At 45.5% G+C, this 57671-nt stretch carries 55 protein-coding genes and 1 CRISPR repeat array (1 of these 56 running past the window's edge); of the genes, 30 read left to right on the plus strand and 25 right to left on the minus strand.

Annotation, left to right across the window (positions count from 1 at the left end):
- The first annotated feature begins 2 nt into the window (after positions 1–2).
- A CRISPR array of direct repeats spans positions 3–390; the repeat unit is 28 nt; unit sequence GTTCACCGCCGAATACGCGGCTTAGAAA.
- Positions 391–920: 530 nt separating this feature from the next.
- Entirely contained in the window at positions 921–1181 is a 261-nt protein-coding gene (locus tag DK187_RS06130; RefSeq protein WP_223232328.1) for a BrnA antitoxin family protein, read from the minus strand.
- Positions 1156–1293 carry a BrnT family toxin gene (locus tag DK187_RS21555; protein ID WP_373289514.1) on the minus strand — a complete coding sequence of 46 codons (138 nt, stop codon included), beginning with the start codon at positions 1291–1293 and terminating at the stop codon, positions 1156–1158. The genes DK187_RS06130 and DK187_RS21555 overlap by 26 nt, the downstream gene beginning before the upstream one ends.
- A gap of 394 nt (positions 1294–1687) precedes the next feature.
- Here DK187_RS21555 and DK187_RS06140 point away from each other — a divergent pair, with 394 nt between their 5' ends.
- Positions 1688–1951 (plus strand): type II toxin-antitoxin system Phd/YefM family antitoxin, encoded by a 264-nt coding sequence (locus DK187_RS06140; protein WP_198666635.1) that lies wholly within the window; start codon positions 1688–1690, stop codon positions 1949–1951.
- Positions 1948–2211, plus strand: coding sequence for a type II toxin-antitoxin system RelE/ParE family toxin (locus DK187_RS06145; protein ID WP_111606468.1), 264 nt, complete (start codon positions 1948–1950; stop codon positions 2209–2211). Before DK187_RS06140 ends, DK187_RS06145 begins: the two co-directional genes overlap by 4 nt.
- 84 nt (positions 2212–2295) lie before the next feature.
- Here the strand turns inward: DK187_RS06145 and DK187_RS21560 are convergent, their stop codons facing one another.
- The 6 genes from DK187_RS21560 to DK187_RS06175 form a co-directional block, all read right to left on the minus strand.
- Positions 2296–2502 (minus strand): bacteriophage T4 gp5 trimerisation domain-containing protein, encoded by a 207-nt coding sequence (locus DK187_RS21560; protein ID WP_111606469.1) that lies wholly within the window; start codon positions 2500–2502, stop codon positions 2296–2298.
- A 100-nt stretch (positions 2503–2602) separates the two neighbouring features.
- Positions 2603–2980 carry a hypothetical protein gene (locus DK187_RS06155; protein WP_111606470.1) on the minus strand — a complete coding sequence of 126 codons (378 nt, stop codon included), beginning with the start codon at positions 2978–2980 and terminating at the stop codon, positions 2603–2605.
- Complete coding sequence (locus DK187_RS06160; protein ID WP_111606471.1) at positions 2980–3309, minus strand: hypothetical protein; 330 nt, start codon at positions 3307–3309, stop codon at positions 2980–2982. The genes DK187_RS06155 and DK187_RS06160 overlap by 1 nt, the downstream gene beginning before the upstream one ends.
- An 8-nt stretch (positions 3310–3317) precedes the next feature.
- On the minus strand, positions 3318–3704 hold the full coding sequence (locus DK187_RS06165) for a hypothetical protein (protein WP_111606472.1): 387 nt from the start codon (positions 3702–3704) through the stop codon (positions 3318–3320).
- Positions 3701–6847 (minus strand): type VI secretion system Vgr family protein, encoded by a 3147-nt coding sequence (locus tag DK187_RS21375; RefSeq protein WP_223232329.1) that lies wholly within the window; start codon positions 6845–6847, stop codon positions 3701–3703. Before DK187_RS21375 ends, DK187_RS06165 begins: the two co-directional genes overlap by 4 nt.
- Before the next feature lie 368 nt (positions 6848–7215).
- Entirely contained in the window at positions 7216–8097 is an 882-nt protein-coding gene (locus tag DK187_RS06175) for a LysR family transcriptional regulator (protein ID WP_111606473.1), read from the minus strand.
- 128 nt (positions 8098–8225) lie between these two features.
- Here DK187_RS06175 and DK187_RS06180 point away from each other — a divergent pair, with 128 nt between their 5' ends.
- The 6 genes from DK187_RS06180 to DK187_RS06205 all read left to right on the plus strand — a co-directional run bounded on the left by DK187_RS06180 (position 8226) and on the right by DK187_RS06205 (position 14755).
- A complete protein-coding gene (locus DK187_RS06180) occupies positions 8226–8930 on the plus strand; it encodes a CoA transferase subunit A (RefSeq protein WP_111606474.1) in 705 nt (234 codons plus the stop codon).
- Between the two features lie 52 nt (positions 8931–8982).
- The gene (locus DK187_RS06185) at positions 8983–9648 is read left to right on the plus strand and encodes a CoA transferase subunit B (protein ID WP_111606475.1); all 666 of its coding nucleotides are present in this window, start codon (positions 8983–8985) and stop codon (positions 9646–9648) included.
- Between the two features lie 49 nt (positions 9649–9697).
- Positions 9698–10873, plus strand: coding sequence for an acetyl-CoA C-acetyltransferase (locus DK187_RS06190; protein WP_111606476.1), 1176 nt, complete (start codon positions 9698–9700; stop codon positions 10871–10873).
- A 56-nt stretch (positions 10874–10929) separates the two neighbouring features.
- Positions 10930–12303 carry a short-chain fatty acid transporter gene (locus tag DK187_RS06195; RefSeq protein WP_111606477.1) on the plus strand — a complete coding sequence of 458 codons (1374 nt, stop codon included), beginning with the start codon at positions 10930–10932 and terminating at the stop codon, positions 12301–12303.
- Between the two features lie 311 nt (positions 12304–12614).
- Positions 12615–13553 carry a lipid A deacylase LpxR family protein gene (locus DK187_RS06200; RefSeq protein WP_111606644.1) on the plus strand — a complete coding sequence of 313 codons (939 nt, stop codon included), beginning with the start codon at positions 12615–12617 and terminating at the stop codon, positions 13551–13553.
- A 254-nt stretch (positions 13554–13807) separates the two neighbouring features.
- A complete protein-coding gene (locus DK187_RS06205; RefSeq protein WP_223232330.1) occupies positions 13808–14755 on the plus strand; it encodes a lipid A deacylase LpxR family protein in 948 nt (315 codons plus the stop codon).
- Positions 14756–14823: 68 nt separating this feature from the next.
- Here DK187_RS06205 and DK187_RS06210 read toward each other — a convergent pair whose 3' ends face one another.
- Positions 14824–15444, minus strand: coding sequence for a DsbA family protein (locus DK187_RS06210; RefSeq protein ID WP_111606478.1), 621 nt, complete (start codon positions 15442–15444; stop codon positions 14824–14826).
- Complete coding sequence (locus DK187_RS06215) at positions 15438–16304, minus strand: MBL fold metallo-hydrolase (RefSeq protein ID WP_111606479.1); 867 nt, start codon at positions 16302–16304, stop codon at positions 15438–15440. Before DK187_RS06215 ends, DK187_RS06210 begins: the two co-directional genes overlap by 7 nt.
- A gap of 120 nt (positions 16305–16424) precedes the next feature.
- On the opposite strand from DK187_RS06215, the gene DK187_RS06220 reads away from it, so the two are divergent.
- From DK187_RS06220 to DK187_RS06230, 3 genes are all read left to right on the plus strand, one after another.
- Entirely contained in the window at positions 16425–17324 is a 900-nt protein-coding gene (locus tag DK187_RS06220; protein WP_111606480.1) for a LysR family transcriptional regulator, read from the plus strand.
- Between the two features lie 288 nt (positions 17325–17612).
- On the plus strand, positions 17613–17861 hold the full coding sequence (locus DK187_RS06225) for a hypothetical protein (RefSeq protein WP_111606481.1): 249 nt from the start codon (positions 17613–17615) through the stop codon (positions 17859–17861).
- The gene (locus tag DK187_RS06230) at positions 17849–18493 is read left to right on the plus strand and encodes an ATPase (protein ID WP_111606482.1); all 645 of its coding nucleotides are present in this window, start codon (positions 17849–17851) and stop codon (positions 18491–18493) included. The genes DK187_RS06225 and DK187_RS06230 overlap by 13 nt, the downstream gene beginning before the upstream one ends.
- A 40-nt stretch (positions 18494–18533) precedes the next feature.
- Here DK187_RS06230 and DK187_RS06235 read toward each other — a convergent pair whose 3' ends face one another.
- The 6 genes from DK187_RS06235 to DK187_RS06260 all read right to left on the minus strand — a co-directional run bounded on the left by DK187_RS06235 (position 18534) and on the right by DK187_RS06260 (position 24127).
- A complete protein-coding gene (locus tag DK187_RS06235) occupies positions 18534–19394 on the minus strand; it encodes an inositol monophosphatase family protein (protein ID WP_111606483.1) in 861 nt (286 codons plus the stop codon).
- A 119-nt stretch (positions 19395–19513) separates the two neighbouring features.
- Positions 19514–20503 carry a 2-hydroxyacid dehydrogenase gene (locus tag DK187_RS06240; protein ID WP_111606484.1) on the minus strand — a complete coding sequence of 330 codons (990 nt, stop codon included), beginning with the start codon at positions 20501–20503 and terminating at the stop codon, positions 19514–19516.
- A 148-nt stretch (positions 20504–20651) separates the two neighbouring features.
- A complete protein-coding gene (locus DK187_RS06245) occupies positions 20652–21107 on the minus strand; it encodes a MarR family winged helix-turn-helix transcriptional regulator (protein ID WP_111606485.1) in 456 nt (151 codons plus the stop codon).
- Positions 21108–21250: 143 nt separating this feature from the next.
- The gene (locus DK187_RS06250) at positions 21251–22570 is read right to left on the minus strand and encodes a TRAP transporter large permease (protein WP_111606486.1); all 1320 of its coding nucleotides are present in this window, start codon (positions 22568–22570) and stop codon (positions 21251–21253) included.
- On the minus strand, positions 22563–23066 hold the full coding sequence (locus DK187_RS06255) for a TRAP transporter small permease (protein WP_111606487.1): 504 nt from the start codon (positions 23064–23066) through the stop codon (positions 22563–22565). Before DK187_RS06255 ends, DK187_RS06250 begins: the two co-directional genes overlap by 8 nt.
- A gap of 23 nt (positions 23067–23089) precedes the next feature.
- Positions 23090–24127 carry a TRAP transporter substrate-binding protein gene (locus tag DK187_RS06260; protein WP_111606488.1) on the minus strand — a complete coding sequence of 346 codons (1038 nt, stop codon included), beginning with the start codon at positions 24125–24127 and terminating at the stop codon, positions 23090–23092.
- 282 nt (positions 24128–24409) lie between these two features.
- On the opposite strand from DK187_RS06260, the gene DK187_RS06265 reads away from it, so the two are divergent.
- From DK187_RS06265 to DK187_RS06310, 10 genes are all read left to right on the plus strand, one after another.
- On the plus strand, positions 24410–25978 hold the full coding sequence (locus DK187_RS06265; RefSeq protein ID WP_111606489.1) for an acyl CoA:acetate/3-ketoacid CoA transferase: 1569 nt from the start codon (positions 24410–24412) through the stop codon (positions 25976–25978).
- A gap of 32 nt (positions 25979–26010) precedes the next feature.
- Positions 26011–27219 (plus strand): thiolase family protein, encoded by a 1209-nt coding sequence (locus DK187_RS06270; RefSeq protein WP_111606490.1) that lies wholly within the window; start codon positions 26011–26013, stop codon positions 27217–27219.
- A 20-nt stretch (positions 27220–27239) separates the two neighbouring features.
- Positions 27240–27998 carry a crotonase/enoyl-CoA hydratase family protein gene (locus tag DK187_RS06275; RefSeq protein ID WP_111606491.1) on the plus strand — a complete coding sequence of 253 codons (759 nt, stop codon included), beginning with the start codon at positions 27240–27242 and terminating at the stop codon, positions 27996–27998.
- Between the two features lie 290 nt (positions 27999–28288).
- Positions 28289–29056: a 3-hydroxyacyl-CoA dehydrogenase gene (locus DK187_RS06280; protein WP_111606492.1), complete on the plus strand. Its 768-nt coding sequence runs from the start codon at positions 28289–28291 to the stop codon at positions 29054–29056.
- A gap of 24 nt (positions 29057–29080) precedes the next feature.
- Positions 29081–30862 (plus strand): acyl-CoA dehydrogenase family protein, encoded by a 1782-nt coding sequence (locus DK187_RS06285; RefSeq protein ID WP_111606493.1) that lies wholly within the window; start codon positions 29081–29083, stop codon positions 30860–30862.
- A 115-nt stretch (positions 30863–30977) separates the two neighbouring features.
- Positions 30978–32843, plus strand: a complete 1866-nt coding sequence (locus DK187_RS06290; RefSeq protein WP_111606494.1) for a feruloyl-CoA synthase — start codon at positions 30978–30980, stop codon at positions 32841–32843.
- A gap of 11 nt (positions 32844–32854) precedes the next feature.
- Positions 32855–33265, plus strand: coding sequence for an acyl-CoA thioesterase (locus tag DK187_RS06295; RefSeq protein ID WP_111606495.1), 411 nt, complete (start codon positions 32855–32857; stop codon positions 33263–33265).
- 31 nt (positions 33266–33296) lie between these two features.
- On the plus strand, positions 33297–34049 hold the full coding sequence (locus DK187_RS06300) for an electron transfer flavoprotein subunit beta/FixA family protein (RefSeq protein ID WP_111606496.1): 753 nt from the start codon (positions 33297–33299) through the stop codon (positions 34047–34049).
- A complete protein-coding gene (locus DK187_RS06305) occupies positions 34046–34978 on the plus strand; it encodes an electron transfer flavoprotein subunit alpha/FixB family protein (protein ID WP_111606497.1) in 933 nt (310 codons plus the stop codon). Before DK187_RS06300 ends, DK187_RS06305 begins: the two co-directional genes overlap by 4 nt.
- A gap of 510 nt (positions 34979–35488) precedes the next feature.
- A complete protein-coding gene (locus DK187_RS06310) occupies positions 35489–36943 on the plus strand; it encodes a TrkH family potassium uptake protein (RefSeq protein ID WP_111606498.1) in 1455 nt (484 codons plus the stop codon).
- 166 nt (positions 36944–37109) lie between these two features.
- Here DK187_RS06310 and DK187_RS06315 read toward each other — a convergent pair whose 3' ends face one another.
- The gene (locus DK187_RS06315) at positions 37110–39437 is read right to left on the minus strand and encodes an FdhF/YdeP family oxidoreductase (RefSeq protein WP_111606499.1); all 2328 of its coding nucleotides are present in this window, start codon (positions 39435–39437) and stop codon (positions 37110–37112) included.
- The gene (fdhD, locus tag DK187_RS06320; RefSeq protein WP_111606500.1) at positions 39430–40263 is read right to left on the minus strand and encodes a formate dehydrogenase accessory sulfurtransferase FdhD; all 834 of its coding nucleotides are present in this window, start codon (positions 40261–40263) and stop codon (positions 39430–39432) included. Before fdhD ends, DK187_RS06315 begins: the two co-directional genes overlap by 8 nt.
- Positions 40264–40708: 445 nt before the next feature.
- On the opposite strand from fdhD, the gene DK187_RS06325 reads away from it, so the two are divergent.
- Complete coding sequence (locus DK187_RS06325) at positions 40709–42085, plus strand: peptidoglycan DD-metalloendopeptidase family protein (RefSeq protein ID WP_111606501.1); 1377 nt, start codon at positions 40709–40711, stop codon at positions 42083–42085.
- A 94-nt stretch (positions 42086–42179) separates the two neighbouring features.
- On the opposite strand, the gene DK187_RS06330 is transcribed toward DK187_RS06325, so the two are convergent.
- Together DK187_RS06330 and DK187_RS06335 are read right to left on the minus strand one after the other, a co-directional pair.
- The gene (locus DK187_RS06330) at positions 42180–44303 is read right to left on the minus strand and encodes a TRAP transporter permease (RefSeq protein ID WP_111606502.1); all 2124 of its coding nucleotides are present in this window, start codon (positions 44301–44303) and stop codon (positions 42180–42182) included.
- Between the two features lie 96 nt (positions 44304–44399).
- A complete protein-coding gene (locus DK187_RS06335; protein ID WP_111606503.1) occupies positions 44400–45428 on the minus strand; it encodes a TAXI family TRAP transporter solute-binding subunit in 1029 nt (342 codons plus the stop codon).
- A gap of 277 nt (positions 45429–45705) precedes the next feature.
- Between DK187_RS06335 and DK187_RS06340 the strand changes: the two genes are divergently transcribed.
- The 4 genes from DK187_RS06340 (at position 45706) to DK187_RS06355 (ending at position 49881) form a co-directional block, all read left to right on the plus strand.
- Positions 45706–46323: an HAD family hydrolase gene (locus DK187_RS06340; protein ID WP_223232331.1), complete on the plus strand. Its 618-nt coding sequence runs from the start codon at positions 45706–45708 to the stop codon at positions 46321–46323.
- Positions 46324–46383: 60 nt separating this feature from the next.
- Complete coding sequence (locus tag DK187_RS06345) at positions 46384–47148, plus strand: class I SAM-dependent methyltransferase (protein ID WP_223232332.1); 765 nt, start codon at positions 46384–46386, stop codon at positions 47146–47148.
- A 98-nt stretch (positions 47149–47246) separates the two neighbouring features.
- Positions 47247–49205 (plus strand): acetate--CoA ligase, encoded by a 1959-nt coding sequence (acs, locus tag DK187_RS06350; protein ID WP_111606505.1) that lies wholly within the window; start codon positions 47247–47249, stop codon positions 49203–49205.
- 28 nt (positions 49206–49233) lie between these two features.
- Positions 49234–49881, plus strand: coding sequence for a LuxR C-terminal-related transcriptional regulator (locus DK187_RS06355; protein WP_111606506.1), 648 nt, complete (start codon positions 49234–49236; stop codon positions 49879–49881).
- Between the two features lie 2 nt (positions 49882–49883).
- Here DK187_RS06355 and yidD read toward each other — a convergent pair whose 3' ends face one another.
- Positions 49884–50195, minus strand: coding sequence for a membrane protein insertion efficiency factor YidD (yidD, locus tag DK187_RS06360; RefSeq protein WP_396631443.1), 312 nt, complete (start codon positions 50193–50195; stop codon positions 49884–49886).
- A 64-nt stretch (positions 50196–50259) separates the two neighbouring features.
- Between yidD and DK187_RS06365 the strand changes: the two genes are divergently transcribed.
- Genes DK187_RS06365 through DK187_RS06375 form a run of 3 tightly spaced genes read left to right on the plus strand, consistent with a single transcriptional unit; the run spans position 50260 to position 54055 of the window.
- Positions 50260–51126, plus strand: coding sequence for a prephenate dehydratase (locus DK187_RS06365; protein ID WP_111606508.1), 867 nt, complete (start codon positions 50260–50262; stop codon positions 51124–51126).
- Positions 51127–51143: 17 nt separating this feature from the next.
- Positions 51144–53132, plus strand: coding sequence for a TonB-dependent receptor plug domain-containing protein (locus DK187_RS06370; protein ID WP_223232333.1), 1989 nt, complete (start codon positions 51144–51146; stop codon positions 53130–53132).
- Between the two features lie 17 nt (positions 53133–53149).
- Entirely contained in the window at positions 53150–54055 is a 906-nt protein-coding gene (locus DK187_RS06375; protein WP_223232334.1) for a hypothetical protein, read from the plus strand.
- Here DK187_RS06375 and DK187_RS06380 read toward each other — a convergent pair whose 3' ends face one another.
- Positions 54056–54817 (minus strand): alpha/beta fold hydrolase, encoded by a 762-nt coding sequence (locus DK187_RS06380; RefSeq protein WP_111606510.1) that lies wholly within the window; start codon positions 54815–54817, stop codon positions 54056–54058.
- Positions 54818–54932: 115 nt separating this feature from the next.
- On the opposite strand from DK187_RS06380, the gene DK187_RS06385 reads away from it, so the two are divergent.
- Positions 54933–55538 (plus strand): CDP-alcohol phosphatidyltransferase family protein, encoded by a 606-nt coding sequence (locus DK187_RS06385; RefSeq protein WP_111606511.1) that lies wholly within the window; start codon positions 54933–54935, stop codon positions 55536–55538.
- Positions 55539–55559: 21 nt separating this feature from the next.
- Here DK187_RS06385 and yfaE read toward each other — a convergent pair whose 3' ends face one another.
- The 3 genes from yfaE to nrdA form a co-directional block, all read right to left on the minus strand.
- Entirely contained in the window at positions 55560–55856 is a 297-nt protein-coding gene (gene yfaE / locus DK187_RS06390) for a class I ribonucleotide reductase maintenance protein YfaE (protein WP_111606512.1), read from the minus strand.
- Positions 55840–56973 carry a class Ia ribonucleoside-diphosphate reductase subunit beta gene (gene nrdB / locus DK187_RS06395; protein ID WP_111606513.1) on the minus strand — a complete coding sequence of 378 codons (1134 nt, stop codon included), beginning with the start codon at positions 56971–56973 and terminating at the stop codon, positions 55840–55842. Before nrdB ends, yfaE begins: the two co-directional genes overlap by 17 nt.
- Positions 56974–57136: 163 nt before the next feature.
- On the minus strand, positions 57137–57671 hold the 3' end of the coding sequence (gene nrdA / locus DK187_RS06400; RefSeq protein WP_111606514.1) for a class 1a ribonucleoside-diphosphate reductase subunit alpha. The gene runs 1730 nt beyond the window's last position; only the last 535 of its 2265 coding nucleotides appear in the window; the start codon falls outside the window, past its right edge; the stop codon is at positions 57137–57139.

Below are 57671 nucleotides of genomic sequence, written 5' to 3' on the forward strand. Positions count from 1 at the left end.
TTGTTCACCGCCGAATACGCGGCTTAGAAATCTACGTTAAAAGCAGAGCACACACAGTTATCGTTCACCGCCGAATACGCGGCTTAGAAAATGTCTGTGTTGAATAGAATAGGGCGCTCTTTGTTCACCGCCGAATACGCGGCTTAGAAAATGCAAGAACGAACCTTTTAGCTTTAACTTTTGTTCACCGCCGAATACGCGGCTTAGAAAATGCAAGAACGAACCTTTTAGCTTTAACTTTTGTTCACCGCCGAATACGCGGCTTAGAAAATCAAACACAGCAAAGCTGTGGCTAGCAGTAGGTTCACCGCCGAATACGCGGCTTAGAAAGTACAGCCCTTGGCGAATATCACCGCCGTTTAGTTCACCGCCGAATACGCGGCTTAGAAAAACTAGGTAGTTGGCGCTTGATCTTCGATTTGGTTCATCGCCGAGTACGCTGCTTAGGTTTATGGGTTCCCACCTTCAAGGCTGTCATTAAACGCCTTCCGTCAGTCTTGTAGGTCGCGATTTATCCTGAAAAAAAAATAGCATGCCGACAAAAAACTCGCCACGACAAATTACGTCTTGTCGGGCTAAAGCCACGACCTACAAAAAAACAATATAAATCAACCAATTGTTGGCTAAATAATGTTACATGCCTGATCACGGTCGTACCTCCCTCATCATGCCTACAAAATATGCTCGCTACCTTTAACGACAGCCGTATTCAAGGCTGTCGTTAAACGACTTCCGTCAGTCTTGTAGGTCGCGATTTATCCTGAAAAAATAGCATGCCGACAAAAAACTCGCCACGACAAATTACGTCTTGTCGGGCTAAAGCCACGACCTACAAAAAACAATATAAATCAACCAATTGTAGGCTAAATAATCTTACATACCTGATCACGGTCGTGCCCCTTATGCAGCCTTAGGGTTTATTACCTATGGGTATCAACATACTCTTTTAGTACGTCATCAATCTGTGATTGCCAGCCTTTACCACGGTGCCTGAAATACTCAATAACATCAGGGCTAAGACGGATAGTGGTAGACACTTTTGGATTATCGGCTTTTGGTCTGCCACGACGGTAAGCGGCGACAACATTGGGCAATACTTCGCTTGCTGGCTTAGCGTTTTTAAATGTGTCTTCTGTCCATTCTGGATTGTCTGTGTCAATCATTTCTGGTTTGGTTTTCATAGTGCTTCACCTCTTTTTTGTTGGCTTTACGAAGACTTATCACACGGATAACTTCACCACGCACCGTAAAAACCAGTACGTGGATGCGTTCATCAATTTGGCCCATGGCGATATAGCGTGTTCGCCATAATTGTGTCGCTCATCTTGTATCACTAGTGCAGTGTGCCAATCGAAATCAACCGCAATAGCGAAGTCAATTCCTCGACTTGTCATGTCGGCTTGGTTTTGTTTGGATCATATTCAATCTTCATGCTATTTATTGTAGTAACAAAAAATAAAAGAGCAAAAATTTTTTGTTACTACAATAAATAAAGCAGGGCTACAGGGGATATGCTTAAACATGAAGTTCATTTATCACTGAGGTTTTCAACTTTCTCTTCTTATACAGATAAAAAAGATGAATGAAATTGGCAGATTAAGGTCGTGCCCCTCATGCAGCTCTAGGGTTTGTTATTTACTCCAATAAGAACTAGTGGTACATTATTCGGTACGTTTTTGGAGGGTGAATGATGATTACAATAACGGCGACAGAAGCAAGAAAAACGTTTTTTGAGCTCATTAAGCAAACGAATCAGCAACATGACATTATCGAAGTGCAGCATAAATCAGGCAATGCCGTCATTATGTCAGCTGAGGATTATGAAGGTTTGCAGGAAACACTGTATCTTTTGTCGCAACCTGATTTTAAGCAGACGTTTAATCAATCTGTTCTTGAAGCAAATGCGGGTGAGGTAGTGAGCTTTGAAGAGGTGTTTGGAGAGCCTTTGTGAGTGGTGAACGCTATCAGATTGAGTTCACTAAGCAGGCCCAAAAAGAGGTTGCCAAGCTCGCGCCAAAGTTAAAGAGCAAACTCAAAGATATTTTGCGGCATAAAATTGCGGTGTCACCGGAAAGCGGAAAGGCACTGGTGGGAGATTTAAAGGGCTATTACTCTGTTCGTCTTAGTTTCCAAGATCGAATTGTTTACCGAATTGAAAATGGTCGCTGTGTTGTGTTGATTGTTCGAGCAAAAACGCATTATGGTGCATGATTTTGCTGGTAATGGTGAGGCAGTCTAATAGTTTATCCAAGGTTATTATGTTTCAAGCTAGACGCGATCAAGCATAGGTATTGATCAGCACATCCAGCATGGCAGTGGCGGATCGTTGTTGATTTGTCTGTGTTGGTCGTGACCGATGTGGGTGATGCTGTCGTTGAGCACGTCGGTTTCGTGGTCTTTTTGCGCGTGCACATAGATCTTTTCGTTGTTGACTTGGTCATCGAATGACATCCCTTGTAAAAAACCGTTGAAGCCTTCCCCTTGGAGGCCTTTCCTGTTCAAAAAAATCCTGCGTCACACGGTTTTTGTTTTGCGGTCTGGTTAGAGACTTTTTGAATTATAAAGTGCGTACAGTCGTTCACACACCCAAAGAGCAGAGCTACTAATACAATCCGTTAGCACGTAATACGTCTTTCCATTCTTCTAGACTGATAAGATGTAAGTAATGCTCAAGGGTTATGAGAATACATATCCATAAGCTTAACAATATTCCCAAAGCACAAAATACCGTATTGATCTTGGCGTACCAAGGCATAGGTGGACGTTCAATACCAAAAAAATAACGCAACATATTGAGCATATAGATGGAATTTCGCCGATACAGGATATGGATTTCAACTCTATCTGGTTTATAGGCAAAATATCCACTCACAAATTGCGAAGGGAAAAAAATCACATAAAGCATATTAATTGCTTGCCAAAGCCCAAAAAAACCAACAAATGGTATGGAGTATATTGCTATAAAATAGAACCACAGCATTAAAAGTTATCCTTTTTAAATTGGTATATTGCTTCGCCTGCCATTTCACCAAAGGCATCACCACCTTTACTTCCACCGTAGGCACCAACGCCTGCGCCAATAAAGCCAATCGCAACGCCACCTGTGGCCACACCTAAAAAGACAGCTAAACCAACGGCTGCTGCTGAACCGATTTTTCCTCCAGCCATTCCTCCTCCCAAGCTACCTGCAAAACCTCCAGTTTCTTTATAACTCACCACTTCACATTGGCTGGTGTCATCGCCGATACAGGCCTCTTTAATATTATCGGCAGCAATTAGGCCGTCTACTCCTACAGCCAACCAGCCCACGGCTTTTGCTATTTTTGAAATCCAAATCTGCCATCTGCGGCTACAATGTCAGTCCATCTATCTATAAATGGGTAAATATTACTGTCTATAGTCACTATAATCATAGCCCAAATGCTTGCTAAAATTCCCAAAGCGCAAAAGACCGAATTAATCTTCGAATACCAAGGCATTGGTGGGCGCTCAATGCCAAACAGATAGCGCAACATATTCAGCATATAAATAGAGTTGCGCCGATACAAAATGTGGATTTCAACAATATCTGGCTTATAAGAAAAATATCCATCAACAAACTTTGAAGGAAAAAAAATAACATAAAGCATATTAATTGCTTGCCAAAGAGCAAAAAAGGCAGAAGGCAGTATAGAGTGAGTAACCAGAGCATAGATCCAAATCATTTAAAATATTCCATCTTTTTTTGATACACCATTTCACCAAAAGCTTCGCCACCACTATCTCCAGCTTTACTGCCAACATATGCGCCTGCCCCAGCGCCTAAGAAGCCAATCGCAACAATCGCAACCCCACCTGTGGCAACCCCTAAAAAGACCGCTAGACCGACAGCGGCAGCCGCGCCAATATCGGCACCTATGGCACCAAATCCCACACTACCTGCAAAACCTCCAGTTTCTTTATAACTCACCACTTCACATTGGCTCGTGTCATCACCAGTACAAGCTTCTTTAATATTATCGACAGCAATCACACCGTCTACTCCTACCGCCAACCAGCCCACTGCTTTCGCGCCTTTTGCCATTTTTGCGGCTTGCCCAATACGCCTGCCCAGTTCAGGGACTTCACCTTTGGCAGATACCGTATCCCAGTTATGGATAATCGATTTACTGGACAGTCCTAAGGTGTGTTTGATTTGGGGGTGGTCGCCAATGTTGATTTTACTCATAGTTAAGCGTTCTAATGCATTATCAAGTTGACCGAATAAAGCTTGTCGGTTCTGGTAAAAAGTAGGGGTAAAGCTGGCTTTTCCACCCACACCAACTTGAGTGTTGTTCAAGTAGTTTTGATTAAGCTGTTCCAGTACGGATTTTAAGCTATCAAAACGTTGTCCCATAGAGGCGGATGCAACACCAAAGCCAGCCGTCCCCATGCCAATGTTGTCTTTGTTAATGTAATCTAATAACTGAAAGTGGTGATAAGCGGTTTGTGCTTCTTCCTTTGTCAGTTGTTGTATTTCTTTGCTAGCGAGTTTGGCTTGCTCCTTGAGTAGCTTAAGTTTTTCTTTGTCTTCATCCGTTTTTGGCTTACTGGCCAAAATAACCATTTCACCGGGCAATACGTTATCTGAATTCAGGTGCATATTGTTTTTATTAAACAGTACAGCTAGATGGAACACATCCTTATCGGATACATGATCATAATAAAGCTGCTGGCGGGTGGTTGTCTTATCGTTAATAAGATAACCCGCTTCAAAAGGCGTTTCTTCTTCCACGGCTTCGTCATCGCCCTTAGTTTCCGTACTTGTCTTATCTGATACAGAAGTCATAGCTGCGGCTGGCATAGCTGACACCGGGGTATCTGGCGCGATATTCCCCTTAGGCGCTTCTAGGTCGGCATTGTATTCTGGTGACGCGACTCCAAGTGGAGACTCAGGTGCCACACCACTAAACCCACTGCCAGATCCGGCATTGCCACCTGAGTTAAAGTTGATCGCTGAACCCACGACATGCACACCAGAAGCGTCTATTTTGATGAAGTTACCACCGACTTTGACGGTCATTTCCGAGGTCGCTTCGATAACGGCTTTACTGCCACTTTTTAGATGAATTTCATTAGCGGCATCCAGCACGGCTTTCGAGCCGACCTTTTGCTGCAAGCTGCCGTCGATGGTGAGGGTGTGGTCTTTGTCTATCTTGTGACGACTTTCACCCTTGATGGTCAGGTGGTCATTGCCTGTGCCGTTTTCGCCGCCGATTTGCGTGAAGCGGTCGTTGTCGATTTGTCTGTGTTGGTCGTGACCGATGTGAGTGATGCTGTCGTTGAGGACATCGGTTTCGAGGTCTTTTTGCGCGTGTACATAGACTTTTTCATTGTCGACTTGGTCTTCGAATGAGATCTCGTTGAAGCCTTCCCCTTGGTGGGTGTCGCTGCGCCATACGGTTTTGGTTTTGTTATCTGGTAGTAAGTACGGCGGCGTATTCTTGGCGTTGAACGTACGGCCAGTAACAATCGGTTGGTCTGGGTCACCGTTTAAAAAGCTGACAATCACTTCGCTGCCAATTCTGGGGATGGCCATCATGCCATGTTGGTTACCTGCCCAACCTTGAGAGACACGTACCCAGCACGAGCTGTGGTCGTTGGCCTCGCTGTATCTGTCCCATGGGAAGTGCAGTTTGACGCGCCCGTGTTCGTCACAGAAGATTTCTTCCCCTTCTGGGCCAACCACGGTCGCCATCATCGGGCCATCGACGCTGGGTTTGGGTTGTGGTGTCGCTTGCCAGTTGGTGGTGGCTGGGATGAAGGTAAAGCGATTGTTGTAGGTGGTGCTGCCCGATTGGCCTTCTTCTTCCAAGACTTGCGGTTGGGTGCCGTGGTGTTCGACAGAGACGGGCAGCCATTCTTGGTTGATGGTGTCTTCGTTGTGCCCTTCGAGGGTGATTTTCATACCAGCTTGGATGCCGGCGTGGTTGCTTTTTCCTACGAGGGTCCGCGCACTGCGGCGCAGGTATTCTAGACGAATACGAGAGAAGGCTTTGCCTGTCACGTCGTCTTTGAAACGCCCTGGGGCATCGAAGTGTTCGTAATTGGGCAGCTGATAATCCATGTTCTCGCCATCTTGTTGATGCAAGAAGCGGTAGTCAGGCTTTTTGAAGCTGTAGTCTTTCAGGACGGCTTGGCTTGGATAGCTTTGTGTATGGTGCGTCAAAGTAGAGATGTAAAGATCGTCTGAGCCACCACCGGATAAAACATTGTACGGGATGGTGTTGGGATGCTTGGGGAGCGTTTGGCTTTGGTCGGCAAAGTGTAAAAGGTGTTTGCCTTCTTCGTGGGTAAAGTAGTAGACCCAGCCTTCTTCAGCCGCCAGTCGATGTAAAAAGTCTAGGTCGGTCTCACGGTACTGAACACAGAACTCGCGCTCAAGCGGCGCGCGTTGTGTGTCGAAAAGATGCTCTGTGATGCCCATTTCATCCAGCAGTTGAGTAATGATGGCTTGGGCGGTTTGCTTTTGGAAAATACGGCTGTTGTGACGTAAAGACAAACGCTCTAGAGCAGGAACAAGGGTTAAGCCGTAGTAAGTAAAGTGATGTCCGGTGTCGCCTTTTTCAAACTGACGCACAATGCCGTGTACTCGTTGAATCAGTTCGCCATTGCGAAACAGGCGTAACTCCGCGTTTTTATCGACGAGGGTATCGGCAGACAGGTCCGATTGACGACTGGCAAGCGCCAGCTGGTAACGGAAGCCATAACAAGGCGAACCATCTTTTAGCAGGGAATCGGAGATCGATTCATGCCCTTGATATTCTCGGACGACGAGGGTGTCTTCTTCTATTCCGTCGAGAGCCAATGTAAACGTCAATGTAGCCATACCAGTTTCCTTTGTTATGACGGGTCAATCCAATGTGTAGAATGCAAGTCGTGAAGTGCGCATCTTAAACAGTTCATTATTCACGTTCAGAGCAGACCATCTACCCCGATGCTTGTGATAATTGCGTAAGAATTGTGAACCATTAATAAAATAGTAAGCCATTTTTGTGAAACACATGCCCATAAAGCAAGATAAACGCCAGTTTTAAATAGTTAGTAATTACAAATGGTTAGCTGGAAATCAACACGCCTCCGAGCAATAGTTTGCTTGAAGTCGAGCGAAAAACTGCCCAGCGAGCAATATGTTGCCTGTTTGTTATATAAAAGGAATCTTTGTATTGATCATTAGCTTTAAATGCATATGGATTTTTAAGCATAAGTATTGATCAGCACATCTAACATGGCGGCTGCTGCGATGGAGAGGTTGGATCTGGGTTGGCAGATGACGCCAACGCGTCGGCGAATTTCCGGTTCTATTACGGGTCGGCAGATGGCGCCTTGTTCTATGGCTTGTTGTCGACATAAGGCGGGAACGACGGCCACGCCCATACCTTCGCTGACCATGCGTCCCACGGTGGCTAATTGGTGCGCATCAAAGGCGACGTTGAGTTCGATTCCTGCTTCTTGAAGGGTATTTTCTATCATGGTGCGCACGCTAGAAGGGCGCTGTAAGGTGATGAAGTCGTATTCTAACAGGGCTTGCCAAGCAATCGTTTCTTGGGTTTCCAGTGGGTGATCTTTGGGTAAGATGGCGATGAATCTGTCTTCATAAAGGGGATGGAAAGACAAATCCACAAGGTTACTTGGTTCGAAAGAAATTCCCAGTTCTACTTGGTTATTACGGACCATTTCGACCACGACATCGGATAACACATCATCAATGGCGACCTGAATGCTTGGGTAGGATGCGTGGTAATTACGAATCGCTTTTGGCAGCAATGACGCGGCAAACGATGGCATGGAAGCAATGGTTATTTTCCCCAATTGCAACGCAAAGCGTTGCTTCATTTCGTCTTCGGCGTTTTCCCATTGTGCTAACAATCGTCTGGCTAGTGGCACTAGGGCTTCGCCTTCTGGTGTTAAGGCGATATGGCGTGTTGTGCGAGTCAATAACTTTCCACCTAAATTATCTTCTAAACTTTTAATCGATAGGCTTAAAGCGGGCTGTGATAAATGCAGCTGAGTGGCAGCGCTGGCAAAGCTCATGGACTCGGCGACAGCGAGAAAAGCTTTTACTTGTTTGACGTTCATTTAAAAATACTTCTTTGTGATTATTGTTTTGAAAAACTTATTAATAAATAGAAAAAACAAATTTAATTAATTTATGTCCTTAGGTCAAACTGGCTGGAAGCTAAAAATAACAAATTAGGAGAAGAACTATGGCCGGTTTTGACAAAGTCGTTGCTTCTTATGAAGACGCCTTGATCGGACTAGAAGATGGTATGACGATACTGGCAGGTGGCTTTGGCCTGTGTGGCATCCCTGAAAATCTGATTGCTGAGATCAAACGCAAAGGCACCAAAGGCTTAACCGTCGTGTCGAACAATTGCGGTGTCGATGGGTTTGGTTTGGGCATTCTGTTGGAAGACAGGCAAATCCGTAAAATGGTGTCGTCTTATGTGGGCGAGAACGCCTTGTTTGAAAAGCAATTATTGAACGGTGAGCTGGAAGTCGAACTTACGCCTCAAGGTACGCTGGCGGAAAAAATGCGCGCTGGTGGTGCGGGTATTCCGGCTTTTTATACGGCCACAGGCGTCGGCACACCGGTCGCGGAAGGCAAAGAAACCAAAGTTTTTAATGGCCGCGAATACTTGTTGGAAGAAGCTATTGTTGGTGATTTCGCCATCGTGAAAGGCTGGAAAGCCGACCGTTACGGTAACGTCATTTACCGCCATACCGCGCAAAACTTTAATCCTCTTGCCGCGACGGCCGGCAAAATCACCGTCGTAGAAGTGGAAGAAATTGTCGAAGTGGGCGAGCTCGATCCTGCTCATATCCATACACCGGGCATTTATGTGGATCGAGTCGTGTTGGGTACGTTTGAAAAACGCATCGAAAAAAGAACCGTTAAAGCCGTTTACTAAAATAAAAGAGCAAGACAACAGAGCAAGACAACATAATAAAAAGAGGTTTCCTATGTCACTGACAAGAGAGCAAATGGCGCAACGTGTTGCCCAAGAATTACAAGATGGTTTTTACGTGAACCTTGGCATCGGTATTCCTACCTTGGTTGCTAATTACGTGCCGAAAAATATGGACGTCATGCTGCAATCGGAAAATGGCTTGCTTGGTATGGGCGAGTTTCCCACCGAAGAGACCATTGATGCAGATATGATCAATGCGGGCAAACAAACGGTGACCACAGTGAAAGGTGCGTCGATTTTTTCATCCGCTGAATCCTTTGCCATGATCCGTGGTGGTCATGTAGATTTAACGGTATTGGGTGCCTTTGAAGTCGACGTGAACGGCAATATTGCTTCATGGATGATACCCAACAAACTGATCAAAGGTATGGGCGGCGCGATGGATTTGGTCGCGGGTGCTGAGAATATCATTGTCACCATGACGCATGCCTCGAAAGATGGCGAATCCAAACTCTTGTCTAATTGCTCTTTGCCACTGACTGGCAAAGGCTGTATCAAAAAAGTCCTGACCGATTTGGCTTGGCTGGAAATCGAAGAGGGCGCGTTTGTCTTGAAAGAAAGAGCACCGGGTGTGTCAGTAGAAGATATTATTGCCAAAACTCAAGGCAAGCTCATCGTGCCAGATCATGTACCAGAAATGACGTTTGTCTCTCTTTAAAGCGATCAATCATCAGCCGAATCATAAATAATAACGACAGGAGCTTTATATGAAAGCCGTTATCATTGCTGCAGCACGAACTCCCATCGGTGCTTTTAATGGCGCTTTATCTTCCCTTAGCGCTGTTCAAATTGGAACACAATTATTGTCTGGTATGTTGGCAAAGCAGCCGTTACTTAAAGAGCACATTGATGAGGTCATTTTAGGCCAAGTACTGGCAGCGGGCTGCGGTCAAAATCCGGCTCGCCAAACGGCGATTCATGCAGGATTACCAAAGTATGTATCCGCCATGACGATTAACAAGGTCTGTGGTTCGGGGTTAAAAGCCGTGCAACTGGCGGCACAAGCTGTGCTGAATGGCGACGCTAAAATGGTCGTGGCGGGCGGACAAGAAAGCATGAGCCAAGCAGCACATGTCTTACCCAATAGTCGCTCAGGCAAAAAAATGGGCAACTGGGAATTGTTGGATTCCATGGTGACCGACGGTTTGTGGGATGCGTTTAACGATTATCACATGGGACAAACCGCTGAAAATATTGCCCAGCGTTGGGATATTAGTCGTGCAGAGCAAGACGCCTTTGCGGCAAACTCCCAGCAAAAAGCGGCGCAAGCTCAGGCTGCTGGTCGATTTGTTGAAGAGATTCTTCCTATTTCAATCCCTCAGCGCAAAGGCGAGCCGCTTATGGTTGATGCGGACGAACAAATTCGTCCTGATACTACCGCTGAATCTCTTGGCAAACTGCGTGCGGCGTTTGCCAAAGAAGGCACTGTCACGGCAGGTAATGCCTCCACGTTGAACGATGGGGCCGCCATGGTGATAGTCACTTCGGATGCAGAAGCTGAACGTTTGGGATTGACTGTTCTTGCGGTGATTGAAGCCGCGAGCAGTGCGGGGGTTGATCCTGACATTATGGGAACCGGCCCGATTGCAGCAACGCAAAAAGTATTAAGCAAAGCCAATTGGCAGGTAGCGGATTTGGACTTGATCGAAGCCAATGAAGCGTTTGCGGTGCAGGCTTTGTGTGTCAACAAAGAGCTTGGTTTGGATGCCAGCAAGGTCAACGTCAACGGTGGTGCCGTTGCATTGGGTCATCCCATAGGCGCTTCTGGCTGTCGAATTCTAGTGACCTTAGTGCATGAAATGCAACGCCAAGACCTGAAAAAAGGCCTGGCGACCTTGTGCATTGGTGGCGGTATGGGCGTGGCGATGCTGGTGTCGCGTTGATCATTCGTTAACTCATGTGTTTGTCCAATAAAAAATATAATAAATAGGAAATATCAATGAATACTCTCGAACAAAAACAAACCGGTTTGCAAAAAGTCAGTCAGTTCTTCGTGGCGCTTTTACAGCGTTATCTTCCTGACCCTTTCATTTTTGCCATTGTATTGACCTTTGTGGTCTTTCTTTTTGTGATGCCAAGCACTGGGCAGGGCCCTATGCAAGTGGTGAACGCTTGGGCGGGTGGCTTTTGGAATTTGCTCAGCTTCTCGATGCAGATGGCGATGGTGGTGGTAACTGGTCATGCCATGGCGAGCGCGCCAGCATTTAAACGTAAATTGGCTATGTTGGCAGGCGTGGCAACGACCCCTGGCCAAGCGATTATCTTGGTCACAGTGATCAGCGCGATGGCATGCTGGGTAAACTGGGGATTTGGTTTGGTGGTGGGAGCTATCTTCGCCAAAGAAATTGCCGCTCGTGTAAAGGGGGTGGATTATCGTTTGTTGATTGCTTCTGCTTACAGTGGCTTTTTGTTCTGGCATGGTGGCTTGTCGGGTTCCATTCCCTTGTCTATTGCGGGCGGTGCGAACATAGAAAAAGTCACTAATGGCGCGGTGACGGCTGCGATTCCAACCTCTGAGACTATTTTCTCCACGATGAACTTAACTATTTTGGCAGTGATGTTTATCACGATTCCCTTATTAAATCGTTTGATGCACCCAGCGCCACAAGACACCATTACGATTGACGCTGAATTGTTGAAAGAACCTGCCGTTGATACACCCAATAAAGCCGACATGACGCCAGCGGAGCGTTTGGAAAATAGCCGTGTTTTGTCGTTAGTATTAGGTGTAATGGGCTTTGCTTACATTATTTATTATTTTATCGATAATGGTTTTGCACTGAATTTGAACCTGGTTAATTTTATCTTTTTGTTTTCTGCCATTTTGCTGCATGGCACACCAAAAAGCTTGTTGATTTCGATTTCCCAAGGCGCCCGTAACTGTTCAGGTATCCTCCTGCAATTCCCATTCTATGCTGGAATTATGGGCATGATGACGGCAACAGGAGATTCTGGTGCGTCATTGGCTGGTGTAATTTCTCAGGCGTTTGTGTCCATTTCGAATGAGACGACTTTCCCTCTATTCACTTTCTTGAGTGCCGGCATAGTGAACTTCTTTGTTCCTTCCGGTGGCGGTCAATGGGCGGTACAAGCGCCTATCATGATGCCAGCGGGCGCAGCGTTGGGTGTGGATGCGGCGAAAACCGCCATGGCGATTGCTTGGGGCGATGCGTGGACAAACATGATTCAACCATTCTGGGCATTGCCAGCGTTAGCGATTGCTGGGCTGGGTGCAAAAGACGTGATGGGTTATTGCTTGATGGCCTTGATCGGGTCTGGTGTGATTATTTCACTTGGGTTCTTAATTTTTTAAAAAAGCGTACCATTGCATTCCATTTCGTATTCAAAAGCCACCATTCTTAGCATCTGAATGGTGGCTTTTGCTTTTATTTTTTCTCTTCTGAGTCATGTCTTTTGGCGTTTTCAAGGCATTTATAATGTGGCTTCTCGTACGGATGTGTTGAAATGTTATAGATGTTATGTGCATGAGTATTTGGTGTAAGTTCGTTTACAATAACGATCATTTTATTGCTTAACGAGTGCTTGATGATCGTCAAACAGAATACACAGCTTAATATTGTTAAAGGTACGCGGCTAAAAAAGTGTTTGGTTGTGGTTCTTTTTATGTATGGAGTAAATACCTATGCGGATACGAATTTTGCCTCTATTACACTCGATAACGATGTCTTCGTGGGAAAAGACAATGGTTATACTAATGGCCTATATTTTTCTCTTTATAACGTGGGCGTTGGTTTAAGACCCAACTTTTGGGTAAGTCCACTTCTGTGGACAATGCCAAGAGGGTACGCAGAAAATAGAATAAACGTACACAGTATAGGGCAAACGTTAACGACTGCTGAAGACATTACTCAGGCTAACCCTCCAGAGGGATCACTACCTTATTCAGGCTTATTAAAATATACCAACACGCATATTGTTGTGGGGTCCCGTTTTACTGACTGGGTAAGCACCTCTGTTGGTATTGTCGGACCCGCAGCAAAGGGTAAGCAGACGCAAACAGAATTTCATGCACTGATTGGTGCTGAAAAGCCAATGGGTTGGGATACTCAATTAAAAAATGAATTCGTGTTTGGTTTTTCTCGTGGTCGTGCGATACGCGTTTTGGCATCTAGGTCTGATACTATGGATTTGTTGGCTGGCGGGCAATTAAGTGTTGGAACGATTAGCAGTGGGGTTAATGCGGCCATAATGTTGCGTCTTGGCCAAAATCTTAGAGATTCTTACCCAACGGTTTCGCTGGCAAGCTCTCGTGCTTCTAATCCAATTGCTGTCAATAATAGTTGGTTTGTGTATGCGGGTGTCTCTGCCAATTATGTTTTTAATCAAATCTTTACTGATGGCAATACGTTTCGGGACAGTCGATCTATTGATTATGATCATAACTATAACACTTTTATGACAGGCATTACCTACACTATAGGGCGAGATAGTTCTTTGTCATTTGCTTATCTTTCATCGTTTTCAGATGATGATACAGAGTATAGTCGTCAAACTGAGCGGCTAAATCGTTTTGGAACTTTGACCTTGGTATGGGAATTCTAGTGTGTTCCCCAATTTGATTGCGGACTATTTGCAAACAACGAGTAAGTTTAGGGGCAAAATTCTTAGAAAATCCTGCTATTGCGATTTAAATGTTATAAAGGCCAATTACCCAAGTTTTTAACACGAATCCCTTTTATAATGCGGTCAAATTTTTGCATTTGAATAGGTAGTGAACGTTGGACATGCAGAGTGAAAAAAAGCATAGAAAGAACAATATAACCTTGTTTAAACATTATTTTTTAGGTGTCTCTTTATTGTTTGGAGTACCTGCATACGCTGATACGCATTGGCTTTCAGCGACATTAGACAATGACTTTTTTGTCAATGAAGACAATGGTTACACCAACGGAATCTATGTCTCTTATTTTGACGTTAATGACTCCCCTGATAAGACGCAGCACCCTGGTTTTATGGTGACGCCTTTGATGTGGAGTATGCCAAGTCAACATTCGAGTGCCTCGGTTAACGTCTACAGTGGCGGTCAAACACTGACAACGCCCTACGATATCGAAGCAGAAGTACCGGCAGAGGGGACCTTTCCTTATTCAGCTCTATTAAGTTTTACCAATACTTATATTGCTGTTATGCCGGATTATGCCGACAGAGTCGCTACCACCATTGGACTGGTTGGGCCTCTCGCAATGGGAGAGCAAACTCAAAAAGCGGTGCATCGGGTGATCAGTGCTAAAAAGCCAAAAGGGTGGGATACACAATTAGAAAATGAAGTGGTATTTGAGTTATCGCGTGGTCGAACTTGGCGTTCTTGGGTATCCGATAGTGGTCATACAGACTTATTAACGGGCGCAGCAATGAGTGTTGGTACGTTAAGAAGTTCTGTTAGCAGCGGCTTCATGTTGCGTTATGGTCGAAGTCTTGATGACTCTTTTTCTACTGTATTACTCGTTGACTCTAGAACGTCTAATCCCATTGCCGTTGGCAAAGGCTGGTTTGTTTTTGCGGGTGTTGAAGCTGGTTATACCTTTAACCAAATATTCACCGACGGAAATACCTTTCGTGACAGCCGCTCGATAGATTACGATCATAACAACAATATGTTCACTTCCGGAGTCACTTACTCTTGGGGAGATGCCGCCTTGTCTTTTGCCATTAATTCTCCCTTTAGCTTTAGTGGCGATGAGCATGATCGAGAAATGGATAAGTATACGCGTTATGGCACGTTAACCTTTGCTTGGCAGATTTAACGGTTTGTTGCTAAGCATAAGAAAACCTTCTTTACTCATGCAAAGAAGGTTGTAGGGCATTAGAATGATCAGATAAAAGTGGTTAAATAATGTTTCCACTCTGGTGTTTTGCCATAGTACTTGCTGTGCTCTAGCCAAATGAACTTACTATTTTTTTCTATGATAAACGTTGGGTAACCACTGACTCGCCATTTGTCCATTAATCGATGGCTTTCCTGTACTTGGTCGATCATATTGGCTTCAGAGGCCGCTATTTTTTCGTTCCATGTGGCTTTGTCTAACCCCATTGAGACAGCAAGCTCTGCTAACGTATCCCATTCATCCAAATGTTTACCATCTTGATAATGGGCGACTTGAAGAGCGGCTAACATTTTGTGTGCTTCGATGCCCATTTCTCGGCCAACGAAAAAAGCGCGTGTTGTCGAGTAAGAATCCACCACATAATCACCTGCACCTGACACTCTTGCCTTATAAGCCTCACCAAAGTGCACGTTCGTCATGGCGGCAATTTGGCTATCAGTTTGCAAAATATGCTGCCTAAAAGACGAGTCAATGGCACGCTTTGGAATCATCCCACCCGGGTGGTAAATAATGTCGAATTCAGGCGTATTGGCTAGCACCTCTACCAGAGGAGACGCGCCGTAGCACCAACCGCACATGGGGTCGAAAAAGTAGTGTACCGTTACCATGTCATTTCACCTTTATGGACTTTAGCTGCGATGTCTAGGTTCAACGCACCTTGCGCCTCTGGGTATTTTGCCGTCATGGTTTTAATCAATTCGGCGCTGTTTTTACTGTCTTTCTTCGCTTTTTGGAACGCTGTAATATAGTCAAGTGAGTAAGCAATGGCGCTGGAATCCATATTGCTGCCCGCAGTCATATGACCAGGAATCACCATGCTCGGTTTCAGTGCCAGCATTTCTTGCAACTGTGCCGCCCACGCCGCTTGAGATTCATCGGACTGCGCATCGGCCATCCACAAGTGAATATTGCCAAATACCGCTACGTTACCCAAAATGGCTTTGTTTGCCGGAATCCAAAGATAAGGGCGGTGAGCCAAAACCCCTTCAGTCCCACGAATCTCAATAGTCTGACCATCAACCGTTAAGGTTGATTGAGTGTAAGCAGCTGGGACGATTGGATTGACGGGCGCATTGCTCCCCATCTTAGGTCCCCAAAAAGCCAATTTCCCCGTCAGTTTTTCCTCAATGACCTTTTTAACTGCAGGTGTCGTGATGATGTCCGCTTTAGGGAAAATAGCGTGTAGCGTCTCGGCGCCAAAGTAATAATCTGGGTCGGCTTGGCTAATAAAAATCGTTTTTAGTTCTTTCTTAGAGTCTAAGACTTTGGCGGCAATGCGCAGAGCGTCTGCTTTAGTAAAACCCGCATCAATCACCATGGCTTCGGTTTCGCCATAAACCAAGGTAGAAGTCACGCCAAAGCTACCTGCATTGGCATTGTAGACTTCTAAGGTGAGGGGGGCTGTATCTGCCGCCATGACAGAATGAGCAATAAGGGCTGATGCGGCAAATGATATAAGTTTTTTCATCTTTCTCTCCAAAGAGTGATTGTGTAATTCATGTGGTCATCATAGAGAATTGACGTGCTCGGAAAAATACACAAAAATGAGCATGATTGTTTCTTATATCGTACAAATAGGTGAGAAAAGATGGACAGAGTGATAGCCGCGAAAGTCTTTATTGATGTTGCCCAATCGCGGAGTTTTTCCCGTACGGCAGATCGATTAAATATGTCGCGCCCAATGGTCACACGCTATATCGAAGCCATGGAAGACTGGCTGAAGATTCGTTTGTTGCACCGCACGACACGAAAAATATCCCTCACCAGCGCGGGCGAAGCCTGTTTAAAAGACGTCGAGCTTTGGTTGGAGCAAGCCGATAAGATTACCTCACTCGCCAATAGCAATGAAGAATTGTCTGGTCTAGTGCGAATCACCTCGAGCATGTCGTTTGGTTTTTCTCAACTGATGCCTGCTATTCAGGACTTCATGGCGCAACACCCTAAAGTTCATATCGATATTGATTTAGAAGACAGCACCGCAGACTTAACGGAAAAAAGCATCGACCTCGCCATACGCATTGCCTCGAACCCAGATCCTTCTTTAATTGGTAAACCCATTGCCGTGTGTGAATCTGTGCTGGTGGCGTCTCCGGCTTACCTTGAAACCTCTCGCCAAACCATAGGTAACATTCAACATCCGCAAGACTTAATACACCACGATTGCTTGGGGTATAAAAACTTAGAACGTCACATCTGGCACCTCTCCCAGCATGACCAATTTGAATCTATTTCTTTGGATTGTCGTTTAAGCATCAACGAAGCCACGGCACTGTTACACGCCACACTTAACGGCATGGGGATTTGTCTGCAACCGACTTATTTAGCCAATCGCTACATTAACGACGGCAGCTTGTGCCACGTGCTACCAGAATGGAAACCCAAAGACCTGATTATCTACGCACTGTATTCGTCTCGAAAGCACCTTTCGCCCAATGTACGCGCCTTGATCGACCACTTGGAAAGCTACTTTGCCAAGCATCCTTGGTGATGAATCATAAAGAAAGGATTCCGCAATTCGAATTGTCAGTAAAGTTGACTGTATAAATCAGAGGATTAATTAGAGTTTATAAATAACCACCTCAGACTCTCTTATCTGTTCTAGCAAGGCTTGGTTGGTGAGATTGTTTTCATCAACCAAGTCGATCAGATATGGGCTGTTTAAATCGTCTAGGTTAATACGAAAACGTCGCAGTATGGTTGATTTTGATGTGAAGATTTAGGTTTTTAGTGTTAATATCAATAGATGTGTTTCACTGTGATATGGAAGGAGTTTCGTATGAGTAAAGTCAGGATGATTTCTCGCAAATCCAGAAAAGAACCTTTGCACGATTTAGCAACCTTACAAAAGCTGGCTGCTCAAGCTTCTCGTCGAGCGGTTCAGCAGGCTGAAAAATCGCATGTGTCCGCGGCTTATGTAAAAGACGGTAAATTGATCATGCGTAACCCAGATCATTCTATTACAGAAGTTAAATTACTGTCTGATCGTCCTCGTCTAAATGCTGAGGATCTGGTTTGGCAAGTCTAAGATTAATTGCTGGTCCTAATGGTTCTGGTAAGACAACATTAACTAAGTTACTCAGGGAAGAGTATGCTGTTCCACTTGGCCAATATCTTAATCCTGATGATATTGCTAAACACATTTCTTTTTCTTCAATCGATGATACTTTACCAGACAATACTTTTTTAGCCGCAAAACTTGCTCAATTCATTTCGGTAGGGCTTCGAGATGACTGGGTGAAAGATGGTTTGTCGTTCACTTATGAGTCAGTGATGAGTCATGAGAGTCATATTCAGTTTGTAGAAGGCGCTAAAAAAATTGGTTATAAGTCATATTTATACTATGTGTGTACTTCTGAAGTTGAGTTGAACAAGGCGCGTGTAGAGCAGCGAGTAAAGGAAGGCGGTCATACTGTTCCAGAGGACAAAATTGCTTCTCGTTACCAGCGCAGCTTAGAAAATCTTCATGAAATGCTCACAATCTGTCGTCGAGGTTTTTTGTTCGATAACTCGTCAACAGAAATGACATTTATTGCAGAAGTTACGCAGGATGGCTACCTAGATATTAAGGCGAAAGCGTTTAATGAAACACAACCTTATTGGTTTGTTGAGCATGTCGTCAAAAAGTGGATAAAAGAAAAAGTCCGCTTAATTCGTTAAACTAAGCACATCACATTTCATCTTCTACTTAAATCCTTTTCTATTTCCTAAAATACTCCGCCAAGGTTTGCCATTGTTGTTCTGACTGGGCGGCAAGCATTTCGCCGTCTAGCATGGCTGGGTTATATTCTTGGCCGTCGAGTGTTCGACAAACTCCGCCTGCTTCGGTGTAAATCAGTACGCCAGCGGCGTGATCCCATGGCAGCATTTTGTAGGTGAGGCTGAAGTGAAAGTGGCCTTGGGCGATTTGGCGATACGCTGGGCAAGAGGGCAGGTTATTGATGCGCACAAAGCGACTAGCTTTGAGGGCGAAGTCTTGTTTTTTCTGTCCGGTGTAGGAGTTAACGGACATGATGCCAAAGAGCTTATCGAGGTCGGTCTCTGCGGTGGTGCTGAGATGCAAGGCCAACGGAGCTTGAGTTGGCGTTTGATGCGTGCCTTTGTTACTCATGGCGTTGCGTTGAAAAAACGCCCCTTCGCCTCGATTGGCATAAACCCAGTCATCGTTTACTGGGTCGTACAGCAAGCCAAAACGTGTCACACCTTTCACCACCACAGCGAGTATCATACCAAACTCGGATAAACCATGGGCGTAGTTCCATGTACCGTCGATAGGGTCGATGATGACGCAGGTGTCAGCGGTAGCAATGTTGTCTGTGGTAGAAGGGTCTTCCGCCACGGCTTCTTCACCGACGATGTCCCAGTCTGGAAAGGCGTGTTGGATTTCTTTGGTAATAAAGGCTTCGCTGGCTTTGTCGGCCATGGTGACAAGGTCGGTGAGGCTGCTTTTGGTTTCGACATCCGCCGCGCTCAATTGACGAAAATTAGGCATGACGATCTCTTGGCCAGCTTGACGGACGATATTGATCAGTCTTTCTTGCGTTGCTTTATCGAGGTTCATTTTTCGTCACTCCTTTTGCATTCTCCAAGGTTCACAAATTATACGTGATGGGAGTGACGAATGGTTTATTGAATCTTGATTATTCTGCGATGTTTTTGTTAACTCATTTCTTAACAGGTTTACGCCAATTGCCTTGCGCCGCTGCTGTCACTTTGGTGGTGCAGTAGGTTGTCGACGGTGGTTTGGGCGATGTGGTTGAGTGCTTCGATGGTGAAGTAGCCTTGGTGGCCGGTAACAACGACGTTTGGAAAGGTGAGCATGAGCTGGAAGACGCTGTCTTGGATGATGTGGGAAGACATGTCTTCGAAGAAAATTTTGTTTTCTTGCTCATAGACATCTAAACCGAGGTAGCCAATTTTGCCCGTGTAAAGGGCGTCGATGGCTTCTTGCGCGTGGACCAGGGCGCCGCGGCTGGTGTTGATGATCATCACGCCATCTTTCATTTTGTCTAGGCTGTGTTTGTTGATGAGGTGATGGGTGGAGGCGTTCAAAGGGCAATGCAGGCTGATGATGTCACTCTGTTGGTAGATTTCTTCCAATGTGATGTATTCGCAGCCATGATCAATCAGCGCTTGTGACGGAGATAAGTCGTAACACAAAACGCGACAGCCAAAGCCTTTCATTATGCGGCAAAATGCCGCGCCGATGCGTCCGGTGCCGATGCAGCCAACGGTCTTTCCTGCTAGGTTGAATCCCATTAGTCCTTCAAGGGCAAAGTTGCCTTCTTTGACTCGGTGGTAAGCGCGATGGGTTTTGCGATTCAGGGTCATAATGAGTGCGACAGCGTGTTCGGCAACGGACGTCGGGCTGTAATCTGGCACGTGAAATACCTTGATGCCTTCGGCTTTGGCGGCTTCTAGGTCGACGTTATTAAAGCCTGCACAGCGCAAGGCAATGGTGTTAACCCCTTGTTGTTTTAACAGACGGATGACCTCGGCATTGACGTCGTCGTTGACAAAACAAGACACTGCATCAAAGCCCTTTACTAAGCTGATAGTCTCCATGCTGAGGCGACTTTCAAAATAGGTCATGGATAAGTCAGCTTCGTTTGTGAAGGTGGCGAGGGTTCTTTTGTCGTAAGGTTTACAGGAAAAAACAGCAACTTTCATAAAACGTGGTCCTGTCGTTTTGTTTAAAAGGGTCTGTTATTTATATCCTAAAAACCTCGGTAACGCTTGGGTTTCATTTATAAAGCTTGACGTAGCGCAAGAGAAAAGGGGCGAGGCATCTTACCTGTCCTGACCCCTTTTCTACTGTTTACTGAGATAAGATATCAAGGGTTTTAAGTAACCACTCGAGTTCTTGTTCGCTTTCTAAACGAGACGCCATGTTTTTTTCATGGTCCATGACTCGTCCACTGAGCGTTTGGAAAAACTTCTTGCCGTATTTGGTCATGAATAAGGCGTACGAGCGACGATCATTAACAGCAGGTCGGCGTTCTAGAATATCCATTTTTTCAAGTTTATCGACGGCAGCGACCATGGCGGATCTGTCATTGCCAAGCGCTTGCGCCACAGCGGTTTGCGTTAAGCCAGGGTTGCGTTCTACGATGGCAATAATGGCAAATAGACCCGGGCTAATACCCAAGTCAGAACATACTTCGGAGAACTTGCTAAAAAAGTTCAGTTGGGCACGGCGTAGGCGATAGCCAACGAGGTTATTGAGTATGCCAAAATCTACCGATTGGTCTGTATTTTTTGTATCGTCAGCCATGTGGGTCTCATTCTTTTTATTGGATAAACAGGCATTGTAATATAAAAATTGATATTGGTGTAATGCTAAACTGTTTAGGACTCTATAAGTGAAAAAGCTGGCGTGGTGCCAGCTTTTTGTTGCTTATTGTGTCGAGGTGACCACTAGCCAATTAGATGAACCAGTCCTAAGCTGATGCCTGGGAAGATAACCAGCAAGGCGACCCTAACAAAGTCTGAGATTAAGAAGGGAATGACCCCTTTGAAACAGTCTTTGAGTTTTAGGGCATCATCAAAGGATTTAATGATAAAGACGTTCATACCCACTGGTGGTGTAATCAGTCCAACCTCTACGACAATCAACGCGAGTATACCAAACCAAATCCCCAAGTCCGCTTGCGGTATACCAAAATCCATCACCATTATCATCGGGAAATAGATAGGAATGGTCAGCAATATCATGGCTAGACTGTCTAAGAAACAGCCCATTACCAAGTAAGTTAATAGCATGCAGACAAGTATGGTATAAGGCGATAAGCCTGAGTTCTGTATGAGTTCAACCCCTAAGTCTGGCAATCTGGATAGGGCAATAAAGACACTAAAAAGATCCGCGCCTAACACGATGAAAAAGATCATAGCGGAAGAAACAGCGGTTCGCATTAAGCAGACTAACAGGCCATCTAAACGCATTTTGCCATGAGTAAGCGCAAGAATAGCGGTTAAAATTACCCCGACGGAGGCAGCTTCTGTTGGGGTAAAAATCCCCATGTAAATGCCACCCAATACGGTCAAGAAAATCCCCGTAATGTGCCACACGTCTTTCGTGGATTTGATTTTCTGAGACCAGGTGGTTTTCTCGCCACGAGGTCCGGAATTCGGATAAATACGCACATAGATAGCAATGGCAAGAATGTAACCACCCGCTGCTAAAAAGCCCGGTATAAAAGCCGCGATGAACATTTTTGAAATATTTTGCTCTGTTAACACGGCAAAAATGATCAATACCATGGATGGCGGAATTAAGATACCTAATGTGCCACCTGCCGCGAGAGCACCAGCTGCTAAACTGCCAGAATAATTTAGGCGCTTCATTTCAGGGAGCGCCACTTTACCCATAGTCGACGCGGTTGCCAAAGATGAGCCACAAATAGCCCCAAATGCGGCGCAACCTGCAATGGCGGCCATGGCGATACCGCCCCGTTGACGACCAATCCAAGTATTACAAGTACGGAACAGCTCCGCTGTGATGCCTGAGCGGGTTGCGAGTTCTCCCATCAATAAAAATAAAGGCACGACCGACAAATCGTAAGTAGAAAATTTAGAAATGGGCGCCGTGCCAAGGTATTCCAACAAGGCCGGAAAGCCGCCAATAAGCGAATAGCCAACCGCGCCACAAACGAGCATGGTTAATGCAATCGGAATACGGATGCTCATTAGAACGAGCAGGGCTGCCATCATGAAAAAGGCCAGCTCAATATTACTCATGTTTGCCTCCAACGATCGCGTGGAACAGATTATACAGACCACACATGCCACAAAGTGTCATGGTGACAACGCCAACAACGTATATCCACCAAGTCGGTAAGGCGAGTAACATGGATTGCTCCATGTATTCCTTGGCTTCGAGTCCGCTAAGGCTCATTCGATAGGCAAAGAGAAACGCGACTACGGTAAAAATCAAATCGCTCAGCGTATCTAATTTAAACAGCGTGCTTGGTTTGCAATGTGCTGTAAATAGATCAACCACAACATGGCCTTTTCTGATGTAACATTCAGGCAGAAAAAGAAATATTGCCATGGCGAGACCCATTTCAGTGATTTCATAATCGCCTTCAATCGATTGACCAATGGTTGTTCTACCGATAATGCTGGCGACGGTGATCACCGCCAGCATTAACATGATAAAACCACCCGTTAGCGCAAATAGATTCGACAAACGACCTAGAACAGATCTGTGTATGTCTACAGTTAATTTGATCATGCTAACTCATCCAACTCGATGGCTTAAAAGTTTTGGTATTTCTGGATAAGAGCGTTAGCTTTATCCAAAAGGCGTTGAGCGTCATAGCCTTCCTTGTTCATGTCTTCTATCCATTGTGTTGTGACAGGGGCAAGGGTTGTTTTCCAGTGTTCGTATTCAGCCCCTTCAATGGTGTTGAAGGTGTTGCCACGATCAACCGCTTCTTTACGAGCTCCCACTTCATAAGCATCAAAGGCGTCGCCGATAAAGCCAGCTAGAGGTACACCAGAGTTTTGATCAATGACCTTTTTAAGATCGTCAGGCAATTTGGTGTAACTGTCTTTGTTCATTGCGAAAATGAAGAATTGAGTATAGAAGCCTCGGTCGCCTTTAAACTCGGTTTGGTGTGTCGCCAACTCTTGAATTTTCAGTGGCTTGACCACTTCGAATGGCAACGCGGTAACATCAATTACTCCTTTAGAAAGGGCGCTTGGCATGGTTGGCACTGGCATAAAGACCGTGTTGGCACCAATGATGTTCAAGGCGTCAGCAAGCATTTTGTTCGGCGCACGTACTTTAAGACCTTTTAGATCTTCCAATGTTTTAATGTCTTTTTCACGGGAGTGAAGTGACCCTGGGAAATGCGTGTGCATAGCAAGTAGGTGCACATCTTTTAGTTCATCTTGCATTTCGGTTTCGGCGTATTCTTGTAAGGCCATACTGGTCACACGGGCGTTAACCGGCACAAAAGGCAATTCGAACACAGTGGCTTTGGGGAAGCGTCCAGGTGTATAACCACCTACTGTCCAAGTAACGTCAATGATGCCTTTACGTACTTGGTCGAATAATTGTGGAGGGCTACCGCCTAGTTGCATAGAAGGATACAGCTCGATCTTAATGCGGCCATTGGAATCCTTCTCAACTTGTTCAGCCCAAGGCTGTAAGAAGTTGGCGTGCGCATTAGATGCGGGAGGGAGCATATGATGAAGCTTAAATGTGTATTCAGGATCTGCCGCGATGGCATTGATCGACATGATAGAGCCTGCAATTAGGGCCAAGCTTTTTAGTTTGAGTTTATTCATTTTAATCACCTGATTGTTTTTGTTATATGAGTGCTTTTTTCATTGTTAAAGCGATGGCAAATAGTGATATTTGCCATTCTTTTTCACATTCCTTCCTAAGAATAATACCTTTTTGACACAAATTGTTGTGCTTTTCAACAATCGCCTTTATAGAATTTTCACTCAAGGTATTCAAAAAAAGTAACGCCCTCAAAAAAAGTTTGTAATAAAAATAGTTGTAATGTACAACATTAAAAAATCCCCAACTAATTAAACAAATATAAAACAGATGTGAGGGTAAAAATGAGTAAGGTTATTTCCCTAGCGCAAGCCGCCAATTTAATCCCTGATGGTGCCAATGTAGCTTGGTCTACAGTGGGTATGTCGTATTTTGCCGAAGGTGTTGCTAAGGCCGTTGAGCAACGCTTCATCGAGACAGGTCACCCACAACAGTTAACGTTAATTCATGACTGTGGTTGTGGTAATGGTAAAGAGGCTGGCATGTCACACATGGCGCATCCGAATTTGGTGAAGCGTTTGATCTCTGGTCATACCGGTCAAGCGCCCAAAATGGCGCAGATGATCACAGACAATGCGATTGAAGCGTATCTGCTGCCGCAAGGTGTATTGACGACCATGTGGCGTCAAATTGCGGGTAACAAGCCTGGAGTCATCACCAAAATTGGTATGGGGACTTATGTCGATCCTCTGGTCAGTGGCGGTAAAGTCACGTCTTTAACCACAGAAGATCTGGTTAAACGCATCAATATTGAAGACGAAGAGTGGCTACTTTATAAAAAATTCCCATTAGATGTGGTGGTCATTCGCGCCACAACCGCGGACGAAAATGGCAACCTATCAGTGGAAGAAGAAGCCATGTTGGCGGAAATCTTACCGATGGCGCAGGCGGCTAAAAACAGCGGTGGCATTGTGATTGCGCAGGTGAAATACATTGCTGAGCGCCATTCTATTCACCCTAAAGAAGTCAAAGTTCCCGGTGTATTGGTAGATTACATTACCGTCGCACCAGCCGAAGATCATAAACAAACCATCACGACGACTTACAATCCAGGCTTAGCCGGTAACTCTCGTGTACCGTTAAATGCCTTACCGCCTATGCCATTTAGTGATCGCAAAGTGATTGCCCGTCGTGCTGCGATGGAACTGAAAGCCAATGTCATGGTGAACCTAGGGATAGGTATGCCGGATGGTGTTGCGGCGATTGCTGCGGAAGAAAAAGTTTCTCACTTATTCACCTTAACCACAGAACTTGGCACATACGGTGGCATTCCCGCGTCAGGCGGTGACTTTGGCGCGGCATGGAATGCGGACGCCATTATTGAGCACGAAGCGCAGTTCGATTTTTATGACGGCGGCGGTTTGGATATTGCCTTCTTGGGACTGGCGCAAGCCGACAAAGACGGCAATTTAAACGTCAGTAAGTTTGGTCCAAAAGTCGTCGGGCCAGGTGGTTTTATCAATATTTCTCAGAGCGCGAAGAAAGTGGTGTTCTGCGGCACCTTGGTGAATGGCGCCAAGCTTGGTTTCGAAAACGGCAAGATGAAAGTGCTAGAAGAGGGTAAGGTGCAGAAGTTTGTTGACGCCGTGGATCACATTACCTTTAGTGGTGCGGTCGCGCGCGCCAATCATCAGCCCGTGGTGTTTGTCACTGAGCGTTGTGTGTTGGAACTTCGCCCAGAAGGCATGGTGCTGACCGAAATTGCCCCCGGATTGGATTTAGAAACCGACGTTTTGAGCATGATGGCGTTTCGTCCCATCATCGCCGATGACCTGAAAACCATGCCAGCCGCTATTTTTGCTGAGCAATGGGGTGGCTTGGCCAGCATCATGGCATCCGATGTTCAGTCATAAAAACAACAATAATCGATAAGCGAGAAAATCTTATGTCTATCAAGAATGTCGAAATTCCTTACGGCGCTTATTGGAGTACGCCGTTCACTAAGTGGCAAGGCTCATTACAGCATTTGCATTCAATGAAGTTTGCCGCCCATGTGGCGAAAGCCGAGTTAGCCAAACGTCATATCGATCCGTTGATTTTTGACTCAGGCGTATTGGGCATGACAGTGAACCAGTACCAATCTTTCAACGGTGCGCCTTGGCCTTTGTATGACATTGGTGCGGTAAACACCGCAGGCCACGCAGTGAATCAAGTGTGTGCGACCAGTGCGCGTGGTTTGTTTGCTGCGGCGTCAGAAATTGTCTGTGGTATGGCAAAGGTGTCTTTGTTGATCACGGCAGATCGTTGCTCAAATGGCCCACATATTTATTATCCGAATGCCAAAGGCCCAGCTGGCGCGTCAGAAGATCAAGTGACTTACAACATGATGAACGATTGTGTTGGCGGCCATTCGATGATGCAAACCGGCGAAAACGTGGCTAAGCGCTTTGATATTACCCGTGAAGAATTGGATCTGGTTACTTTCCGTCGTTATGAGCAGTATCAAGATGCGTTAAAAGACGATCAAGCTTTTCAAAAGCGTTATATGACGCTGCCGTTGTCTGTGCCAACCGCTAACTTCAAAAAAGAAGAAACGGTTATTACGGGTGATGAAGGGGTGTTCCCAACGACGCTAGAAGGCTTGCAGAAGCTGAAGCCCATTCAAGAAGGCGGAGTCATTACCTACGGTAACCAAACGCATCCCGCTGATGGTAATGCGTCGGCGATTCTTTGTCGCTCAGAAGACGTGGCATCCCTTACGGCTCGTCCTGAAATCAGAATTGAAGTGCTAGGTTTTGGGCAAGCACGCGATGATTTGGCTTATATGCCAGCCGCGCCCATTGAGGCGGCGAAACGCGCCCTAGCGGTAGCGGGTATTGATATCAAACAAGTCTCCGCTATTAAAACGCACAACCCATTTGCGGTGAATGATGTGGCTTTGGCGAAAGCCATGGGCATCGATGTGATGACGATGAATAACTATGGTTGTTCGTTGATTTGGGGTCACCCTCAAGGGCCAACCGGTATGCGCGCCATTATTGAGCTGATTGAAGAGTTGGTCATAAAAGGCGGCGGTTATGGTTTGTTTACAGGCTGCGCGGCAGGTGATACCGGTATGGCGGTGGTTATCAAGGTTTCAGATCGCTCATTATAAAATTTTAAAGGTAATCCAAGATGACATATCAATTTATTAATTACAGCGTAGAAAACGGCATCGCGCATTTGCAGCTGAATCGTCCAGAGAAAAAAAATGCCATTAATGATCGCTTGTGTCTTGAAATCGAACAGGTGTTTTTGAATTTAACCGATGATGTCAATGTCATTGTGTTTTCTGGAAATGGCCCTGAATTTTGCTCTGGTCTGGATTTACAAGAGCATAAAGCCCGTGAGCCGTTTGAAGTGGTGAAGCATTCCAACATGTGGCATCGGGTGTTTGGTCATATTAGTGATTCTGGTATTCCAGTGGTCGCCGCTATGCATGGTGCTGTGATTGGTGGTGGTTTGGAGCTGGCGATTTGTGCCCATGTGCGAGTCAGTGAAGAAAATACTTTCTATCGTTTACCTGAAGGCAAGCATGGCATTTTTGTTGGTGGTGGTGCGTCTGTCAACGTGGCGAATGTGATTGGTGCGAGTCGGATGACAGAGATGATGTTAACGGGCCGAGATGTAAGAGCGGACGAAGGGTTGCGCATAGGTTTGGCACATTATGTGGTTGGTAACGGTGAAGCCTTGGCGAAAGCCTTTGAGATAGCAGAAGGCATTGGCAAAAACTCGAAATATTCCAATTGGGCAATGACGACTGGGCTTAGTCGTATTAGCAATATGTCGGCACAAGAGGGTTTGTATACCGAGTCACTACTTTGCGGTATCACGCAAACCAGCGACGAAGTAAAAGCGCGTATTGAGGCGTTTTTGAACCGCAAGAAAAGTTAAGAGGTTTTGCTTGTGGCAATGCATAGCATGAGCCTTGGTATTCAATTCACTTGCGCCTGTTTCGCAAGCTCAACGCGTCAGCGTGAATCAAATACTAAGGCTCTTTTTATCAAGGAACGAGGGGAGTCTTGGTATTCAGTTCTTAAAATAAAAAGCACTTGCGCCTGTTTCGCAAGCTCAACGCGTCAGCGTGAATCAAATGCCAAGATTCTTTTTATCAAAGAACAAGGAAAAGACTGAATAAATCTGCCCTTTGTCATAAAAATAACAGCAAGATCAGGAGTATTTAGATGCAAATTCAAGACAAACATTTTGTGGTGACCGGTTCGGCTTCGGGTATTGGTGAAGCGGTTGCGCGTCGTTTACATGGTTTGGGGGCGAAAGTCACTTTAGCCGATGTGAATGAAGCGGGCTTGGCCCGTGTGAAGGCGGACCTTGGGGAACGAGTACAAGGTTGTGTGACAGACATCGTTGATGAAAATTCGGTACAAAGTGCGATTGACAAGGCCGTTGAAGCGTTTGGCCCAATCAGTGGTTTGATCAACTGTGCGGGGATTCCGGGCGCAGAACGTATCGTTGGTCGTGAGGGTCCACATCGTTTGGCATCGTTTCAGCGTGCGGTGTCAGTAAACTTAATCGGTACCTTTAACATGATTCGCTTGGTGGCTGACAAGATGCAGCACAACGAACAAGAAGCGAATTTAGAGCGTGGTGTGATTATTAATACGGCGTCTGTGGCGGCGTTTGATGGTCAGATTGGTCAAGCAGGCTATGCGGCTTCTAAAGGTGGGGTTTGTGCTATGACGCTACCGATTGCCCGTGAGTTAGCACGCTTTGGTATTCGTGTGATGACCATAGCGCCAGGCTTGTTCAAAACCCCCATGATGGATGTATTGCCAGAAGAGGTGCAAAAGTCTTTGGGCGAATCTGTGCCATTCCCACCGCGTCTTGGCGAGCCAGATGAATACGCTGCGTTAGCGCAACATATCATTGAAAATGGCATGCTCAATGGCGAAGTGATTCGTCTTGATGGTGCGATTCGTATGGCTGCGAAGTAGTTTGATGATTGTATTCTGGAGTCGATGATGACCTATCTAGCGCCTTATAAAGATATGCAACGGCTGGTGGCACAAGCCTATCATCAACAAGATTTAGCGGCGCTGGAGTCGCTAGACGGTTTTGATCCTGAGTTGGCCAATGCGGTGATGGAAGAAGCGGCGAAATTCGCCGCTGGCGTGCTTGCGCCATTGAATTCCGTTGGCGATGTGCAAGGCTGTCGCTTTCAAGACGGCCATGGGCAACAGGGAAAAGTCATCACACCAGATGGCTGGCAAGAGGCGTATCAGCAATTTGCTGCATCAGGTTGGATTGGTCTGGCGTTGCCAGAAAAATTTGGTGGACAAGGCCTTCCTAAGTACATCGCTCAGCCGGTTAATGAAATGTGGTTGTCGGCCAATTTGGCCTTTGTGATGTTTCAAGCCTTGGCTCAGGGCGGTTCAGAGATTCTATTGAACTTTGCCAGCGACGCCATTCAAAACCGCTATTTGCCCAACATTGTGAGTGGTGGATGGACCGTGGCAATGGCGTTGACCGAGCCGAATGCCGGATCGGATTTAGGGGCGTTGAATACTAAGGCCATTCTCCAGTCTGACGGTACGTATAAAATCAAAGGGCAGAAGATCTACATTACCTATGGTGAGCACGATCTGACGGACAATATTGTTCACTTGGTGTTGGCGAGAACCCCCGATGCGCCAGCAGGGAGTCGCGGCATTTCGTTATTTATCGTGCCCAAGTATCGGGTGACGGACAACGGGGCGTTAGGGGAGTACAACGATATTCGTTGTACGGGCATTGAGCACAAAATGGGACTTCATGGCAGCCCAACCTGCTCCATTAGTTATGGCGATCAAGACAATTGTATTGGCGAATTAGTGGGGGAGCTGAATCAAGGCTTAATGGCGATGTTTGTGTTGATGAACGAAGCCCGTTTAAGTTGTGGTTTGCAAGGTGTGGCCTTAGGTGAATTAGGTTATCAACGTGCTTTAGCCTACGCCCATGAGCGCACCCAAGGCACTAACAAGCAAGGCGAAAAAGTCGCTATTGTCGAACACGCTGATGTGAAGCGCATGTTGTTAGACATGCGTTCGGAAACCTTTGCCTTACGTGCTTTGGGTTATCAGATTGCGGCGCAAATTGATGCGACCGAGGCGGCTGATCATTCCTCGAAAAACAGTCAATCGAAAAAAGACCGAGTCGCTTTGTTGACGCCGATCTTTAAAGCCTTTGCCACTGAGCGCGCCAATGTGATGGCGGGGCAAGTGGTTCAGGTGTTTGGTGGTATGGGCTTTGTGGAGGAAACCGGTGTGGCGCAAATCATGCGTGATGCACGGGTTACGACGATTTATGAAGGCACAACGGGGATTCAAGCCCGAGACTTGATGTTTAGAAAAGTGCGTGGTGATCAGGGTAAGGCGATAACTGAGTTGTTGGCAGAAATGGCTCAACATATTCGCCCTTTTGAGTCAGACGCGATGTTGGCGCCTATGGCGAAAGAAGCCTTGCAAGTGCTTGCTGCGGTGGAAGCTGTATTGAGTTCACGCTTGTTAAGTGATGACTCTGATATTGAGTCTCTGCATGCCGTATCTGTGCCATTTTTAGAGGCGATGGGTGTGTTGTGTTGTATGTGGCAGCTTTGTAGCACCTTATCCTATCAGCAAGCACAGGACAGTCATGACGTCTCTTACGAGCAAAATATTAAGGCCATGGTGGCTTTTTATGGTGCTTACCGTTTGCCGTCAGCCATGGCGGCGTTGAAGGTCGTTGAAAACGCTGGCTTAGGCCTTAGCGAATATGAATTTTAAAATAGGCCGTAAGGTCTGAAGTCGAGAAAACAATAATAATTCGGCCGTGGTTTATAAATCACGCCCTAACACTCTAGCCGCATAAAAATAACCAAAGTGGTTGTGGGAGCAAAAAATGAACGGTGAATTTCATCCTATTAAAGTCGTTGCCCATCCTATTGATATTGAGAAACGAGAGGATGGTGTGCAAATCATTAATAGTCAAAAGGCGTTAGATGACTATGCCCGCTGCTGGACGGATCAGCTTGAATATTGGGCGGAAAAAACACCAGACCAGCTGTTTGTTGCAGAACGTGATGAACAAGGTGAATGGCAGAAGGTGACCTATGCACAGGCGGTTACCCGAGTGCGCAAGATCGCCTCTTGGCTATTGACCCAGCCTGTTTCGGTTGAGCGCCCAATCGTCTTTCTGTGTGGCAACAGTTTGGAACATTTAATGTTGGCGTTAGCGGGCATGTATGTGGGTATTGCCCATTCGCCGCTGTCTCCTGCGTATTCTCTTATTGCGACGGACTATACAAAACTGCAGGGGATTTTTGATATTTTGACCCCCGGTATGATAGTGGTTGATCAATTAGCGCCTTATGAATCTGCCATTCAAGCCGTGTGTCATGATGATCAAATCCCCGTGATGGTGTTGAATGGCAATAGCCTTGAGAACGCCGTGGCGGCAAAGATTGCTAATCCCGTTATCTCCTTTCAGTCTGCTTGGGATTACCCAGAATCGGCGGCGGTTGATGCTCAGAACGCTCAGGTTACTGGTGATACCATTGCGAAAATTTTGTTTACATCGGGTACCACAGGCATGCCAAAAGGCGTGATTAATACCCAGCGTATGATTTGTGCTAATCAGGTGATGATTCATCAGGTTATGCAATTTTTGAAAGATCAGCCGCCGATTATGGTGGACTGGTTGCCTTGGAATCATACGTTTGGTGGCAACCATAACATCGGGATTGCCTTGTATAACGGCGGCAGTCTGTATCTTGATGATGGTAAACCAACCGAAAAACTGTTTGCCAAGACCTTACGCAATTTGGCCGAAGTGTCGCCAACTGTGTATTTTAACGTGCCAAAAGGTTTTGAGTTGTTGGTGAAGCATCTAAAAGCCGACAGTGAACTTGCGGAGAAGTTTTTTGCCCGTTTGCAGTTTACTTTCTTTGCTGCTGCAGGTTTGGCTCAGCATATTTGGGATGATTTGGATGCTTTAGCGATTCAATATACTGGCAAGAAAATCCCCATGGTGACTGGGTTGGGTTGTACAGAAACCGCGCCTTCTGCGACTTTTGCTTCAGTTGAAGAATCCACATCCGGTGTGATTGGCGTGCCAGCGCCAGGGGTTTCCATTAAGTTGGTGCCAAATGAGGGCAAGTTAGAAGCGCGTGTCAAAGCGGAAACGGTGATGCCGGGTTATTGGCGTCAACCAGAATTGACAGCGAAAGCGTTTGATGAAGAAGGCTATTATTGTTTAGGTGACGCCATCGCTTATCTTGATGAAAACGCACCGCAGCGTGGTTTTCGCTTCGATGGCCGAGTATCCGAAGATTTTAAATTGGACAGCGGTACTTGGGTCAGTGCTGGCACTTTACGGGCAAAATTCATCAGTGCCTTCGCGCCCTTTGTGCAAGATGTGGTGTTATGCGGTACCAACCGTGGTTATATCACCGCGTTAATTTTTCCTGATTGGGCCCATTGTCAGGCCATCCTGCCACATGATTTGCAGGAAACGAACGAAGACATTATTGCTCATAGCGCGGTGCGTGATGCTTTTAAACAGAAGCTGGTGGCGTTTGCGAAACAGAGCACGGGAAGCTCTACTGTTGTCGAACGCATTCTCTTGCAGGCTGTGCCACCGAGTATTGATGCCCATGAAATTACGGATAAAGGCTCGTTGAATCAACGCGCGGTGCAAGCGCATCGTGAAGATCAAATTGCATTGCTGTATCAAGAGCCGCTATCGGATTTGGTGATCAGTCTGTAAGGGGGCGCGTCATGTTTAAAAATGAGCGTCAATTACACATCGAGTGGGGCGATTGCGACCCCGCCGATATCGTGTTTTACCCGCGATATTTTGCCTTTTTTGATGCCTCAACAGGGGCGTTATTTGAGGCCATGGGTTATCCACTGCGTTATATTCGAGATGAATTAAAAGACGTGGGGTTTCCCATGGTGGATACTCGATCACAATTTTTTAAACCGTCTAAATACGGTGATCAGGTCACCATTAAGAGTGAGTTCACTCAGGTAGGCCGCGCCAGTTTTGGGATTCGTCATCAGCTATTCAATGGTGATGATCTGGCGGTGGAGTGCTTAGAAAAGCGTGTTTGGGCCTGTCATGATGACTCAGGAGCGATGAAAGCCAAAGCCATTCCTGAAGCAGTTAAAGCGCGTATGTTGAGTTAGGGCTGAAAAGACTGGTGCTAAAGAGGACAGTATGAAGATAGTTGTGGGTGTTAAGCGTGTGATTGATTATAACGTCAAGGTGCGCGTTAAAGCGGATCAGAGCAATGTGGATTTAACCAACGTTAAGATGGCGATGAATCCCTTTTGTGAGATCGCGGTCGAAGAGGCCGTGCGTTTAAAAGAAGCGAGTGTGGCGTCGGAAGTCATTGTTGTCAGCGTGGGCACCGCTCAAAGCCAAGAGCAGTTGCGTAATGCCATGGCGTTGGGGGCTGATCGCGGCATTCTGGTTGAGGCCGACGGCGAAATAGAGCCGTTAAATGTCGCCAAAGCCTTTGCTGCAGTGATCGAAAAAGAGCAGCCTGGACTGGTGATACTGGGTAAGCAGTCGATTGATTCAGATAATAATCAAATGGGGCAAATGTTGGCGGCATTGATCAAGCGCCCACAAGGAACTTTTGCCTCCAAGCTGGTTATTGACGGCGACCAAGCGTTAGTGACGCGTGAAATTGATGGTGGTTTACGCACGATTGCTTTGACACTGCCGGCGATTGTAACGACGGATTTGCGCCTTAATGAACCCCGTTATGCCAAATTACCAGACATCATGAAAGCCAAACGTAAGCCCTTAGAAACCTTGTCGTTAGCAGACTTAGGCGTGACAGCAAAAGCCCATTGTCGATTAGATAAAGTCGAAGCGCCAGCCATGCGAAGTGCGGGTGTGAAAGTGGCGTCGGTGGATGAATTGATCCGTAAACTAAAAGACGAAGCAAAGGTGATTTCATGATGACGTTATTAGTAGCAGAACATACTTCAACTGCCTTGGCCTCATCTACCTTGTCTGCGTTGACCGCCGCTCATCAGATTGGTCATGACGTGCACGTTTTAGTTGCTGGTAACAATATCGCGGCAGTGGCTGACGCGGCGGCACGTTTGTCTGGTGTGAGTAAGGTTATCTGTGCGGACGCTGGTTGCTATGAACATGCTTTAGCAGAATCGATGGGGGATCTCATTGTTCACCTGAGCGAGCATTATTCACACATTATTGCTCCATCTAACTCTGAATCGAAAGACTTCATGCCCAGAGTGGCAGCCTTATTGGATGTGGGTCAGGTGTCGGATATTTGCGCGGTATTGAGTGCCGAGCAATTCAAACGTCCGATTTATGCGGGTAATGCTATTGCGACAGTGACGGTATTGGACGATAAAAAAGTCATTACCGTGCGAGCCTCTGCCTTTGATAGAACGACTCAACAAAGTGCTCAAGCTTGCGAGATTGAGTCGGTGGACTTTAGCGTAGAGAACAGGTTGTCATGCTGGCAATCGGATGACATCACGGCATCAACTCGCCCAGACCTTGCCAGTGCCAGTCGCATAGTGTCAGGTGGCCGTGGTGTGGGCAGTGGCGCTAACTTTGCGCTAGTGGAAGCCTTAGCCGATAAATTAGGCGCAGCGGTTGGGGCGTCTCGTGCGGCGGTGGATGCGGGTTTTGTCTCGAATGATTTGCAAGTCGGACAGACTGGTAAGATCGTTGCACCAGATCTGTACATGGCGTTTGGTATTTCTGGCGCGATTCAGCATTTGGCGGGTATGAAAGACTCTAAGGTTATCGTGGCGGTCAACAAAGACGAAGACGCGCCTATTTTCCAAGTGGCCGACTATGGTTTGGTGGGGGATCTGTTTGTGGTTCTGCCTGAGATGACAAGCAAGCTTTGAAGCGATAGCGCTTAAGTAATAATATAACGGTCTGTGCTACAAGACCGTTAACTGTCAATTTGGTGATATTAACCGAGCTTAGGCTCGGTTTTTTTTATTTGCTCGAATGGGTTTGAGAGCACAATTCAATGACGCGTTTGCCGCTGATCACTAAAAAACAGCAAACCGTGGTGGCAAGAGCAGTGAGGTGAAAAAAATCAACGAGAATTATGTTTTCCATAGCCGTTCCTTTCTGAAGTGTTTATTCATTATTATTTTGTTTAATAAAAGCACAGGATGCGCAATTCGTCCACACTGTTTACATATTTAAGTTTTTTTTGTGTTTTGGGTGGATGAAAAAGGTTGAGTCTAGAGTCAAAGGTCTGATTGCCTTATAGTGTGCGCACCAATTCACTCAGTGTTGGTTTGTTTGTAAAAAGCACGGGGTGGATCACATTTCTGTCAGGCGGCTTGGCCGTTCGTTTTACCGTATTATTCGATGTCGATTGTTTATAGGAGTGGCCGCTTCCGATGATTCGCCCATTGTTGATTGTGCGTTTGCTGACCATGCCTTGTATTTGGATGAGCGTGGTCCAGTTTGTGTTTGGCGAGCTGTCCTTTATGTATTTTAAGGATGGCGTAGGCCGTGCCTTTGTTACGCCAGCTATTGCTACGTTTATCATTTCTTTGATTCTGTTGGTGGGCTTTAAGAACATTCCCTTGCCTTCGGTTAACACTCGAGAGGCGATGTTGTTCGCCAGTTTAACTTGGTTGTGTGTTGGCATATTAGGCGCGATTCCTATTATCACGATTGCGCAGGTCTCTTTTACGGATGGGGTGTTTGAGTCCATTAGTGCGCTAACGACCACTGGTGCCACAATCTTGTCTGGATTGGATGATATGCCGCCGACTTTTTTGATGTATCGTCAGTTTTTGCAGTGGATGGGCGGGCTTGGCGTGGTGATTTTTGTGGTCGCTATTCTTCCCATGCTTAACATAGGTGGCATGCGTCTTTTAAAAGCGGAAACGCCGGGTCCGATTAAAGACGATAAGCTTTCTCCCCGTATGTCCAGCACGACGCATTATTTATGGATGGTGTATTTGGCGATTACGGTATTGTGTGCGCTGAGTTATTACGTGGCAGGCATGTCGGCGTTTGATGCAATTGGTCACAGTTTTACCACGGTTTCTACAGGCGGTTTTTCTACCCATGATGCCAGTATGGGGTATTTTAACAGTCCGCTAATTTTGTGGATTTGTAATCTCTTTATGGTGTTGGGGGCAGTGAATTTTGCTTTGCATTATCGTGTCTATATTGCCCGCAGTATTAAGCTGTATTGGAAAGACGAAGAAACTCATGGCTTTTTGTGGATTATTGCTGTTGTGGCCTTGCTATTAGCTTTGTTTCTCTTCCAAACAAAGTCGGAAGAGGGCTTTTGGATGTCGATAACCCAATCTTTTTTTCATGTGATTTCGTTTATTACCAGTACCGGTTATGCCGCAACAGATTTTGGCTCTTGGCCTGCTGTCACTTCGATAGTATTAATTTTTGTTGGCTATATCGGTGGTTGTGCAGGTTCGACGGCTGGCGGGAATAAAGTCATCCGTAATATTATCTCGGTTAAATCGATCGGTTTGGAAATCAAGCGTTTAGTACACCCAAGTGGCGTGTTTGCGATGAAGTTTCAGGGGCGAACCATCAGTGAGTCTGTGCGCCACTCGATAATGGGTTTTATGTGTTTGGCTGCCATTGTGACCGTGGTGTTTACGCTTTTATTGATGGCAACCGGAATGAGCTTTATGGCGTCTCTAAGCGCCACTGCCGCTTGTTTAAATGTATTGGGTCCTGGTTTTGCTGAACTTGGTAGCAACTTTGCGCCATTGAGTGATGCTGGTACATGGTTGATGAGCTTTGCGATGATTTTGGGGCGATTAGAATACTTTACCGTGTTGGTGCTTTTCTTCCCCGTTATGTGGCGTCATTGACCTGTGTTTTATTTTCATCTGTTAGGGCAAATTCTCTGCCGCTAACAACCCTTCGTCACTTCCTCTTCCGAGGCTGTCGCAAAACGAATGCCGTTGATCTACAGGTGATTACCTTTAACGTCACTACCTCTTCCGAGGAAGTGACGTATAAACAAGTTAGTCTTACTTAAACCGCAGCAACTGCGATGCCGTTGCTTTCTTCTTCGTAAGCTTCTAACTCTATGGCAATACTTTTTGAGGTTGGCGTATTGCTGAATTCCCCATGGCTATCGAGCGGAACTAATGGGTTGGTTTCTGGGTAGTAAGCGGCAATGTTGCCCGCTGGAATACTATAAGGAACCAGTTTGAAGCCACTGATTTTGCGCTCAACACCATCATCCCAAATTGAGCGCAATGTCACGCTTTGACCTTCTTCAAAGCCGAGACGTTGTATGTCGGCTGGATTGATAAAGACCACTTTGCGTTCGCCTTTTATGCCACGGTATCGGTCGTTCATACCATAAATTGTGGTGTTGTATTGGTCGTGTGAACGCAGTGTTTGTAATATGAGGGTTTTGTCTGACAGCAAGTCTTGCGCACGTTTTGGCAAAATAGACTCAGGTAATACATGGCTATGGCAAATGGCTTTTCCTGAAGGGGTTTTCCAGTTTCTTTCTCGTGCGCTGTTGCCGAGATAGAACCCACCATCTTGTAAAATTCTCTGGTTGAAGTCATTGAAGCCCGGAACGACAGCAGCGATGTGTTCACGAATTAGGTCGTAGTCGCTGACCACTTCGTTCCAATCGATTGGGAAGTTGCCGAGAGTCGCCGCGGCAATGCCTGCGACAATGGCTGGCTCGGATTTTTGTTCTTTGCTTAAGGGTTCTAATACGCCGCCAGAAGCATGAATCATGCTGAAAGAGTCTTCTACGGTGACTTTTTGCTGGCCTTTTGCTTGATGATCTATGTCGGTACGGCCAAGACAAGGCAGTATAATCGCCTCAGTGCCCGTAATCAGGTGAGAACGGTTGAGTTTAGTACTGATTTGAACCGTAAGTTGGCATTGTTTTAATGCCTGCACTGTGGCTTGTGTGTCCGGTGTGGCAGCGGCAAAGTTACCACCAAGGGCGATAAAGACACCGACTTTGCCATCACGCATAGCACGGATGGTATCCACAACGGCCAAACCGTGTTCTTGTGGTGGCGTGAAGTGGAAGCGTTTTTCTAAGGCATCCAGGAAGGCCTGAGAAGGGCGCTCATTAATGCCCATGGTTCTGTCGCCTTGCACATTGCTGTGACCGCGCACAGGACAAACTCCGGCGCCTGGCTTGCCTAAATTACCACGTAGTGCCATTAAGTTGACCATTTCATGGATGGTCGCCACAGAATGGTGGTGCTGAGTGATGCCCATTGCCCACGTCAGAATAACGTTTTCTGCTTGGGCGTAAACGTTAGCAGCGTGAGTGATGTCTTCTTTGCTTAGGCCTGATTGAGCAATAATGTCTTGCCAAGAGGTTTGTTTGACCTGCTCAAGATAGGCATCCAAGCCTTGGGTATGTTGTTTGATAAAGTCATGATCAAAAACGGCTTTGCCTTCTTGTTGAGCCGCTGCTTCTAAGTCGATAAGCACCTTGACCATGCCGCGCACCACGGCCATATCGCCGCCAATTTTTGGACAGAAGTAGCCGGTATTGGTTGGCTTTGAACCATTGGTGAGCATTTCCACTGGACTTTGAGGGTTTTGGAAACGTTCTAAACCCCGTTCCCGTAGCGTATTGAAGGTGAGTAGTTGTGCGCCACGTTGCACGACTTCTTTTAAGGTTTCTAGCATACGAGGGTGGTTAGTGCCTGGGTTTTGACCGAAGACAAATACCGCATCAGCGCGTTCAAAGTCATCAATTTCCACTGTGCCTTTACCGATACCAATGCTGCTGGTAAGCGCATAACCACTGGCTTCGTGGCACATGTTTGAGCAATCTGGAAAGTTATTGGTGCCATAAGCACGAGCAAACAGCTGATATAAGAACGCGGCTTCATTGCTGGCGCGTCCAGAGGTATAAAACGCCACAGTGTTAGGATCGGCTTGCTTTTTTAGCGTATCGCCAATGTGTCGATAAGCGTCTTCCCAAGAAATGGCTTCGTAGTGATCGGTTTCTCGGTTGTAGCGCAAGGGTTCTGTGAGTCGACCTTGATATTCTAGAAAGTAATCACTTTGCGTGTTTAACCAGCTTACGCTGTGTTCGGCCATAAAGGCAGCATCGACTTTACGAGAAGTGGCTTCCCAGTTAACGGCTTTGGCACCATTTTCACAAAAGCGAATTTTCGCAGGATCGTGTTTTTCTCCCCAAGCACAGCCCGGGCAATCAAAACCATGGGGCTGATTGGTTTTTAGTAAAGTGTGAATGTTACGTACGGCATTTTCACTTTTTAGCCAGTGTTTGGTGGTGCTTTGTAATGCGCCCCAGCCTCCAGCCGGTCCTTTGTAGGGTGTGTAAAAATCGGTTTTTTTACTCATTGTTTGAGTCCTTTAACGGGATTGAAGATGCGTATACTCGAGGCGCATCTTGCTTGGGTAAATGAATCAGTGTTAGCCCGTAATGCTGAGCAAGCTTGACGGCCAATGTGCTTGGCGAGGCTAGGTGAATCAATCTAGATAGCCCCACGCGTACGGCTTTTTGTACCAGCTCTGTGCTGCATCGGCTTGACATCAAAACACTGTGATTTTGTAAGTTTATATCCTGTTGCAGTGCATAGCCAATCACCTTATCAAGGGCATTATGTCGTCCAATGTCTTCCATGCAGACTATTGGGCTGCCGTCAGGTGAGATTAATAGGGCACCATGTACCGCCCCCGTTTTATTGCCTAATATTTGGAATTCAGACAAACGTGATTTTAATGCGATTAGCGCCGTTTCTTCCATGACTTGGCAGGGTGGAAGTGCTGCTAAACTGGGGATGGCTTGGGTTAAGGATTCTGTTCCACACAGCCCGCAACCTGTAGCACCAAGATGGGCTTTTTTTCTTTGCTTAAATTGAGCAAATCGACGTGGACTCAGCACCACATTGATGGCAATACTGTCAATGCCTGATGGTGTTTGCGTGCGCTGAATATCCAAATCCCGTATATCGTTAATCTGTTCAATTAGACCTTCACTACGAGCAAAACCAATAACGAAGGCATCCAAATGCGTTGGGGTGACCATCATAACGGCATAAGAAATATCATTAATACTGATGGCAAGTGGCATTTCTTCCACTAAGTCAGTCGACTCTAATGGGTTTGATGTGTCACAACGATTAAAAGAGACGCTTTGAGAACTGACAAAAGACAAAGACTGCATAATGTGTTTCAGTTGAGTTAGGGATTAAGATCGATCCTTTAATACTACGTAGTGTCACCATAAGCGTCCAATGGTTTTGCGTGTGTTATATGCAAGAAAACGACAGAAATTTAGCCTATTAAATGTCTTAACTAGAAAACGCCTTGGAAAAACAGTATGAAGCGGCTTTCAATTGGCGAAGTATTTCTTTAGCTAGGTAAATGCCGTATCCTACGCCCGCCGAAAAATTGCACACTAAATGTCCTATCCGTATGGGATGTGTAAAACCATACGCTAAAAGGGCATGGATTGTGATTATTTTCATTCCACCAGTGGCAAGAAAATAAGCATATGCTACAAAGCATGGCTTTGTTTTTGTCCTATATTTGAGAGTATGTCCGAACTATGGGTTAGTGCATAGTTGGGTTCTTAGTGAACCGCATCTTCGTTTAATGAGTTTTTATTTATGCAATTTATAACACGCCTCTCACGTTGGGCCTTGTCTGGTCCCAAAGTTTGGTTATCTATTCTATTTTTTGTCTTTGTTATTTTGTTATTTGTGTATGAATCGCTTGTATCGCCCACAGAGGATGCAAAAGATTTTACGTTGCCCAACAGTAAAAAAGAGATAACGGCGAAAAAAGAATTAACAACTAGAAAGCCTGCTGTTAGGGAAAATGCCAACACGGACGAAGACAACGACTATGATTCTTTGGTGACAACAGACCCATTGAAAAACGTAGAAAAAGTCACTGCGCCGCTTCCTTCAATAGACTATGTGATTAAGTCTGGCGATACGTTGGAGCGTATTTTTGCCCGTCTTGGCTTGTCCAGAGAGTCGATGTACGCTGTGCTTGAGGCGGATCAAGAGTATTTAGTGCTGGAGCCTCTACTACCGAATGATAAATTTACCTTTAAATTAGATGAAAATGGCGAGTTACTCTCTCTTACTCGGCGCATTGATATCAGTAAAAGTGTCTCATATGTTCAACATGACAGTGGTGGTTTTGTTTATGAAGAACAGATCAAACCTATCACTTATAAAGACAAAGTGGTTCATAGTAAAATAGTTGGTAACTTTTACCTTTCGGCTAAAAAAGCCGGTTTGTCTGATGCAAACATTCTTATTATTAATGATGTTTTAAAAGGTCGGGTGGATTTCCGAAAAGATGTTCGAGCCAATGACACTTTTAATTTTGTGGTTAAAAACGGCAGCATTAACAATGTAAAAGTGGGTGAAAGCCAATTAGAAGCGTTGGAAATTACGGTTCAGGGACAAACTTACCGTGCCTTTTTGCACTCGGATGGTCGTTTTTATGATCAGGATGGCAACAGTTTAACACCCGCCTTGTTACGTTGGCCTACACGTAAGCAATATCGAGTGACTTCTCCCTTTAATGCTAACCGTTTACATCCTATTACAGGTCACCCAGCACCCCATAACGGTGTGGATCTTGGAACGCCGTCAGGCACCGAAGTGTTAGCAACCGGCGATGGCGTTGTGACACGTATTGCCACTCATAAATACGCAGGCAAATATGTGGTGGTGGATTACGCAGGCCCCTACAGTTCGCGCTTTTTACATCTAAGTAAAATTCTAGTGAAGCAAGGTCAGAAGGTGAAGCGTGGTCAGGTCATTGCTTTGTCTGGCAATACGGGACGGACAACTGGCGCACATTTACATTATGAACTGCATATTAGAGGGCGTCCTGTTAATCCAATGACCGCTGAAATACCGACCACTCAATCCATCTCTAAAGCCGAACGGATCGAGTACGATGCGAACGTTAAACGTTGGTTAACTATGATGTCTGTCGAAGGCGAAAGTAAAAACATAAAATAGTATTGAGATCGAGTCGTCGTATCGGCTATGTCAACTAATAAAAAAGGCACACTCTATTAAGGAGGTGCCTTTTTTATTGGCTTAGAAAAAACGTTTAAGTGGTTTTTTTGTAGGACTTATTACCCATCACAAACAGCGCTAAGAATAAGCCGAGGCCAATCAACTGAATCCAAATAGCCAAGTCTGGCCATAACATCATGATAGAAGCGACCAAAGCAATTATTCGAGGTAGTAAGGACAGTTTATCTTCTAAGTAGCCTTCCATGGCACCAACCAAAGCATACATACCAAAAATGGCGAAAAAGGATAGGCGTAATAATGTGTCGGGATCGCCACCAATTAATGGGGTGTAGGCCATTAAGAGAGGCACAATGTACAACCCTTTCGCTAATTTCCATGCTGTCATCCCTGTTAGCATTGGCGGTGTTTTGGCAATGGCGGCCGCCGCAAAAGCGGTTAAGCAGACCGGCGGGGTGACATTACTGTCTTGAGACAACCAAAAGATGATCATGTGGGCAGTGACCAATATCATGGCAACGCTTTGTGCCCCTAACGCTTGATCCATTAGCATGCTTTTGAAATCGTTAGGCACTTGCGCCAGTAAAGCTTGTGCTTGTTCCATCGGCATGCCTTGGGCCAAAGCAGCGATGGTGGAAGGATCAACCAGCATAAAGACAGCGCTCGCGGCCTCAGGCAAATTACCAGACGACATCATCTCCAAAAGTTGGCTTTCAGCGATTAAATTAAAGAGTGCAGGCGCAGAGAGTGTGCCTAATACAATGTACGCCGCCGTGACTGGCAAGCCCATTCCTAAAATCAGCGATGCAATGGCCACCAATATAATGGTCAAGAGTAAGCTGCCGTTGGCCCAGTTGGTAATGAGCAAAGAGAAGGTATTGCCTACACCTGTGGTGCTAATGACATTAACGACTAAGCCAATACCCACCAATAAAACTGCGGTAGTCGACATGTTTTTTGCCCCTTGTGCCATGGCATCCAATATCGCGATCGGTCCCATTCTATGTCTGGGAGATAAAAAAGAAGCCGCGACGACCGCAAGAATACTGATACCTGCGGCGTACGTCGGAGTAAAGCCTTGCACCAGTAGTGCGACTAGCACACCAAGCGGTACGATATGGTGCCAGCCATCTTTAAGCACTTGCGACATATTGACCGCATCGTCACTTTCGGTGGCGATAACTTTGCTGCGTTTCGCTTCAACGCGTACAAAAAAACCAACGGACAGAAAATAAAGTAATGCAGGGATGGCCGCTACACTAATAATTGTCACGTAAGGTACTTGTGTGTAAGACGCCATGATAAAGGCACCTGCTCCCATGACCGGAGGCATGAGTTGTCCACCAGTGGAAGCAGCCGCTTCAACGCCTGCGGCAAAACGCGCAGGGAATCCAGCTTTGCGCATTAATGGAATGGTAATAACACCAGTGGATACTGTATTGGCAACAGAGGAGCCTGATACCGACCCCATCAAGCCGGAACCGAGTACGGCAACAAAACCTGGTCCACCAATCATCTTGCTGGCAAGTGAGCGAGACAGATCAATGATAAAGTCACCCGCCCCAGATTTGACCAAAAAAGCGCCAAATAAAATAAACATGAAGACAAAGCTCCATGAAATCCTAGAAATGGAACCAAACATCCCGTCTGTGCTGAAAAAACTACGATACAAGAGAGTTTCAAGACTCAGGCCGGGAAAATTAAACATGCCCCCCAGCCAGCTTCCCCACAGCACAACATACGTCAGTGCCACAATAATAAGGAAAGGAATAAACCAGCCGCTGGTGCGACGAATCAGTTCGAGAGACATTAATACGGCGACACTGGAAACAATCCAGTCAGCATTATTGAACGTAACGCCTCTGGCATAAAGTGCATCCTCAAAAAAGACGATATATAACACCATGCCAATGAGTGCAAAGACGAGGATGCCGTCACAAAATAGGGCAATTTTACTTTCTCGCCATTGTGGAGACGCTGGTATGAGCAGCGCACACAGCATCCCAAACCCTGCAAAATGAAAAGCGGAAACCCAAAGCTCGGGTAAAGTGGCAATGGTATTAATGTAGATATGAGCAAGGGCTAATAAAACGGACAAGGTAAACACAAAACGGTTTAACCAAGGTCCGGAGCGATATCTTGTTTCGAAATCGTCAAGATTGATGTCTTTAGATGCGCTGGGTTGCGATGAAGCAGTCATAGACAGGCTACCTTTGTATGAGCAAAAGAACGGGTTGTGCAAGATGAAAAGTGTCGCGCCGCACAGGAGTACGACGCGGTAACCCTATGTGTCTTGTTATTTTGCGATTAGACGAGCTGGGATATTGATGCCACGCTCACGATAATAACGCGCGGCGCCTGGGTGCAAGGGCACAGGAAGGCCGGCGATGGCTTTTTCCAAGGACATCACAGAGGTGGCTTTATGAATGGCACTTAAGTACGAAAGGTTTTCATAAAGCGACTTGGTCAATTCATAAACGTCTTCTTCTGATAGATCCGCACGCGTTGCCAAGAAGTTAGGTTGTGCAACGGTATTAATGTCTTTGGTTTGACCTGGGTAGGTATTGGCTGGAATCACGTAGCGAGTCCATAATTCGTAATTGCCGTTTGCTTGTTTGATTTGCTCGTCGGTGAAGTCCAGTACTTTGACTTTATCACCCATGGAAGCGTAAAGGCGCGTCACTGCGCTGACCGGTACACCGGCTGGGGTATTCATGCCGTCTATATTACCGTTTTGCATGGCATCTGCGCTGGCGCCGTAGCCCATATAAGCAAGGGCAAATTTGTCTGGGTCAATGTCTAAGCCTTTAAGTTGTTGGCGACCAGAGCCTTCTGTTCCTGAGTTTTTGGTCCCAATAGAGAACTTATGATTTGTCCCTTCAAGGTCTTTTAAGTCAGCGACTGTGCCTGTTTTGGCTAAATCAGATTTAAGCACAAAATGCTCTACGTTTTGCCATAACATAGAAATGGAACGTAATTCACTTTGTTTGCCAGAGCTTTCGAATGGGCCTTCACCGTCCCATGCCCATGCACCGTATAGACCTTGTAATATGGCGAGTTGAGCTTGATTTTCACGCAATAATTTGATGTTCTCACCCGATCCGGCCGAGCTAATTGCCGACACGGAAAGGCCAAATTTAGGCTCGAGTTTGACTTTGCTTAGCGTGGCAATAGCGACCCCAACAGGGTAATAAGTGCCCCCTGTCGAGGCGGTTGCTAAAATGTAGTTGCGGTTATCTGCAGCGGATGCATTTCCTGCTGATAGAGTAATTGCTGCAGCCGTTGCAGTAGAAAGAAGCGTTTTGGTAACAAATCCCAATTTCATATTATTTTTCTCCTAGTTAGTGGGGTTAGTTACATAAATCTATAGCGATTTTCATGCCAGATATATATCTTATTGATATTTATGGTTTTATTTTTATTTCGTCAGTTTTCTTTCTTTTTTTATGCACATATGCGCTATTTGTTGCTTATAGGTGAGGTTTCCATATCGGCAAAAAGTTGCTTATGATAAAAGCGAGTAAAGACAGCCCATAGCAGGGTATTAAAGCCTTTATTATTTTTTGTGTGAGCAATATATTGCCGATGGGTCAGGGTAAAAAATGATGAAAGAAAACCATAATGTTCGTGTTGTACTGTTCGATTTAGGCAATGTTTTGGTCGATTTAGGCGACATTTCCGCAATGCATGCTATGTTGAATACTCAAGGTGAAGAGTCTGATGTTTGGCTAAAGTGGTTACGCTCGCCCACCGTGGCGGCTTTTGACTCTGGTAACATTACCTTTGATCAATTCGCCGATAGACTATTGAAAGAAGTCAACAGTAATATAGACAAGGAGACATTTAAGGCGTCTTTTAAGGCATGGCCTAGAGGCTTGTTTGCCGGGGCGCTTGAATTGGTCGAATCGGTAAAGCCGGAATATCACCGAGCTATTTTATCGAATACGAATGCGGCACATTGGCCTAGGTTAATGGATGAAATGGCACTCGCAGGTAAGTTTCACAGTTATTATGCTTCCCATTTAGTGGGTTTTGTAAAGCCTGATGATGCCATTTATCAGCATGTTATTGAACAGTTGCAAGTTTTGCCTGAACACATTTTGTTTATTGATGATAATCAAGTGAATATCGATACTGCGAATCGGTTAGGTATGCAGGCTTATCGAGTTAAGGGGGTCGATGAAGCTCGAGATGTACTTCATCGACATGGAGTTATCTAGTGATAGCTAAATGGCAAAAGCAATCATGCTTTGAACTTTCATTGAGTAGTAGGGGTGTGAATGCTATTTAGTCCTGGGGTTTCTATGCGTACTTTTGATGGGCAATCGTCTACGTATTATTCACGCACTCGGCCTTTGTATCCGGCTGAGCTGTATTATTGGTTATCTCAGCAAGTGGCTTCGCCAAGTGTGGTTTGGGATTGCGCCTGTGGTACGGGACAAGCCTCGGTCGATCTGGCGGCGTATTTTGATCGTGTCGAAGCATCCGATATCAGTGAATCGCAAATCACCGCGGCGACGCCTCATCGCAAAGTGAACTATCAAGTGTGTCCGGCTGAAAAAACCAATTATCCAGACCATTATTTTGATGTGGTCTGTGTTGCACATGCGCTGCATTGGTTTGATTTAGAGGCTTTTTGGACAGAACTTAAACGCGTTTTAAAGCCCGGTGGGATGTTTGTTTGCTGGGGGTATAACTGGTTGCAAGTAGGGGAAGCTGAGGACAAAGCCATTGCAGAGTCTGTGTTGCCACATTTGGCGACTTATTGGCCGCCTCAGAGCCGTTTATTATGGAATCAGTATCGGGATATTCAATTTCCTTTTGCCTTGATGGATGTTCCCGAGTTTGAGCTCAATTGCCATTGGACGGTAACGCAAACCTTGGATTTTATTCGAACCTGGTCGGCCTCTCAATTACGCATACAAGAGCAAGGAGAGGATTTTTTAGTCAACGCATCACCTATTATTCGTGATGCCTGGTCAGAGCCGAGTAAGAAACAAGAAGTACGTTTGCCATTTTTTGTCAAGGCAGGACGGTTTACCTGATTCTATTTTGTCATAAGACTAAAGTGGAATAGATTGTCATGCTTGGCGGGTTATAGTAGTTCAGCATCCGAATAACAAATTTAACAATGGAGCGGGTTATGAAGTCATCATATAGCGCAACCTCAAATGAGGCGGCAAAAAATGCCAATGTGAGTCAAGCAGAATTTGAAAAACGCTATCAGGAGTCGATTGAAAACCCAGATCAATTTTGGGGCCGAGAAGGCAAGCGTTTAGATTGGTTCGCACCTTATAGCAAAGTCAAAAATACCTCCTTTAAACGTGGTCAAGTAAGCATTAAATGGTTTGAGGATGGTGAGCTAAACGTAGCTTACAATTGCATTGATCGTCATTTAGCACTCTCTGCCAACAAAGTCGCTTATTACTGTGAAGGCGATAAAGAAAGTGATGATAAAATAGCGATTACCTATCAAACGTTGCACGATGAAGTCGGCCGCTTAGCCAATCTCTTAAAGCGTCAGGGCGTCAAAAAAGGCGACCGCGTTGCTATTTATATGCCGATGATTCCTCAGGCCGTATACGCCATGCTAGCCTGCGCGAGAATTGGTGCTATCCATTCGGTTATTTTTGGCGGCTTTTCTGCTCATGCTATTGCAGATCGACTCAACGATTGCGAAGTGACGTTGGTGATTACCGCCGATGAAGGTCGACGAGCTGGCAATACCATTCCCCTTAAACACAATGTTGATATGGCATTAAGCAACAATGCTTGTCCATCAGTGGAAGCGGTTGTGGTGTATCGCTATACCCAAAAAGACGTGCCTTGGTTTGAAGGGCGAGATCTAGACTGGGCGGCTGAGGTTAAAAATGAAAGTACCCAGTGTCCTGCTGAACCGATGAACGCGGAAGATCCACTCTTTATTCTTTATACTTCTGGCTCAACGGGCAAACCAAAAGGCGTGGTACACACTACTGGCGGTTACTTGGTTTATGCCTCTTTAACTCATGAGTTGGTGTTTGATCTTAAGCCTGATGACATTTATTGGTGTGCCGCTGATGTTGGTTGGATTACGGGCCACAGTTATATGGTTTATGGACCATTAGCGAATGGTGCGACCAGTATCTTGTTTGAAGGGGTACCGACTTATCCCGATTCTGGGCGAATTGGTCGCGTTGTTGATAAATTTGGTGTCACTATTTTGTACACGGCGCCAACCGCTATTCGCGCGTTGATGGCAAAAGGCGATGAAGCGACTCGTTCTAGCCATCGTGATTCATTACGAGTGCTAGGCAGTGTGGGCGAGCCTATTAACCCTGAAGCGTGGTCTTGGTATTACAGTGAGATTGGTAAATCTTCTTGTCCTATAGTAGATACTTGGTGGCAAACAGAAACAGGTGGCATGATGATGTCACCACGGATAGTCCAAGCTGACGTGAAACCGGGTTCTTGTACTGGTCCTTTATATGGCGTGCTGCCAGCGTTAGTGGATGCCCAAGGTATTGTGCTAAATGAGCAAGGCGTTCAAGTGGATGGGGGCTTAGTTATCACGGATTCTTGGCCTGGCCAAGCTCGTACCGTGTACGGGGATCATGATCGTTTTGAGCAGACGTATTTCAGTACGTTTGAGGGGATGTATTTTACCGGTGATGGTGCCTCAAGAGATGCGGACGGACATTATTGGATTACTGGGCGCATGGACGATGTCTTGAACGTGTCTGGTCATCGTTTAGGCACCGCTGAGATAGAAAGCGCGTTGGTTGCGCACCCTGCGGTCGCGGAAGCGGCTATTGTTGGCTATCCTCATGACATTAAAGGTCAAGGTATTTATGTCTACGTCAGTGCCGTCGCAGGTGTGGTGCCGGATGAAGAATTGACTAAATCGCTGAAACAATTTGTTCGTCAAGAAATTGGTCCGATTGCCACGCCTGATTTGATTCAATGGGCGAGTAAAGGATTACCAAAAACGCGATCTGGTAAGATTATGCGACGCATTCTAAGGAAGATTGCTGCAAACGAACATGATCAACTTGGCGATACAAGTACACTCGCTGATCCAAGTGTGGTTGATGATTTAATCGAAAACCGTTTAAATGTGTGACCGTTTACATGTTTAAAAAGGCTAAGCAGTGATTTCACTTGTTATCGCGGATGATCATCCTTTGTTTCGTAGCGCTCTAGCTGGTGCGCTACGGGCGGAGATAGAAGGTATTGTTATAGTGGAATCCCATGATTTGGATTCCACTTTGCAATGTTTGGGCAATGTAAACGATCTTGATTTGTTACTGCTGGACTTAAATATGCCCGGTAGTGGCGATTTATATGGATTGGTGCGAATTCGCAAGGACTTTCCTGATGTTCCCGTGGCGGTCATTTCTGGCAGTGAAGACAGCACTATGGTCGCAAAAGTCATTGATGCTGGTGCGCTTGGGTTTATTCCGAAAACCAGTGAGCCTGCGACTTATGTGCGAGCTATTCACGCCATTTTGGCGGGCGATATCTGGTTACCGGAGGATCTCAGGCAGGCGGTTGCTAATCAACCCAAGCCCGATCTATCAATGCAAAATAAAGTGGCAGAGCTGACGCCTCAACAATACAAGGTGCTGTGTTATTTGCATGAAGGCTTGTTAAACAAGCAAATTGCCTACGAGTTATCCATTTCGGAAGCGACGGTTAAGGCCCACATTACAGCGATTTTTCGTAAGCTGGAAATCAATAACAGAACGCAAGCCGTGCTGGTTGCCAGTGACTTGAAACTGCACATGACGTCGGTTTAGAGTTAATTTTTTTCTTCTATCTTGTTGGTTTTTTCTGTGTTGCACTGGCATGCAGGAACAGGGTCAATACCACCCTCATGCCATGGGTGACATTTAGATAATCTTCTCACTCCAAGATACACGCCTTTTATTACCCCATACATCTCAATAGCCTGAATCATGTATTGAGAGCAACTTGGATAAAATCGACAGTTATTTCCCAATAGTGGGCTAATAAAGAATTGGTAGCCTTTTACCAGTTGAATGAATGTTTTTCTGACCATTTTTACCATATTATTTTCTGTGAGAGACATTGACGAATTGGTGGATGTCATTTTTGTGTATATAGTAGCGTCTATTTGTTAATCTAAAAGAAATATATGATAGAGCGTTTTTATTATGCCTGACCAACTTTTAACACTGGATGCGACGCAGATAGTGGCGTATCAGGGTGAGCCTGGCGCTTATTCTCATTTGGCTTGCAAACATACCTTTCCTGATTGGACCAGCGTCAATTGTGCGACTTTTGTCGACGCTTTACAAATGGTCGAACGAGGCGATGCGTATTACGCTATGATTCCGGTTGAAAACTCTACCGCAGGGCGGGTTGAGGAAATATATCGCGAACTAAAGCGGACTCAACTTTATGTCGTAAAAGAGCATTTTGAACCAGTGAATCATTGTTTGATTGTGCGCCATTCTATGACGATAGACCAAATTACTCGGATAGGCAGCCATCCACAGGCGTTGGCCCAATGTGACGGTAACATTAAGGCCCTAGGGGTAAAAAGCCAAGCTATGTATGATACGGCGGGGGCCGCCAAGCATATTGCAGAATTTGAAGAGCCCGGTTTGGCGGTGATTTCATCAGAGCTGGCGGCCGAGCTTTATGGTTTGAAAGTGTTGAAAACCTATTTTAATGACTCGGTCGGCAACACAACACGCTTTTTGGTGTTTTCTCGTCAGCAAAAAATGCCTGTTTATGAAGAAGGGCGAACTTACATCACGTCTTTTATGTTTCGCGTACGCAACATACCAGCCGCGCTCTATAAAGCCATGGGCGGTTTTGCAACACAAGGGATCAATATGTTGAAACTAGAGAGTTACATGGTAAATGGGCATTTTACCGCGACGCAATTTTATGTCGATGTTGAGGCGCATTTTCAATCTTCTTCGATGCAGGCGGCCATTGAAGAGCTGCGCTTCTTCTCTGAAGATGTTCGTATATTAGGAACCTATCTTGCTGATGATTATAGGTTGAAATAAACGCTATGAAGCGATGGATGTGCGCGGTTTTTTTTCTTGCGTTGAATGTGCCGGCAAGTGCCGAGGCTGATAATTTTCTTGTGGCTGCCGAACTGTCTGATGTGACAGTATACGAGTCTTTTTTAGATAGCATCCCTGTTGTGATAACACCGTCTAAAATGCCCCAGCCGCGAGTGGATGTTTCTTCCTCTTTGTCTGTATTGGATGGCGAGTTTATTCGTCGTGTTAATATGCAATATGTGGAAGATTTACTGCAATTTGTCCCTGGCTTTTCAGTAGTGCCTTACAAAAGTTCGAGTCAAAAAGTGGCGTCCTATCACGGCACGCAACTGGATCAATATCGTCGTATTCAAGTACTTGTTAATGGTCGCTCTGTTTACAGCACGGGACTCGCGCGAGTGGAATGGGCGACCCTGCCATTGAATATAGAAGATGTTGCTCGGGTAGAAGTCAACCGTGGTCCCAATGCGGCCAGTTATGGTATTAACTCCTTTTTTGCCGTTGTGAACATCATTACCCGGTCGCCTTTAGAAACCTTGGGCAATAGTATGTCGGCTTATTCTGGCTCCCGTGGGGATTATCGTCTTTACGGGCAGCATAGTGGGCTGAATGGAGATTGGAGTTATCGGGCGTCGGCGTCGACCAGCGCTGTTCATGGCTTTGATGAAGATTTCTATGGCAATGATAGGCACGATGGTCATCGCTCATCCATGGGAAACATGCTTATACAAAAGGAAACAGTGAATAGTTCTTTTGATTTAGACATCGGAGCGAGCCATTTAAAGGATAAAGTAGAGCCCGAAGACTATGGTTTAGATTCGTATGATATTAATAAACCGATGCGATTGATTGATCGTGAACATATTAAAGTCAGTTATCGTCAGCAAGTCTCAGCCGATCATGAACTAAAAGTGCAGTATTATTATGACCAGTCTGATATGGATGAATACCATCAAGCGGTATTAAGTCCATCATTTTATAATCAATTATTTGGCGCTTTGAGTACGGTACCAGTCTCTACTTCTACCGTGGTGGATTTATTAGAGACGCGTCATGATCTAGAGCTACAGAGCACATGGGAAGCCTCAAAAAATCTACGTTTGATTTCGGCGGTAGGTTATCGTTGGGATGAAGCCGATTCAGAGCATTACTTATCCGGCAAAGCCAATGATGAGGTGTTTCGACTTTCTAGCAATCTGGAATATCGAGCCAGTGATCGCTGGATAGTAAATACTGGCGCCATGTTTGAACGTAGCCAAATGGGAGGAAGTTTTTTGTCACCCAAATTTGGTGTGACCTATAAATTATCGGAGCAGGAGTCGTTTCGTTTTAATGTCTCTGAAGCGGTTCGGACGCCCGATATAGCAGATCAATACTTCAAATGGCATTATGTTTTGTCAACAGGTGAAATGTCGCCAACAACCTACGCAATCAATGGCGAAGAAGAGGAAAAAATCACCTCTTATGAAATAGGTTACTATCACTATTGGCCAAATCAAGGCCTATCTACGGACATCAGGCTATATCATGATAAAGTGCGGGATATGGTGTTAAGCCAAAAGCTATTTACGGCCTATGTTGCTGATAGCCCAGTTGAAGAGGGTGTAGTTGAAGATGTGATTATTAATGGTGCTGAGCTGGAATTGGATTGGCGTTTTCAGTCTGGTGCCATCACTCGTTTCACCTATGCTTACCAAGATACGAAAACAGACAATATAAAGCTCAAACAAGCAACAACACCGATAATGATGTCGTTTTTTGGCAGTGTGCCGTTGACGGATAGGCTGGCGATCAATAGCTATTATTGGTATGGCAAAGAGCTGGGGGGAAGAGACTACGAATTTATAAACTCATGGTTATCGTATAAATTTGCTTTAGGTGGATACTCTAAAGCCACCATGGGGGTTGGAACGGAAGCACGTCTTGATGATAATGCGCTTGTCTCAAGGCATAATAATTTGGCTAAAGACGCTTTTGCTTATGTCTTTACCAATGTTACTTTTTGAGCTGGATTAGTGAAAACGTGAAAAGGATTTTATTTACTGTGTTTTTGCTGTTGTCTTCGATTAAGGCGTTGGCTGCGGCTTATATAATCCACGATATAGAAGAAAGTTCGGCACGTTCTCTTACGTTCCAATTGGCAAGATTTTTGCCATCTGATATGACACTGGTACCAGTGCGTGGCTCCTTGTTTGAACAAAATGTCGCTTATATAAAAGACGATGATCTTTTGATTTCTGTTGGTGTAGACAGCTTTCGTCAGGTGTGTGAATCGGTGTCAAAAGGTGTAGTAATAGCGGTTTTTATTGGTAAGGAAGAGTATTTAAAAATACGCCCACAGTGTCCTATTTCCAGTAGTGGTGTATTTTCTGGTGCCCCTATTGAAAAGCGTTTAGCTTTATTAGAAGCGATTTGGTTTGATAAAAAACCCTTGGCCGTGATCTATAGTGAGCACCTTTTAGTTGATGAACAGGGCATGTCGCGTCAGGCTGAGCGATATGGCTTTGAGTTTCAGTTTTTAAGAACAGAGACGGATCGACTCTCTATTTTAAGGTCAGTTAATTTTGTTTTGGATGAATCTTCGATGATTTTTTCCTTAGTAGACACTGAGCTTTATAAAAATGGCATTGCACAAGACATCCTCAAGTTACTGTTTCATAAGCAGCAAGTCATGATCGGTCCTTCTTTTGCTTTTGTGCGTGCAGGCTCCTTGTTCGCCATTTATTCCGATACAGACACGAAATTAGAGGCATTAGCAGAGCGGATGACGATGTGGCGTACCAAAGGGGTACTGCTGGATGCCGTGTACCCCGAAAAGCTAAGAGTCAGTTTTAATCCCTATCTTATTAAAGCCCATGGCGTGGTGCCGCCGTCGGCCTCTTTCTTAAAAGACCGCTATGGCTTGTGTTCCGAAACACTGTGTGATTGATCATTGTAAAAACCGTTTTACCAAACTGGTAAAAGGAAGGGGTTTTTCGGCATGGAGCCAGTGACCTGCACCGGGTATTATTTTTACACTGGCATTAGGGAAGAGTGCGGCCGTTTCTTCTTGGTATGCGGCGATAATGTAGTCTGAATTTTCGCCTTTGATAAACAACGTGGGTGTGTTTATCGCGTTTTCAATGATGGGTTTTTGTAAGATGGTGGCGTAGCTTTCAGCGATGTTTTTTATTGAGAGTTCTAATGTAAAGCCATGTTCACTTTTCACCAGATTTTTTAATAGGAACTGTCTCACGGCTAACTGTGGTTCGTATTGGCTTAACAGTGCATCGGCTGCTTTTCTTGACGCTGGCTGCGATTCCTCAACGGCTTTCAATCCCTCTAAGATGCGAGTATGGCTAGGCTGATAATCGACCGGGGCTATGTCAACGACGATGAGTTTTTCTATTTGGCCTGGTGTTGCCATCGCTGCCATTTGCATGGCAACCTTGCCACCCATAGAGTGTCCTAGCAAATAAAAAGCGCCGATATTATTAAGAGTTGCCCAATCAAGTACTGCTTCTGCCATTTTGGGGTAGCTGGCGTCTGTCATGTTATCGGATTTTCCGTGGTTAGGAAGATCAATGCAATGTACCGTAAAGTGTTCCGATAAGCTTTGTGCGATGGAGTGCCAATTATCCGCGTTGCCAAATAGTCCGTGGATAACAATAAGATTAGGGCCTGCGGAGCCGTATTGTTTTGCGTTTATCATAGAAGCCTTATCATGCAGGGAAGTGAATAAGTAGGTGCGCGATTAGCGCGGCTTTGTTTATATTGTAACAAGTCTTTGAAAGTTTCGTCCCTAAAGAATCAAGGTAGTTGTCTGAATGTTAGATACATTATTTATTAAAACCCTGAAGCATCCCTTACGCTTAATGGCGGTTGTGATTGATAAGCTAGGCGTAAAAGCCAACTGGATTACCTTGTTGGGTTTTGTGATGGGCATGATGGTATTGCCTGCTTTGTACTTTGGAAACACCTCTTTGGCATTGGTGCTTGTGATTATTAATAGGGTGATGGATGGCCTAGATGGCGCGGTGGCTAGGCTGCAAGGCCCTACGGATCTGGGGGGGTATTTAGACATTACCTTGGATTTTATTTTTTATTCGGCGGTGATTTTTGGCTTTGCTCTGATGAACCCTGTTGATAATGCGTTGGCGGCGAGTTTTTTAATTTTTTCCTTTATGGGGACGGGCAGCAGTTTTCTGGCGTTTGCCATTATGGCGGAAAAACGCAAGATTGAGCGTCTAGAATACGGACATAAGTCACTTTATTTTCTGGGGGGATTGGCCGAAGGGACTGAAACCATCGCATTTTTAGTTTTGATTTGCTTACTACCTAGTTACTTTGCCGTTATGGCCTATTTGTTTGGTGTAATCTGTTGGATAACGACGGCAACCCGAATTTATGCAGGTTACCGAACATTGCGTTAATACTGTGATTTGGGGTTTTCGTTAGTCGAAAAAAGCAATTTCAATGTCACTTTTGACTATCGCACAGCAGGCCAACAAATAACCGCTTTGAACCCAGGCTAAAGGTTCAAAAGGATAACTGACATGACCCCATAAAAGTTTGATAGAGCAAGAAGAGCAATAGCCTTCACGACACTGGTATTCCACATGAATACCAGCGCGTTCTAGCTGTATTAGCAAAGGTTCCTCTTCTGTTACCAGAATCTGTTTCTTTCCCAATAAGACCCGATGAACTTTATCGTTTTTTGTAGGATTTGTTGATTTAGAGATCAAAGTCATCGAAATCTGAATCGTCTAAGTTATTGTCTGTTTGACCAACCAGATAAGAGCTGATTTCGGCTTCTTGTGGTGCTACTTGAACATTGTCGCTGACTAGCCAAGCGTTGATCCAAGGAATAGGGTTGTGCTTGGTCGCAAAACAGGTTTCAAGACCCACGGCCTGCATACGCACGTTGGTAATGTATTCAACATACTGGCCTAAAATTTGTGCATTCAAACCAATCATTGAGCCGTCTTTGAATAGGTAAGTGGCCCATTCTTTCTCTTGTTCCGCGGCTTCGATAAAGATTTGGCGGACCTCGTCTTGGCATTCTGCCGCAATTTCAGCCATTTCTGGATCGTCTTTGCCAGAAGCCATTAGGTTCAACATATGTTGAGTACCGGTTAAGTGTAGGGCTTCGTCGCGGGCAATCAGTTTGATAATTTTGGCGTTACCTTCCATGAGCGTACGCTCTGCAAATGCGAAGCTACAGGCAAAGCTCACGTAGAAGCGAATGGCTTCCAATACGTTGACAGAGGCAATGGTCAAGTAAAGCGCTTTTTTGAGCTTAGGCATGGAGATTTCAATGTCGCCTTTGCCAGGCACATTGAATGTGCCCATGCCCATGGTGTTATAAAGATTCACCATTTCAATGAGTCGATCGTAATAAATAGACACACTGTCAGCGCGTTTGGTAATTTCTTCATTGGTAACGATGTCGTCAAAAATCTTGGTCGGATCGTTAACAATATTACGGATGATATGTGTGTAAGAACGGCTGTGAATGGTTTCACTAAAAGACCAGGTTTCAATCCAAGTTTCTAACTCGGGCAAAGAAACAATCGGTAACAACGCCACGTTTGGCGATCTACCTTGTACGCTGTCTAATAAAGTTTGGTATTTTAGGTTGCTCAAGAAAATGTGTTGCTCGTGTTCTTCTAGGCGTTGAAAGTCTTTGCGATCGGTTGAAAGGTCGACTTCTTCTGGACGCCAAAAAAAGGACAGCTGCTTTTCAATCAGCTTTTCAAAAATAGGATGTTTTTGTTGGTCGTAGCGAGCAACATTGACATTTTCGCCAAAGAACATAGGTTCTTTCATACTATCGAAGTGCTTACGGTTGAAAGTCGAGTAACTCATGTCTCAGGGTATTCCTCAAAGCGTCAGACATTTTCAAAATAAAAATGCCTTAGTTATTAATAGATTTGGATGTGTCATTAAAGTAATAAACGTAGCAAAGCCTCATTTGGATGAGGCTTTGCTTGTCTATCGTGCAAAAAAGTTTTGTACGACGACGAATGGGTTAGATTTTGCAAGCACCGCCAGCGCAATCGTCCATGTCTTCTTGTTTGTCGTCAGCACCATCACGAGTGTTGTGATAGTACAGGGTTTTTACCCCTAGTTTGTAAGCCGTCAGTAGGTCTTTCAAAATAACCTTCATCGGCACCTTTTGCGACTCGAATTTTTGTGGGTCGTAGTTCGTGTTAGCAGAGATCGCTTGGTCAACAAACTTCTGCATGATGCCCACTAATTGCAGGTAGCCATCGTTTGATGGAATGGTCCACAACAATTCATAGTTTTCTTTCAAGCGTTCGAACTCAGGCACGACTTGTTTCAAAATACCGTCTTTACTGGCTTTCACCGAAACAAAACCACGAGGCGGCTCGATGCCGTTCGTTGCGTTGCTGATCTGAGAAGACGTTTCAGATGGCATCAAGGCGGTTAATGTTGAGTTACGTAGACCGTGAGTCACGATCTCTGTACGCAAGCTTTCCCAATCGTAGAACAATTCGTTAGAAACGATATTGTCGATTTCTTTTTTGTAAGAATCGATTGGT

Origin of the sequence: Marinomonas arctica (assembly GCF_003259225.1) — a bacterium.
GTDB lineage: Bacteria > Pseudomonadota > Gammaproteobacteria > Pseudomonadales > Marinomonadaceae > Marinomonas > Marinomonas arctica.

Excerpts from the sequence above, each read along its gene's own strand:
- DK187_RS06130 (WP_223232328.1), bottom strand. The coding sequence starts at position 1,181 with ATGAAAACCAAACCAGAAATGATTGACACAGACAATCCAGAATGGACA.
- DK187_RS06140 (WP_198666635.1), top strand. The coding sequence starts at position 1,688 with ATGATGATTACAATAACGGCGACAGAAGCAAGAAAAACGTTTTTTGAG.
- DK187_RS06155 (WP_111606470.1), bottom strand. The coding sequence starts at position 2,980 with ATGCTGTGGTTCTATTTTATAGCAATATACTCCATACCATTTGTTGGT.
- DK187_RS06165 (WP_111606472.1), bottom strand. The coding sequence starts at position 3,704 with ATGATTTGGATCTATGCTCTGGTTACTCACTCTATACTGCCTTCTGCC.
- DK187_RS21375 (WP_223232329.1), bottom strand. The coding sequence starts at position 6,847 with ATGGCTACATTGACGTTTACATTGGCTCTCGACGGAATAGAAGAAGAC.
- DK187_RS06175 (WP_111606473.1), bottom strand. The coding sequence starts at position 8,097 with ATGAACGTCAAACAAGTAAAAGCTTTTCTCGCTGTCGCCGAGTCCATG.
- DK187_RS06180 (WP_111606474.1), top strand. The coding sequence starts at position 8,226 with ATGGCCGGTTTTGACAAAGTCGTTGCTTCTTATGAAGACGCCTTGATC.
- DK187_RS06185 (WP_111606475.1), top strand. The coding sequence starts at position 8,983 with ATGTCACTGACAAGAGAGCAAATGGCGCAACGTGTTGCCCAAGAATTA.
- DK187_RS06190 (WP_111606476.1), top strand. The coding sequence starts at position 9,698 with ATGAAAGCCGTTATCATTGCTGCAGCACGAACTCCCATCGGTGCTTTT.
- DK187_RS06195 (WP_111606477.1), top strand. The coding sequence starts at position 10,930 with ATGAATACTCTCGAACAAAAACAAACCGGTTTGCAAAAAGTCAGTCAG.
- DK187_RS06200 (WP_111606644.1), top strand. The coding sequence starts at position 12,615 with ATGTATGGAGTAAATACCTATGCGGATACGAATTTTGCCTCTATTACA.
- DK187_RS06210 (WP_111606478.1), bottom strand. The coding sequence starts at position 15,444 with ATGGTAACGGTACACTACTTTTTCGACCCCATGTGCGGTTGGTGCTAC.
- DK187_RS06215 (WP_111606479.1), bottom strand. The coding sequence starts at position 16,304 with ATGAAAAAACTTATATCATTTGCCGCATCAGCCCTTATTGCTCATTCT.
- DK187_RS06220 (WP_111606480.1), top strand. The coding sequence starts at position 16,425 with ATGGACAGAGTGATAGCCGCGAAAGTCTTTATTGATGTTGCCCAATCG.
- DK187_RS06225 (WP_111606481.1), top strand. The coding sequence starts at position 17,613 with ATGAGTAAAGTCAGGATGATTTCTCGCAAATCCAGAAAAGAACCTTTG.
- DK187_RS06235 (WP_111606483.1), bottom strand. The coding sequence starts at position 19,394 with ATGAACCTCGATAAAGCAACGCAAGAAAGACTGATCAATATCGTCCGT.
- DK187_RS06240 (WP_111606484.1), bottom strand. The coding sequence starts at position 20,503 with ATGAAAGTTGCTGTTTTTTCCTGTAAACCTTACGACAAAAGAACCCTC.
- DK187_RS06245 (WP_111606485.1), bottom strand. The coding sequence starts at position 21,107 with ATGGCTGACGATACAAAAAATACAGACCAATCGGTAGATTTTGGCATA.
- DK187_RS06250 (WP_111606486.1), bottom strand. The coding sequence starts at position 22,570 with ATGAGTAATATTGAGCTGGCCTTTTTCATGATGGCAGCCCTGCTCGTT.
- DK187_RS06255 (WP_111606487.1), bottom strand. The coding sequence starts at position 23,066 with ATGATCAAATTAACTGTAGACATACACAGATCTGTTCTAGGTCGTTTG.
- DK187_RS06260 (WP_111606488.1), bottom strand. The coding sequence starts at position 24,127 with ATGAATAAACTCAAACTAAAAAGCTTGGCCCTAATTGCAGGCTCTATC.
- DK187_RS06265 (WP_111606489.1), top strand. The coding sequence starts at position 24,410 with ATGAGTAAGGTTATTTCCCTAGCGCAAGCCGCCAATTTAATCCCTGAT.
- DK187_RS06270 (WP_111606490.1), top strand. The coding sequence starts at position 26,011 with ATGTCTATCAAGAATGTCGAAATTCCTTACGGCGCTTATTGGAGTACG.
- DK187_RS06275 (WP_111606491.1), top strand. The coding sequence starts at position 27,240 with ATGACATATCAATTTATTAATTACAGCGTAGAAAACGGCATCGCGCAT.
- DK187_RS06280 (WP_111606492.1), top strand. The coding sequence starts at position 28,289 with ATGCAAATTCAAGACAAACATTTTGTGGTGACCGGTTCGGCTTCGGGT.
- DK187_RS06285 (WP_111606493.1), top strand. The coding sequence starts at position 29,081 with ATGATGACCTATCTAGCGCCTTATAAAGATATGCAACGGCTGGTGGCA.
- DK187_RS06290 (WP_111606494.1), top strand. The coding sequence starts at position 30,978 with ATGAACGGTGAATTTCATCCTATTAAAGTCGTTGCCCATCCTATTGAT.
- DK187_RS06295 (WP_111606495.1), top strand. The coding sequence starts at position 32,855 with ATGTTTAAAAATGAGCGTCAATTACACATCGAGTGGGGCGATTGCGAC.
- DK187_RS06300 (WP_111606496.1), top strand. The coding sequence starts at position 33,297 with ATGAAGATAGTTGTGGGTGTTAAGCGTGTGATTGATTATAACGTCAAG.
- DK187_RS06305 (WP_111606497.1), top strand. The coding sequence starts at position 34,046 with ATGATGACGTTATTAGTAGCAGAACATACTTCAACTGCCTTGGCCTCA.
- DK187_RS06310 (WP_111606498.1), top strand. The coding sequence starts at position 35,489 with ATGATTCGCCCATTGTTGATTGTGCGTTTGCTGACCATGCCTTGTATT.
- DK187_RS06315 (WP_111606499.1), bottom strand. The coding sequence starts at position 39,437 with ATGAGTAAAAAAACCGATTTTTACACACCCTACAAAGGACCGGCTGGA.
- fdhD (WP_111606500.1), bottom strand. The coding sequence starts at position 40,263 with ATGCAGTCTTTGTCTTTTGTCAGTTCTCAAAGCGTCTCTTTTAATCGT.
- DK187_RS06325 (WP_111606501.1), top strand. The coding sequence starts at position 40,709 with ATGCAATTTATAACACGCCTCTCACGTTGGGCCTTGTCTGGTCCCAAA.
- DK187_RS06330 (WP_111606502.1), bottom strand. The coding sequence starts at position 44,303 with ATGACTGCTTCATCGCAACCCAGCGCATCTAAAGACATCAATCTTGAC.
- DK187_RS06335 (WP_111606503.1), bottom strand. The coding sequence starts at position 45,428 with ATGAAATTGGGATTTGTTACCAAAACGCTTCTTTCTACTGCAACGGCT.
- DK187_RS06340 (WP_223232331.1), top strand. The coding sequence starts at position 45,706 with ATGATGAAAGAAAACCATAATGTTCGTGTTGTACTGTTCGATTTAGGC.
- DK187_RS06345 (WP_223232332.1), top strand. The coding sequence starts at position 46,384 with ATGCTATTTAGTCCTGGGGTTTCTATGCGTACTTTTGATGGGCAATCG.
- acs (WP_111606505.1), top strand. The coding sequence starts at position 47,247 with ATGAAGTCATCATATAGCGCAACCTCAAATGAGGCGGCAAAAAATGCC.
- yidD (WP_396631443.1), bottom strand. The coding sequence starts at position 50,195 with ATGACATCCACCAATTCGTCAATGTCTCTCACAGAAAATAATATGGTA.
- DK187_RS06365 (WP_111606508.1), top strand. The coding sequence starts at position 50,260 with ATGCCTGACCAACTTTTAACACTGGATGCGACGCAGATAGTGGCGTAT.
- DK187_RS06370 (WP_223232333.1), top strand. The coding sequence starts at position 51,144 with ATGTGCGCGGTTTTTTTTCTTGCGTTGAATGTGCCGGCAAGTGCCGAG.
- DK187_RS06380 (WP_111606510.1), bottom strand. The coding sequence starts at position 54,817 with ATGATAAACGCAAAACAATACGGCTCCGCAGGCCCTAATCTTATTGTT.
- DK187_RS06385 (WP_111606511.1), top strand. The coding sequence starts at position 54,933 with ATGTTAGATACATTATTTATTAAAACCCTGAAGCATCCCTTACGCTTA.
- yfaE (WP_111606512.1), bottom strand. The coding sequence starts at position 55,856 with ATGACTTTGATCTCTAAATCAACAAATCCTACAAAAAACGATAAAGTT.
- nrdB (WP_111606513.1), bottom strand. The coding sequence starts at position 56,973 with ATGAGTTACTCGACTTTCAACCGTAAGCACTTCGATAGTATGAAAGAA.